This window comes from Mycoavidus cysteinexigens, from assembly GCF_003966915.1.
Classification (GTDB): Bacteria; Pseudomonadota; Gammaproteobacteria; order Burkholderiales; family Burkholderiaceae; genus Mycoavidus; species Mycoavidus cysteinexigens.
The window spans coordinates 980,416-1,038,086 of sequence record NZ_AP018150.1 but is presented as its reverse complement, the minus strand read 5'-3'; the positions used below and the strand labels follow the sequence as shown (position 1 = coordinate 1,038,086).

General features: G+C 50.3%; 46 protein-coding genes and 1 pseudogene (2 of these 47 only partly in view). 8 read left to right on the top strand and 39 right to left on the bottom strand.

Features of this window, described 5'->3' with window-relative positions:
* The 16 genes from MCB1EB_RS04450 to MCB1EB_RS04375 all read right to left on the bottom strand — a co-directional run.
* Window positions 1-164 carry the 5' portion of a TrmH family RNA methyltransferase gene (locus MCB1EB_RS04450; protein WP_045362673.1) on the bottom strand. The gene continues 637 nt to the left of window position 1, outside the view, so the window shows 164 of its 801 coding nt (coding positions 1-164); the start codon lies at window positions 162-164; the stop codon falls past the left edge of the window.
* A 21-nt stretch (window positions 165-185) separates the two neighbouring features.
* Entirely contained in the window at window positions 186-797 is a 612-nt protein-coding gene (gene rnhB / locus MCB1EB_RS04445; RefSeq protein ID WP_026920773.1) for a ribonuclease HII, read from the bottom strand.
* Between the two features lie 17 nt (window positions 798-814).
* Window positions 815-2,020 carry a lipid-A-disaccharide synthase gene (gene lpxB / locus MCB1EB_RS04440; RefSeq protein WP_045362676.1) on the bottom strand — a complete coding sequence of 402 codons (1,206 nt, stop codon included), beginning with the start codon at window positions 2,018-2,020 and terminating at the stop codon, window positions 815-817.
* A 5-nt stretch (window positions 2,021-2,025) separates the two neighbouring features.
* Window positions 2,026-2,814 (bottom strand): acyl-ACP--UDP-N-acetylglucosamine O-acyltransferase, encoded by a 789-nt coding sequence (lpxA, locus tag MCB1EB_RS04435; protein WP_045362679.1) that lies wholly within the window; start codon window positions 2,812-2,814, stop codon window positions 2,026-2,028.
* Window positions 2,815-2,846: 32 nt separating this feature from the next.
* Window positions 2,847-3,311 (bottom strand): 3-hydroxyacyl-ACP dehydratase FabZ, encoded by a 465-nt coding sequence (fabZ, locus tag MCB1EB_RS04430; protein ID WP_045362682.1) that lies wholly within the window; start codon window positions 3,309-3,311, stop codon window positions 2,847-2,849.
* 42 nt (window positions 3,312-3,353) lie between these two features.
* Complete coding sequence (lpxD, locus tag MCB1EB_RS04425) at window positions 3,354-4,409, bottom strand: UDP-3-O-(3-hydroxymyristoyl)glucosamine N-acyltransferase (RefSeq protein WP_045365703.1); 1,056 nt, start codon at window positions 4,407-4,409, stop codon at window positions 3,354-3,356.
* A gap of 31 nt (window positions 4,410-4,440) precedes the next feature.
* Window positions 4,441-4,989, bottom strand: a complete 549-nt coding sequence (locus MCB1EB_RS04420; RefSeq protein ID WP_081677936.1) for an OmpH/Skp family outer membrane protein — start codon at window positions 4,987-4,989, stop codon at window positions 4,441-4,443.
* 50 nt (window positions 4,990-5,039) lie between these two features.
* The gene (bamA, locus tag MCB1EB_RS04415; RefSeq protein WP_045362684.1) at window positions 5,040-7,361 is read right to left on the bottom strand and encodes an outer membrane protein assembly factor BamA; all 2,322 of its coding nucleotides are present in this window, start codon (window positions 7,359-7,361) and stop codon (window positions 5,040-5,042) included.
* A 145-nt stretch (window positions 7,362-7,506) separates the two neighbouring features.
* Window positions 7,507-8,670: a 1-deoxy-D-xylulose-5-phosphate reductoisomerase gene (gene ispC, locus MCB1EB_RS04410; RefSeq protein ID WP_045362687.1), complete on the bottom strand. Its 1,164-nt coding sequence runs from the start codon at window positions 8,668-8,670 to the stop codon at window positions 7,507-7,509.
* Window positions 8,671-8,692: 22 nt separating this feature from the next.
* Entirely contained in the window at window positions 8,693-9,592 is a 900-nt protein-coding gene (locus MCB1EB_RS04405) for a phosphatidate cytidylyltransferase (protein WP_045362691.1), read from the bottom strand.
* Window positions 9,586-10,359 carry a polyprenyl diphosphate synthase gene (uppS, locus tag MCB1EB_RS04400; RefSeq protein WP_045362693.1) on the bottom strand — a complete coding sequence of 258 codons (774 nt, stop codon included), beginning with the start codon at window positions 10,357-10,359 and terminating at the stop codon, window positions 9,586-9,588. Before uppS ends, MCB1EB_RS04405 begins: the two co-directional genes overlap by 7 nt.
* A 31-nt stretch (window positions 10,360-10,390) precedes the next feature.
* Complete coding sequence (frr, locus tag MCB1EB_RS04395; RefSeq protein ID WP_026920783.1) at window positions 10,391-10,951, bottom strand: ribosome recycling factor; 561 nt, start codon at window positions 10,949-10,951, stop codon at window positions 10,391-10,393.
* A gap of 70 nt (window positions 10,952-11,021) precedes the next feature.
* Window positions 11,022-11,747: a UMP kinase gene (gene pyrH, locus MCB1EB_RS04390; protein WP_026920784.1), complete on the bottom strand. Its 726-nt coding sequence runs from the start codon at window positions 11,745-11,747 to the stop codon at window positions 11,022-11,024.
* A gap of 80 nt (window positions 11,748-11,827) precedes the next feature.
* A complete protein-coding gene (gene tsf / locus MCB1EB_RS04385; RefSeq protein WP_045362697.1) occupies window positions 11,828-12,715 on the bottom strand; it encodes a translation elongation factor Ts in 888 nt (295 codons plus the stop codon).
* A gap of 143 nt (window positions 12,716-12,858) precedes the next feature.
* Window positions 12,859-13,614 (bottom strand): 30S ribosomal protein S2, encoded by a 756-nt coding sequence (gene rpsB / locus MCB1EB_RS04380; RefSeq protein ID WP_045362700.1) that lies wholly within the window; start codon window positions 13,612-13,614, stop codon window positions 12,859-12,861.
* Window positions 13,615-13,807: 193 nt separating this feature from the next.
* Window positions 13,808-14,875, bottom strand: a complete 1,068-nt coding sequence (locus tag MCB1EB_RS04375) for an asparaginase (protein ID WP_045362701.1) — start codon at window positions 14,873-14,875, stop codon at window positions 13,808-13,810.
* 327 nt (window positions 14,876-15,202) lie between these two features.
* On the opposite strand from MCB1EB_RS04375, the gene lexA reads away from it, so the two are divergent.
* From lexA to MCB1EB_RS12330, 5 genes and pseudogenes are all read left to right on the top strand, one after another.
* Window positions 15,203-15,856 carry a transcriptional repressor LexA gene (lexA, locus tag MCB1EB_RS04370; protein ID WP_026920788.1) on the top strand — a complete coding sequence of 218 codons (654 nt, stop codon included), beginning with the start codon at window positions 15,203-15,205 and terminating at the stop codon, window positions 15,854-15,856.
* A gap of 246 nt (window positions 15,857-16,102) precedes the next feature.
* Entirely contained in the window at window positions 16,103-17,095 is a 993-nt protein-coding gene (gene dusA / locus MCB1EB_RS04365) for a tRNA dihydrouridine(20/20a) synthase DusA (RefSeq protein ID WP_045365706.1), read from the top strand.
* 6 nt (window positions 17,096-17,101) lie between these two features.
* Window positions 17,102-17,935: a thymidylate synthase gene (locus tag MCB1EB_RS04360; RefSeq protein ID WP_026920790.1), complete on the top strand. Its 834-nt coding sequence runs from the start codon at window positions 17,102-17,104 to the stop codon at window positions 17,933-17,935.
* A 3-nt stretch (window positions 17,936-17,938) separates the two neighbouring features.
* A complete protein-coding gene (locus MCB1EB_RS04355; RefSeq protein WP_045362704.1) occupies window positions 17,939-18,427 on the top strand; it encodes a dihydrofolate reductase in 489 nt (162 codons plus the stop codon).
* A gap of 47 nt (window positions 18,428-18,474) precedes the next feature.
* A pseudogene (locus tag MCB1EB_RS12330) lies at window positions 18,475-18,606 on the top strand (IS256 family transposase); the annotation flags it as partial.
* Between the two features lie 296 nt (window positions 18,607-18,902).
* Here MCB1EB_RS12330 and MCB1EB_RS04345 read toward each other — a convergent pair.
* The 6 genes from MCB1EB_RS04345 to orn all read right to left on the bottom strand — a co-directional run bounded on the left by MCB1EB_RS04345 (window position 18,903) and on the right by orn (window position 34,245).
* Window positions 18,903-19,928: an IS110 family RNA-guided transposase gene (locus MCB1EB_RS04345; RefSeq protein WP_126353882.1), complete on the bottom strand. Its 1,026-nt coding sequence runs from the start codon at window positions 19,926-19,928 to the stop codon at window positions 18,903-18,905.
* A 113-nt stretch (window positions 19,929-20,041) separates the two neighbouring features.
* Entirely contained in the window at window positions 20,042-25,393 is a 5,352-nt protein-coding gene (locus MCB1EB_RS04340; protein ID WP_126353881.1) for an NACHT domain-containing protein, read from the bottom strand.
* A 517-nt stretch (window positions 25,394-25,910) separates the two neighbouring features.
* Window positions 25,911-31,010 carry an NACHT and WD40 repeat domain-containing protein gene (locus tag MCB1EB_RS04335; protein WP_161566178.1) on the bottom strand — a complete coding sequence of 1,700 codons (5,100 nt, stop codon included), beginning with the start codon at window positions 31,008-31,010 and terminating at the stop codon, window positions 25,911-25,913.
* A gap of 796 nt (window positions 31,011-31,806) precedes the next feature.
* On the bottom strand, window positions 31,807-32,193 hold the full coding sequence (locus MCB1EB_RS04330; RefSeq protein WP_045362708.1) for a hypothetical protein: 387 nt from the start codon (window positions 32,191-32,193) through the stop codon (window positions 31,807-31,809).
* A gap of 10 nt (window positions 32,194-32,203) precedes the next feature.
* Window positions 32,204-33,562, bottom strand: coding sequence for a metalloprotease PmbA (pmbA, locus tag MCB1EB_RS04325; protein ID WP_045362711.1), 1,359 nt, complete (start codon window positions 33,560-33,562; stop codon window positions 32,204-32,206).
* Window positions 33,563-33,618: 56 nt separating this feature from the next.
* Window positions 33,619-34,245, bottom strand: coding sequence for an oligoribonuclease (gene orn / locus MCB1EB_RS04320; RefSeq protein WP_045362714.1), 627 nt, complete (start codon window positions 34,243-34,245; stop codon window positions 33,619-33,621).
* A 90-nt stretch (window positions 34,246-34,335) separates the two neighbouring features.
* On the opposite strand from orn, the gene MCB1EB_RS04315 reads away from it, so the two are divergent.
* Together MCB1EB_RS04315 and rsgA are read left to right on the top strand one after the other, a co-directional pair.
* On the top strand, window positions 34,336-35,589 hold the full coding sequence (locus MCB1EB_RS04315) for a M48 family metallopeptidase (protein ID WP_045362717.1): 1,254 nt from the start codon (window positions 34,336-34,338) through the stop codon (window positions 35,587-35,589).
* Window positions 35,586-36,476, top strand: coding sequence for a ribosome small subunit-dependent GTPase A (gene rsgA, locus MCB1EB_RS04310; RefSeq protein ID WP_045362720.1), 891 nt, complete (start codon window positions 35,586-35,588; stop codon window positions 36,474-36,476). The genes MCB1EB_RS04315 and rsgA overlap by 4 nt, the downstream gene beginning before the upstream one ends.
* Window positions 36,477-36,586: 110 nt before the next feature.
* On the opposite strand, the gene MCB1EB_RS04305 is transcribed toward rsgA, so the two are convergent.
* The 16 genes from MCB1EB_RS04305 to MCB1EB_RS04230 form a co-directional block, all read right to left on the bottom strand.
* Window positions 36,587-37,429, bottom strand: a complete 843-nt coding sequence (locus MCB1EB_RS04305; protein WP_045362723.1) for a hypothetical protein — start codon at window positions 37,427-37,429, stop codon at window positions 36,587-36,589.
* Window positions 37,430-37,686: 257 nt separating this feature from the next.
* A complete protein-coding gene (locus MCB1EB_RS04300) occupies window positions 37,687-38,631 on the bottom strand; it encodes a CobD/CbiB family protein (protein WP_026920798.1) in 945 nt (314 codons plus the stop codon).
* Window positions 38,632-38,736: 105 nt separating this feature from the next.
* Window positions 38,737-39,126, bottom strand: a complete 390-nt coding sequence (rplS, locus tag MCB1EB_RS04295) for a 50S ribosomal protein L19 (RefSeq protein ID WP_026920799.1) — start codon at window positions 39,124-39,126, stop codon at window positions 38,737-38,739.
* 171 nt (window positions 39,127-39,297) lie between these two features.
* Window positions 39,298-40,059, bottom strand: a complete 762-nt coding sequence (gene trmD / locus MCB1EB_RS04290) for a tRNA (guanosine(37)-N1)-methyltransferase TrmD (protein WP_026920800.1) — start codon at window positions 40,057-40,059, stop codon at window positions 39,298-39,300.
* 60 nt (window positions 40,060-40,119) lie between these two features.
* Window positions 40,120-40,728 carry a ribosome maturation factor RimM gene (gene rimM, locus MCB1EB_RS04285; RefSeq protein WP_052393723.1) on the bottom strand — a complete coding sequence of 203 codons (609 nt, stop codon included), beginning with the start codon at window positions 40,726-40,728 and terminating at the stop codon, window positions 40,120-40,122.
* 58 nt (window positions 40,729-40,786) lie between these two features.
* Window positions 40,787-41,038, bottom strand: coding sequence for a 30S ribosomal protein S16 (rpsP, locus tag MCB1EB_RS04280; RefSeq protein ID WP_045362726.1), 252 nt, complete (start codon window positions 41,036-41,038; stop codon window positions 40,787-40,789).
* Window positions 41,039-41,188: 150 nt separating this feature from the next.
* Complete coding sequence (locus MCB1EB_RS04275) at window positions 41,189-42,307, bottom strand: PA0069 family radical SAM protein (protein ID WP_045362729.1); 1,119 nt, start codon at window positions 42,305-42,307, stop codon at window positions 41,189-41,191.
* A 280-nt stretch (window positions 42,308-42,587) separates the two neighbouring features.
* Complete coding sequence (locus MCB1EB_RS04270; protein ID WP_052393725.1) at window positions 42,588-45,446, bottom strand: NACHT and WD40 repeat domain-containing protein; 2,859 nt, start codon at window positions 45,444-45,446, stop codon at window positions 42,588-42,590.
* 338 nt (window positions 45,447-45,784) lie between these two features.
* Complete coding sequence (locus MCB1EB_RS04265; protein ID WP_045362731.1) at window positions 45,785-47,080, bottom strand: type II toxin-antitoxin system HipA family toxin; 1,296 nt, start codon at window positions 47,078-47,080, stop codon at window positions 45,785-45,787.
* The gene (locus MCB1EB_RS04260) at window positions 47,077-47,379 is read right to left on the bottom strand and encodes a helix-turn-helix domain-containing protein (protein WP_045362734.1); all 303 of its coding nucleotides are present in this window, start codon (window positions 47,377-47,379) and stop codon (window positions 47,077-47,079) included. Before MCB1EB_RS04260 ends, MCB1EB_RS04265 begins: the two co-directional genes overlap by 4 nt.
* A gap of 160 nt (window positions 47,380-47,539) precedes the next feature.
* Complete coding sequence (locus tag MCB1EB_RS04255; RefSeq protein WP_045362738.1) at window positions 47,540-49,330, bottom strand: acyl-CoA dehydrogenase; 1,791 nt, start codon at window positions 49,328-49,330, stop codon at window positions 47,540-47,542.
* 52 nt (window positions 49,331-49,382) lie between these two features.
* On the bottom strand, window positions 49,383-50,336 hold the full coding sequence (locus tag MCB1EB_RS04250) for an electron transfer flavoprotein subunit alpha/FixB family protein (protein ID WP_045362741.1): 954 nt from the start codon (window positions 50,334-50,336) through the stop codon (window positions 49,383-49,385).
* A 45-nt stretch (window positions 50,337-50,381) separates the two neighbouring features.
* The gene (locus MCB1EB_RS04245) at window positions 50,382-51,131 is read right to left on the bottom strand and encodes an electron transfer flavoprotein subunit beta/FixA family protein (protein WP_045362743.1); all 750 of its coding nucleotides are present in this window, start codon (window positions 51,129-51,131) and stop codon (window positions 50,382-50,384) included.
* A gap of 64 nt (window positions 51,132-51,195) precedes the next feature.
* Window positions 51,196-51,993: a MetQ/NlpA family ABC transporter substrate-binding protein gene (locus tag MCB1EB_RS04240; RefSeq protein WP_026920807.1), complete on the bottom strand. Its 798-nt coding sequence runs from the start codon at window positions 51,991-51,993 to the stop codon at window positions 51,196-51,198.
* A 15-nt stretch (window positions 51,994-52,008) separates the two neighbouring features.
* Window positions 52,009-52,650 (bottom strand): methionine ABC transporter permease, encoded by a 642-nt coding sequence (locus MCB1EB_RS04235; RefSeq protein WP_026920808.1) that lies wholly within the window; start codon window positions 52,648-52,650, stop codon window positions 52,009-52,011.
* Window position 52,651: 1 nt separating this feature from the next.
* Complete coding sequence (locus MCB1EB_RS04230; protein ID WP_045362746.1) at window positions 52,652-53,701, bottom strand: methionine ABC transporter ATP-binding protein; 1,050 nt, start codon at window positions 53,699-53,701, stop codon at window positions 52,652-52,654.
* 163 nt (window positions 53,702-53,864) lie between these two features.
* On the opposite strand from MCB1EB_RS04230, the gene MCB1EB_RS04225 reads away from it, so the two are divergent.
* A complete protein-coding gene (locus MCB1EB_RS04225; protein WP_081953482.1) occupies window positions 53,865-54,428 on the top strand; it encodes a TMEM165/GDT1 family protein in 564 nt (187 codons plus the stop codon).
* A gap of 49 nt (window positions 54,429-54,477) precedes the next feature.
* Here the strand turns inward: MCB1EB_RS04225 and MCB1EB_RS04220 are convergent, their stop codons facing one another.
* Window positions 54,478-57,671: the 3' portion of a WD40 domain-containing protein gene (locus tag MCB1EB_RS04220; protein WP_052393727.1), read on the bottom strand. It continues 2,482 nt past the right edge of the window; 3,194 of the gene's 5,676 nt are visible here — the last part of the coding sequence; the start codon falls outside the window, past its right edge; its stop codon occupies window positions 54,478-54,480.

The window sequence follows — 57,671 nt, the reverse complement described above, 5'->3', positions numbered from 1 at the left end:
GCAATAATACAGGCCCGCGGTTGCCCTAGCGTATCGAGGTAGGTACTGGCTAAATGTAGCCCTTCAGCTAGAGCTTGGCCGGCTCGGCGGTCGCGGCGGACTGTGCCAGCAAGCTGCTTGAGTCGCTTAAAAAAGGGGTTATCGCGGGCCGTGATGGTTTTCATGCTTTGCGGGGGTAGGCCGGATCAGGCATGAGCGCTAGCGAGCGCTTGGCGCACTGGCGCAAACGAGCGGCGATGGTGGCTACATGGGCCATACTGCTTAAGGGCGGCAAGATGTCGCGCAGTGCCATACCCCGCATGCGCGGCAAAACCATACTCGGGGTGCAGTGCGTGTAATTCAAGCAGCATTCGATCACGGGTTACTTTGGCCAGAATAGAAGCGGCTGAAATTTCCGACACCAAGGCGTCGCCACGCACAATCGCTTCCGCTTGCATCTTTAAAGTTGGGCAACGATTGCCATCAATCTTGGCCAGACTTGGCGTTATGGGTAGGGTTTCAACTGCGCGCTGCATGGCGAGCATCGTGGCGTGCAAAATATTTAAACGGTCGATTTCCTCGACTGAGGCCGACGCGATGCTAAAAGCGAGCGCGCGTTCACAAATCAATTCGAACAGCACTGCCCGCTTTTTTGCGCTGAGCGTTTTTGAATCAGCGAGCCCCTCAATCGGCCGTTTTGCATCAAGTATCACAGCGGCGGCCACTACCGGGCCGGCTAATGGGCCGCGACCCGCCTCATCAACGCCGCAGATAAGTCGGTTTGGATTATCGAGAGGCCAATCACAATGAGTCAGCATATTGAGACCAAGGAGCTTTAAGCAACACACGAGCGACGCTGCCCGGCGCGTGAGGTTTCAATAAACTCAGCAATCGCGTCAGCTGCAACCACCGCTGAATCACACTTTAATGTATCGTGCATCTGGGTAAAAATCTCCGTCAGCCTAGCTCGATTCGCCTGATCATTCAATTGATCTAGCATGGCGCGCGCAAGAGCGTCCGGCGTGGCAAGATGTTGTAGCAGTTCAGGCACCACAAACCGGCCCGCGAGAATGTTAGGTAGTCCGACATAAGGCAAATAACCTTGTCTTTTCATAATTTGAGCGGTGAGCCAAGGAACTTGATAAGAAATCACCATGGGTTTTTTGTATAGCGCGGCTTCTAAGGTTGCTGTGCCACTGGCAATCAACACTGCATCCGCGGCTTCTAACGCGCTATGCGAATCTCCGTCAAGCACTGCGACGGAAAGCTGTGGATAGTTGTCCAGCATGGGTTGCAACTGCGCGCGAATGGTCGCCGAGGCGGCTGGCAAGATAAACCGTAGCCCAGGTTCGGAGGCTTGCATGCGCGCCATAGCAGCTAAAAAAGTCGGGGCGATCAGCGCAATTTCCGAGCGCCGACTGCCCGGCAGTACAGCTACGATCGGGCCTGATTCAGATAAATTCAGACGACGGCGAGCAGCGCTTGGGTTTGGCGCGAGCGGGATCACATCCGCCAACGGGTGGCCCACATAGCGCGCAGTCACGCCTGCGCGCGCGTAAATTTCTGGCTCAAATGGAAAGACGCACAGCATCAGATCTGTCGCCCGCTTAATTTTCTTGATGCGAGCGCCGCGCCAGGCCCAAATCGAGGGGCTAATAAAATGCACTGTGGGAATGCCAGCGCGCCGCAATTGCTCTTCAAGCCCCAGATTAAAATCCGGCGCATCAATGCCGATCAAAGCCGTAGGCGGCGCAGCTAACAGTTGGCGCTTCAAGGCTCGGCGAATCCGCAAGATTTCAGGGATGCTACGCAAGGCTTCAACATAACCCCGCACCGCTAATTTTTCACTCGGCCAGCATGCGTCGAAGCCCGCGGCGATCATCTGCGACCCGCCAATGCCAAAGTATCGCTGCGCTGCTGGCAAACGCGCTGTAAGCTGTTTGATAAGAGCCGCGGCGAGTAGATCCCCTGAGGCCTCGCCAGCCACCATGGCCAGGCTGATTGGCGCCGGCTGGCCCACTGGATGTACGCTGGAAGTCATACGCTTTAGCGCACAATACCGCGCTGCGTGCTAGCGATAAAGGCTAATAGCTGGTGCAGATAGGCTTGGCCCTCATCCGTTTGTGCCGCCAGCTCAGCGAGCTGAGTTTTTGCATCTTCAAGAGAAAGACCTGCTTTGTATAGCATTCGATAAGCGGTGCGCAGCGTGGCAATGGCTGCGTCGGTAAAGCCGCGGCGGCGCAAGCCTTCAACATTCATGCCGTACGGCTTTGCCTTATCGCCCGCGGCTACGATAAACGGCGGTAAATCTTGGATTAAAACCGCAGCCCCTCCTAGCATTGAATGTGCGCCAATGCGCACAAATTGGTGTACGCCAGCCATGCCGCCTAAGATCGCCCAATCGCCGACCTGCACATGCCCAGCGATTTGCGCATTGCTGGAAAAAATCGTATGGTTGCCGACGCTGCAATCATGTGCGATATGCACATAGGCCATGATCCAATTATTGTCGCCGATTCGTGTCACGCCGCTATCTTGCACCGTGCCCGTATGAATTGTCGTGAACTCACGGATGGTATTGCCATTTCCAATTTCTAAGCGGGTTGGCTCGCCCTTATACTTCATATCTTGGGGCGCGCCGCCGAGTGCCGCATAATGGCCAATCTGGTTATTTTCGCCGAGCGTAGTATGGCCCTCAAGCACGCTATGCGAACCAATTTTTGTGCCTGCGCCAATTTTAACGTGTGCGCCAATCACCGCATATGGGCCAATCTCGACCGTCTGGTCGAGCTGGGCGCCCGCCTCAATGATTGCGCTACTGTGAATTTTTGTCATGCTGAGTGGTTATTTTGTTAAGCATTTGAGATTTAGGACTTATCTGCCACGGGTTTAACCGTACACATTAAATTCGCTTCAGCCGCCACGGCGCCATCTACTTCAGCACATGCGTTAAATTTCCAAATGCCCCGCAAATGGCGCTCAAATTCCACTTTCAAAATTAATTGATCGCCCGGTTCGACCGGCCGTTTAAAACGCGCATTATCAATCCCGACAAAATAGTAAAGCGATTTAGCCGGGTCATATTCTTCTTCGGCAAACGTTAAAAGCCCGGCCGCCTGGGCCAATGCTTCTAGGATTAATACCCCGGGCATAACCGGGCAAGCCGGAAAATGACCAGTAAAATAAGGCTCATTGATAGATACATTTTTCAGCGCTTTAATGCGTTTATGCGGCTCGAGCTCTAAAACCCGATCAACCAGCAAAATCGGGTAACGATGCGGCAATAAAGTCAGAATCCGGTGGATATCGAGTTGAATGTCTTGGGTACTCATCAATTTCCTAAATAAAATGATTGGTCTCAGTCACGCTGATAATTATTTATTTTGGCTAGTTAGTATTAATGCTTCAAGCTGCTTAAGGCGTGCCTTCATTTTGTCGAGATTACGCATCAAAGCAGCATTACGGTTCCAAGCGGCATTTTCAATCGCGGGAAATGCGCTAGTATAAACGCCCGGCTTAGATAAAGATTTTGAAACGCCTGATTTAGCCGTCACAATCACGCGATCCGCTAAGGTTAAATGACCGGCAATACCTACTGCGCCGCCGATCATGCAATGCCGGCCAATCACGGTACTGCCGGCAATGCCAGCGCAAGCGGCGATCACGGTGTAAGCGCCAATCCGGCAATTATGGGCAATTTGCACCAGGTTATCGATTTTCACACCATGCTCAATCACCGTATCCGACATTGCGCCACGGTCAATCGTGGTATTAGCGCCAATCTCAACATCATCGCCAAGCACGACCGCGCCGGTTTGTGGAATTTTGACCCATTCACCCGTGTCGCCCTTAAAATCGGGGGCAAAACCAAAACCATCTGCGCCAATCACGGCGCCAGCATGGATCCGCGTGCGCGCGCCAAGCGTACACCCGTGATACACGGTAACCTGCGCCGACAAATGCGCATCATCGCCAATCGTCACACCTTGCCCGATATAGACATGCGCCTCCAGACGCGCGCGCGCGCCAAGCACCGCATTGGCCTCAATCACCACGTGCGGGCCAATCGATGCCGTAGCCGGAATGCGCGCACTAGGATCAATCACGGCACTGGGATGAATCCCGGGCAATGCCGGCAATTGTTGCGCTGCTGCAAAGCATTGCGCTACGCGAGCGAAATAAGCGTAAGGGTTAGGTGCGACAAGAAACGAGCGAGCACCACGGTTTTTAACTTTCAGTAAATCAGCGCGGGTAATCAATACCGCGCCGGCTTGTGTCGTTTCGAGCTGTGCCAGATATTTGGGATTAGCCAAAAAGCTTAGATGCTGCGGCTGCGCGCTCTCCAGCGGCGCCAAACCGCGGATGCAGCAAGCGCTGTCGCCCACAATTTCACCGCCAAACTGCTGCGCAAGTTGCTCAAGAGTAAACATTGTGTCGTTGGCAGCAGGCGGCGCCTTCAATTCAGAAGCCACCATTAGGTTTGCTCAGCGCTTTTAATACATCATCCGTAATGTCAATACGCGGATTCACGTAGACGGCTTCTTGGACAATCAAATCATAATTTCTTGCCTCAGAGATCTGCTTGATCACTTTATTGGCGCGCTCCAGCACAGCAGCTAACTCTTCATTACGACGTTGATTAAGGTCTTCACTAAATTCACGCTGCTTGCGCTGAAAATCGGCATCTAGTTGCGTCAGCTCTAATTGCGCTCTCTTGCGTTCAGGATCGGATAAAGCGGCGGCATTTTTATCCAGCTTATTAGACTTCGCTTTTAAGGTCTTCGCAAGAGCTTGCAGTTCCTGATCGCGCTTTGAGAATTCCTGCTTGAGCTTTTCTTGCGCCGCCTTAGCCAACGCAGATTCACGCAAAATACGATCTGAATTGACAGCCGCAATCCGTACTTCCTGGGTGGGCGCTGCCACCGGGCCTGCGCTTACAGGGGCCGAGCTCACGCACAAAAGTAATGCTAAGCAGCACGCATAATGCGGTTTAGAGAGATTATTTAACACGGTACGCGCCTCTATATTAGGTGTCTGCACAAATTTTAATAGATAAGTCTTCAGAAGGCCGTGCCAAGCTGAAATTGGAATTTTTGGTAACTGTCGCCTTGCTTTTTGCTTAATGGGAAGCCCAAACTAAATTTTAGTGGGCCAACTGGCGAAATCCAGGCTAGTCCTACGCCGTAGCCATAACGCAAGCTGCCCAAAGCCATTTGTTGATCTGCGCCCCACACATTACCCCCATCAATGAAAGTAAATAAACGTAACGTACGATCATAACCTGTTTTGGGTAACGGAAAAGTAAGCTCAATATTGCCAACTAACATTTTAGAGCCGCCGATTGCATCGTTACTCTCGGTATCTTTAGGACCCAATGAACCCGGCTCGTAACCGCGCACCGAGCCAATCCCGCCTGCGTAGTAGTTTTTAAAAATCGGATACGGTTTGCCGGAAAGTCCGCGCCCATAACCAAATTGCCCATTCAAGCCCAGCACAAAGCCACGCGCAAACGAATAATAATATTGTTGCTGCAAATCGATTTTGTAATATTGCGTGTCACCTGCCGGTGTACCCAACTCGCCATTGGCTTGCGTGTAATAACCGCGGCTTGGCACTAAAGCGCTATCACGACTGTCGCGTGCCCAGCCAATAGTTATGGGAACATTATTCACCACCCGACCAAATTGATCAATGTAGTTGCGGTAGGCTTTGGGCGCAGTTTGATCTGCTTTCATTTGGTCTTGCTCAAAACCAGCGCCGAGATAAACGGTATCAAACTCAGAAAACGGAATACCAAATTTCAGATTGCCGCCAATACTGATGATTCTGAAATTACTCGAACCTGACATCAGGCTTGAGCCGCCATATAGAAGCGGCTGATCGGTCCGATAATAAGCCTCAGTAATCCGTTTAATGCCATCTATCGTAAAATAAGGATCGATTTGCATAACCGACAGCGTGCGACGGGTTTTAGCCGTACTCACATTAACAGCCAAGCTGGTGCCCGAGCCAAATACATTATCTTGCGAGACGCCCGCTGACAGCACGACCTTATCCGTGGATGAAAATCCCGCACCCACGTTGATTGCGCCAGTCGGTTTTTCCACGACTTTCACATCAACATCGACTTGGTCGTTGGTTCCTTCAACCGGCGCCATAGCGACATTCACATCGGTAAAATAGCCCAGGCGATTCACTCGATCTTGCGATAATTTCAGCCGCTGCCCATCAAACCAAGCGCTTTCAAATTGACGCATTTCGCGCCGAATCACTTCATCCCGCGTGCGATTGTTGCCAATCACATTCACGCGCCGCACATAGACTCGCTGCCCTAGCTTAACTTGCAAGTTAAGCGCTAACGTATGCTGCTGTTGGTCAACCGTTTGCTGCGGCGTAACCGTAGCGAACGCATAGCCGTATTCACCCAGTCTATCTGTCAGCGCTTTGTTGGCGGCACGCAGCTTCGCGGCTGAAAAACGCTCACCGGGCCGGATTTTAACCAACTTCAGTAATTCCTCTTTTTTGTCGAGTAACTCGCCGCTGAGCTCTAGATGAGTCACCGTGTACGGCTTGCCTTCATGCAGGTTAAACGTCAAATAAATGTCTTTTTTATCAGGGGAAATTGAAACCTGCGTTGATTCAAAATCAAATTCTAGGTAACCCCTATCATGGTAGTAAGAACGAATACCTTCCAGGTCATTTTCCAGTTTCTCGCGCGCATACAAATCATTCCTGGTGTACCACGAGAACCAGTTAGGAGGCGAGAGTTGCATCTCATCTTCTAGCGTGCTGCGCTTAAACTCTTGATTGCCAATAAAATTGACTTGCCGGATACGAGCAACCGGACCTTCGGTCACAGAAAATAGCAGATTGACTTGGCTGCGCTCAAACGGCGTGACGGTCGTAGTCACTTCAGCGGCGTAGTAGCCGCGGGTTAGATAACGGCGCTTAAGCTCTTGTGCCGCTTTGTCGACTAGATTTTTATCATAATAATGGCCGGGCGACAAACCCAGTGCGCCGCGCAGCAATTTAGAGAGATTTTCTTTATCGAATTCGCGCAACCCGGCAAAATCAATCGATGCCACAATCGGCCGTTCTTGCACTTGAACCACGACCAGATCGCCTTGCGCCAACACGCGCACATCGCTAAAGAATCCGGTTGCATACAGCGCGCGAATCATTTGCGAACCTTTTTCATCGGTAAACGCTTGGCCTTGCTTAAGCGGCAAATAAGCAAACACAGTCCCTGCTTCAATCCGGCGCAGACCTTCAATCCGAATATCCTTCACCACAAAAGGAGCGACTGCGTGCGTCAGCGTGGCATAGGCTGAGACGGCAGCGAGCATAACTGCCTTAAATGCAAAACGAAGTGGAAGCAACATCTATCCTTAACTAAGAACTTAACTAATAATCATAACAGATACATGCCATCTTATTTCCTAGACGGCCATGCTCTAATCAGCCGGCGCTGTAATTCACACCGCCTCACCCAACCTGACTCGATCGAGCGCTTAAACCCAAGCAAATCTATATTGTTAGCGCCGCAATTTCTGCCGCCGCCAAGCGCCGCGCCCGCGCATCGGCGACGCGTATGTCATCTAGCGTATGAACTGTACTAGGCTCAATCCGTTCCAGTACCTCAGCCACCACTTCAGCAATTGAAGTAAAGCGTAATGCGCCACTTAAAAAAGCCTCAACTGCCACTTCATTCGCCGCGTTTAGCACCGCACTCGCGATACCGCCCTGACGTAAAGCTTCGATGGCCAGGGTTAGACAAGGAAACCGCTCCGGTTGGGGCCGTTCGAAACTAAGGGTAGCAAGCGCGGCTAAATCTAACGGCGCAACCCCCGCGGCAATTCGCTCAGGGAAAGCCAGCGCGTGCGCAATCGGGGTCCGCATATCTGGATTGCCAAGTTGCGCCAACACTGACCCATCCACATAACTGACCATCGAATGAATCACACTTTGCGGATGAATCAGCACTTCAATTTGCTGCAGCGGCATGTCAAACAACCAATGCGCCTCGATGACTTCAAGCCCCTTGTTCATCATGGTGGCTGAATCGACCGAGATTTTGCGGCCCATGCGCCAATTCGGATGAGCACACGCTTGATCCGGGGTAACTTCAGCTAACGAGTCAAGGGCACGGGTGCGAAATGGCCCGCCTGATGCAGTCAGAGTAATTTTCTCGACGCCAGCGCGGGTGGACAAGCATTGATAAATCGCATTGTGCTCGCTGTCTACCGGAAAGAGCTGTGCGCCATGGTGGCGGACCGCCGCCATAAACAAGCCGCCCGACATGACCAGCGCTTCTTTATTGGCTAACAAGATGCGCTTACCCGCATAAGCGGCGGCAAGCGTTGGCGCCAGCCCTGCCGCGCCCACAATCGCCGCCACCACTGTATCGCATTGCGTGGCATGCGCCAATTCAATCAGCGCCGCCTCACCATATGCTACTTCCGTGCGACTGCCAGCACTCTTTAACTGAGCGGCTAACTGAGTCGCCAAGCCGGCATTTCCAACCACGGCAAACTGCGGGTTAAAACGTAAGCACTGCTCAAGCAATTTATCAATATTACGGTGCGCGCTGAGTCCAAATACAGAAAAACGCTCCGGATGACGCGCAACAATATCCAACGTGCTGTCGCCGATTGAGCCAGTGGCTCCAAGTATAGTTAGGCGCTGTTTCATATCGCTTAAAGTTGCACGCCTTTTAGAGAGGAGCCAAGCGCACCAGTCCCCCATACAGGCCAACCGCCAGGGTGAGCATGGGCAACAATGCGTCCAATCGATCTAATATCCCGCCATGGCCGGGCAAGAGAGCGCTTGAATCTTTCAAGCCGGCTTGGCGCTTCATCAATGATTCAAATAAATCACCTGCGACTCCAACGCCAACCAATAAGGTTAATATAATTAGCAAACCTAACCAGCCACTGAAAGAACTAACGTAAGCGGCAAAAGGCGGCACCCCGAAAGCGCGACTTGCGCCGACCACCACAGCCATGCTGCTTAGCACCAACAGCCAAGCGCCTAACACGCCTTCCCAAGTCTTGCCTGGGCTAATTAAGGGCGCCAATTTATGCTGCCCAAAGCGCTTTCCAGCAAAATAAGCGCCGCTATCGGCCAGCCATACAACCAGCAAAACCGAGATCAGAAAAGTCGGCCCTACCTGATGCGCAGCCATCAACGCATCCCAACCTACGGCAAAAACCACAAAGCCCACCAGCAACAAAAATACCCGCCAGGGGCCCTCCGCCAACATGGGTTTGCGCAGCAAAATAAACGGCACCACTGCGCCCCAAAAAAGCGCCGCAATCCAGTACAAAATTGGCCACCACCCGCCCACGCTAAAAAATCCGGGCGACACATCTTGCAACGAACCTTTAATTTGCGCTGGCGCGAGCGCCAAGCAACTCAACAGCAAGCCTACGAGTGCCGCATAGCTGATGCGCAGCTTAGGCGCGAGCTTCAATAAACGCGCCCATTCCCAAGCCGCAAGCGTCAGTACGCCAATCACCAGCAGACTTAATAAATGGGTGGTTCCTGGGCAAAAAATCATTGGCAAAAACACCGCCAATAAAATTACAGCCGTGATAAGGCGGGTTTTTAACATGACAACAAATTTTTTGGAGCTTCAAGTTGCGCACTGATGCGACCGAAACGGCGTTCGCGCTGACGATACCAATCGAGTGCAAGGTCGAGTGCCTGAGCATCAAAATCAGGCCAGAAAGTATCTGTGAAATAGAGTTCGGTATAAGCAAATTGCCACAGCAGGAAATTGCTTAAACGCTGTTCGCCGCCAGTCCGAATAAAAAGGTCAGGTTCTGGTGCATACGCCATTGCCAAATGTTTTGATAAATCCACCTCATCTATGGATGGCACCTCTTTTGCAGCGACGGCTTGCGCCGCCAGCTTATAAGCAGCTTGCGTGAGGTCCCAGCGGCCACCATAATTAGCCGCGATAGTCAGTGTCATGCGTTGATTATTTGCCGTCTTTGCCTCAGCGCAACGTATTAATTCTTGGATGTGGGACTCAAATTTAGTCAAATCGCCAATCACGCGCAGCCGAATGCCATTCGCATGCATCTTGCCAATTTCACGTTCAAGCACGCTGACAAAAAGCCGCATCAAAAATGAAACTTCATCCGTTGGCCGGCGCCAGTTTTCAGAACTAAAAGCGAACAGGGTTAAATATGAGACATTGCGCCGCACACAGGCTTCAACCATGCTGCGCACGGTTTCAACGCCTTTGGTGTGGCCGGCAACGCGCGGCAAGCGCCGCTGCGTCGCCCAACGACCATTACCATCCATAATGATGGCAATATGCCGCGGACACTGAGCTGCAGCTGGCGCCTCTATGGTAGAGCTTGTATAGGTCATAGCTGTTTCACAGACCCGCAAGGGCGACGCCTTACACCTTCATAATTTCGCTCGATTTGGTTTGCACCAATTCGTCGATTTCAGCAACAAATTTATCGGTTAATTTTTGCACGTCATCCTGCGCGCGGCGTCCGCTATCTTCTGGCACACCTTCATCTTTAACCAATTTATCGAGTTGTTCCTTGGCATCCCGACGCAATCCCCGAATCACGATTTTCGCGGTTTCACCTTCGCTTTTAACGACTTTCGTCAACTCGCGGCGACGCTCTTCTGTTAACGCTGGCATCGGCACCCGCAGTAGCTCACCATGCGTAGCTGGATTCAAACCTAAATCAGATTCACGTATTGCTTTTTCGACCACCGATACCATCTTTTTTTCCCAGGGCTGAACCCCAATCGTGCGCGCATCAACGAGCGTCAGATTAGCGACCTGTGAAAGCGGTACATAAGAGCCATAGTAATCGACTTGGATATGCTCAAGCAGCCCCGTATGCGCGCGGCCTGTACGGATTTTTGCAAGTTCCTGTTTGAATGAATCTATCGAGCGTCCCATCTTGTGCTCAATATTTTTTTTAACCTCAGCTATACTCATTTAAAGCTCCCAATCGCCACTGTGCGCCAACCTCTAACCCGAAGGCGATGAATCGATACACACAGAATGTTTATACGTGGACCAGCGTCCCTTCTTCCTCGCCAAGCACGATCCGCTTTAAAGCGCCCGGCTTGACAATCGAAAATACGCGAATCGGCAGTTTCTGATCACGACAAAGCGCAAAGGCAGTGGCGTCCATGACTTGTAAATTACGGCTGATCGCCTCATCAAAGCTAATTGTAGCGTAACGGGTGGCGGTCGGATCTCGGCGCGGATCGGCTGAGTAAACCCCGTCTACTTTAGTCGCTTTAAGGACAACTTCTGCGCCAATTTCAGAACCACGCAAAGCTGCCGCCGTATCCGTGGTAAAAAAAGGATTGCCCGTTCCGGCTGCAAAGATGACAACTTTACCTTCTTCAAGTTGTCGAATCGCGCGCGGGCGAATATAAGGTTCAACCACTTGATCCATGCGCAGCGCCGACTGTACGCGCGCCTCAATCCCAGCGTGACGCATCGCATCTTGCAGTGCCAGCGCATTCATCATGGTGCCTAGCATTCCCATATAGTCAGCGGTCGCCCGATCCATCCCGGCCGCGCCTCCGGCCATGCCGCGGAAAATATTACCGCCGCCAATCACCACCGCAAGCTGCGTACCTAGCTGAACCGCTTCTGCAATATCGGCCACCATGCGCTCAATCGTTGCCCGGTTAATCCCAAAAGCATCATCACCCATGAGGGCTTCGCCAGATAACTTTAACAATACTCGCTTATAGCGCTGGGGGGCAGAAATTGGCATAGAGGTTGACATGAAAATTCTTCAATTAAGCGCAGAACTTAGCCCCAAAAAAACTCGGCCAAGTTCTGCGAAATAAGCGTTTACGCTGACTGAGCAGCAGCCACTTGCGCCGCTACTTCAGCCGCAAAATCGCCTTGCTGTTTCTCAATCCCTTCGCCCGCAACGTAAATTGCAAAACGCTGCACAGAGCTCTGAGCAGCCTTGAGCATCTGCCCAACAGTTTGCTTATCGTTTTTCACAAATGGCTGATCCAACAGCGACACTTCTTTCAAATACTTTTGCACACTGCCTTCAACCATTTTGGCGACAATCTCAGCCGGCTTGCCGGATTCACTGGCTTTTTCCGCGGCGATTTTACGCTCTTTTTCAATCTGCTCAACCGGCACTGCATCCGCCGCGAGCGCGACTGGCTTCATGGCGGCGATATGCATCGCAACATCTTTACCCACCTGCTCATCAGCACCATCATATTCGACTAGCACGCCAATCCGCGTGCCATGCAAATAGGCGGCAAGTTTATGCGCGCTGGGATAGCAGACAAAGCGGCGGATGGTTAGGCTTTCGCCCAGCCGACCAATCAAGGTGCGCCTTACATCATCCACAGTCTCGCCCGTCAAAGGAAGCGCCAAAAGCGCTGCCAGATCGGCCGGCTTGTGAGTCACGACAAGCTCAGCCACTTTTTTTGAAAAGGCGATAAAATCATCATTTTTCGCGACGAAATCTGTTTCGCAATTCAATTCGACCAACGCCCCAACTTGGGTCGCAGCATCAATATGGGTCGCCACAATGCCTTCCGCCGTTACGCGCGCAGAAACTTTATCCGCTTTAGTACCCAACTTGACGCGCAGCAACTCTTCAGCACGCGTCAAATCTCCCTCAGCTTCGATCAAGGCTTTTTTACATTCCATCATCGGCGCATCTGTCTTAGCGCGCAATTTAGCTACCATGCTTGCGGTGATTTCCGCCATGCTTCACTCCTATCAATCCGGTTTACTTAGCCTGCTCGTTCTAGCAGTATCTAATTTATCTGGTCAAGCAGACTATGCAGCAGCTGGGGTGCCCATTTCATCTGGGTCCACCCAGCCGCTTCTCTTAACCGAGAAAAAACAGCTTACGCCTCTTCATTAACCTCAACAAATTCGTCTTCAGAGCTCTCGCCGCGCACTTCCTCAACCAATCCCTGCAAAGCATTTTCGCGACCTTCGAGAATCGCGTCAGCCACGCCACGGACATACAGTGCGACCGCTTTACTGGAATCATCATTACCTGGAATCACGTGATCGATGCCTTCTGGCGAGTGGTTAGAATCCACCACCGCAATCACTGGCACACCGAGTTTTTTCGCTTCAGTAATGGCAATTTTGTGATAACCCACATCGACCACAAAAATCGCGTCTGGCATCCCGCCCATATCCTTGACGCCGCCGAGCGATTTATCCAGCTTTTCTAGATTCCGCTCAAACATCAACGCTTCTTTTTTGCTCATGCGCTCAAGTTCGCCTGCCTCGACCATCGCTTCCATTTCTTTTAGTTTTTTGATCGATGATTTCAGGGTTTTGAAATTGGTGAGCATACCGCCCAACCAGCGACTATTCACATAAGGCATCCCAGCGCGCGCAGCTTCTTCAGCAATAATTTCGCGTGACTGACGTTTGGTTCCAACAAATAAGATCGTCCCCCGCTTGGCCGCTATTTGACGCACATATTTCAGCGCGTCTTGAAACATCGGCAGCGTTTTTTCGAGGTTGATAATATGGATTTTGTTACGCTGGCCAAAAATATAAGGCGCCATTTTTGGGTGCCAAAAACGCGTTTGGTGTCCAAAATGAACACCCGCCTCTAACATTTGTCGCATTGTAATAGACATAAAAATACTCCATAAGGGTTAGGTCTAAAACCAGCTGCGATACCCATTTTTAGCTTAACGAATAAGACTATGGGCACCCCGGATGCGCTGGCTTGCTGATTTGGCTTGCGCTGTGACCCGGATATATGACGCCCAATTTTTGAACGCCCTATCAAAGACTCAAGCAGAACCAACTGAATATTTTAACACTGATTTAATAAGTATCGAAGATACTTTGCAGCCGACTCGTCGGCGCCGGCTGGTCGCCGCTGAGCGCCAACATCAATAACACCCGCGCTTTATATGGATTTAATGTACCTGCGCTCACAAAACCTAATTCATCATCAGGCACAACGCCATTACGCATCACATGCCCCGCTCCGACTCGACTGGCCCGCACCACTGCCACCCCGCGCCTGACTGCTTGGGCCAACGCCTGTTGCAAGGGGGCGCCCAGTGAACCATTGCCAGTCCCCGCGGCGACAATACCGCGCACCCCCGCCGCCATGAGCGCGTCGACTAAAACCGTGGATGCTCCAGCATAATTCATCACAATTTCAACCAGCGGCCAAGCCTCAAGCGGCGCCTCCAGCTCACTCGCGCAGGTATGTCGCCGTTGCGGCGCACGCTGAAATTCGACCCGTCCATCTTGCACCCACCCGAGCGCACCGACCTCCGGTGAGCGAAATGCGTCTACTGCATAAGTACTCGTCTTAGTTACATCACGCGCACAATGAATTTGGTTATTTAAAACCACCAACACGCCTTGGCCAATCGCCGCTTGATGCGCCGCGACCGTCACTGCATTAAAAAGATTCAGCGGCCCATCCGCCGACAGTGCGGTAGCGGGCCGCATAGCGGCGGTAAGCACCACGGGTTTGGAGCTTTTAACCCCTAAATGGAGCAAAAAAGCCGTTTCTTCAAGCGTATCTGTGCCATGCGTAATCACCACCCCATCAATTTCGGCGCGCGTCAGCAACGCATTCACACGATAGACAAGCTGCGACCAATAAGCCAGTGTCATATCCTTGCTATCTATTTGAACACTTTGCTCAGCTTCGATATGGGCCACTGAAGCTAGCACTGGCAGCGCTTCAAGCAAGTCCTCAATCTCCAATATGCCTGCTTGATAATGAGCGGTTAACGAAACCGCCGCCGGTGCAGCGGCCGTGGTCCCGGTCAACGCGCCGGCAATCGTGCCGCCCGTAGCGACCACAGCAATCCGCGGCAAACACGCAGAAGATGCAGAAGAAGCTGAGGTGGGAAGAAAATCTGCAAGCATTCCATTAAATCGCTGAGAGGGGAACAAAATAAGCCGGCTATGAATATCATGGCGAACCGAGCGCAACTCAAACACCTATGACGCGAACTTATTTCAAAACGGGCGAACAATACTCCGAAACTTAAGCAAACGCTAGCCAACACTGTTGTATAAACACGAACGACAAACCCGCTGCCGGTTATGCCAACAAAAGCTCAATGCCGTCACGGCGCCAGACAAACTACGGCTGCCTGGCAGCAGAAAGCAAGCACCGGCTTTCATTCATATACAAAACGCTTTATACTGTATAAAAAAACAGGCCCATTCGCTTAAATACGTAATCACACTATGCCCAAACTCACCGTACGGCAACAGCAAGTTTTCAATTTGATCCGCCACGCGATTAAGCAAAGCGGCTTTCCCCCAACCCGGGCAGAAATTGCCGCTCAGCTTGGCTTTAGCTCAGCTAACGCGGCTGAAGAGCATCTCCGAGCACTGGCGCGCAAAGGCGTGATTGAACTCACTGCAGGCGCCTCGCGCGGCATCAAGCTGAAAACGGCCGCAACCCAAGCCAGGTCGCGCCAGCCTACGCTACCTGACGCCAGCTTCATGCAACTATCACTCCCCTTGATTGGCCGCGTAGCCGCAGGCAGCCCGATTCTCGCTACCGAACATATTATTCAACATTATCAATGCGACCCCTCCTTATTCGCCAGCCGGCCGGATTATTTACTGCATGTACGCGGCCTATCGATGCGCGATGCAGGCATTCTAGATGGGGATTTACTTGCGGTACGGCGTCAACCTGAAGCTCAAGACGGCCAGCTAATCATCGCCCGGCTTGATCATGAGGTCACGGTCAAACGCTTCAAGCGACACGGCAAAAAAGTGGAGCTGATTGCGGAAAACCCGGATTACCCTAACTTGGTGATTGAACCTGAGCAGGTAGACTTCGCCCTTGAAGGCATCGTAGTTGGCTTAATCCGACCGAGCGCATTTTAAACTCTATCCTCCATCCTCTTAACGCTTCCTCAAACCCCTTATTTCTTTCGCTAGGCTTAACCTTTGAGCTGCGCCATCAGACTATCAGTTAAAATATATTTTTTTATAGTTTTTATGAGTGACTCAGTCACTCTTCCCTGAAGTGCGATTGTTGATGTATCTACAAAAGCAGCTTCAATTTATGACTTTTTCATGACTCAGAATATATTGCGCAATGGCGTCAACGCGGATGCAGCGCTACCTAACGTGTCCTCAGTTGGGATAAACAGTCGCCGCCGCGTTTGCGTCGCGCCTATGATGGACTGGACGGATCGTCACTGCCGCTACTTCCATCGACTCATAACGCGCCATACCTGGCTTTATACAGAGATGGTGACCACAGGCGCCCTATTGCATGGCAATGCCGAACAACATTTTGCATTTAACGAAAAAGAGCACCCGCTTGCATTACAACTTGGCGGTAGCGAACCCAGTGAGCTAGCCCGCTGCGCCAAACTTGCCGCCACCGCGAATTATGATGAAATCAATCTGAATTGCGGCTGTCCGTCTGAGCGCGTGCAACGCGGCGCATTTGGCGCCTGTCTCATGGCAGAGCCCGCGCTGGTCGCCGATTGCGTGCGCGCAATGTGCGACGCAGTATCTCTTCCGGTCACCGTAAAACACCGCATTGGCATTAACGACCGAACGGATTACGCATTTGTGCGCGATTTTGTGGGAACTGTAGCGGATGCGGGTTGCCGCACTTTTATTGTGCACGCCCGCAATGCGATCTTAGGTGGACTCAGCCCGAAAGAAAACCGCACGATTCCCCCGCTCCGCTACGATTACGTTCACCACTTAAAGCGCGACTTCCCCGAGCTTGAAATCATTTTAAATGGCGGCATTCAAACCCTTGAACAGATTGAAGAACACCTGGCTCAGGTAGATGGCGTTATGATCGGCCGCCAAGCCTACCACCAACCTTGGTTATTAGCGAGCGTTGACCGCGCTTTCTACCAGGCCGCCACCCCCATGCCACAACGGGCGGAAATTGAAGCAGAATTTATTGCTTATGCTGCGCAGGAGCTTGAGCACGGCACTTATTTAGGCGCCATGACGCGGCATATACTTGGCCTATATCATGAGATGCCCGGCGCGCGCGGCTGGCGGCGCGTACTCTCAGATCACCACAAACTTGCCGCAGGCGATTTGCAGATTTTTAATGAAGCACATCAGCACGGACTCTCTTTAGCCATTTGACACATCATGAAGCTTTACCACGAACTCTTACAGGATATTCTCAGCAACGGCACGTTTAAACCAGACCGCACCGGTACCGGCACCTTGAGCGTATTTGGCCGTCAATTACGCTTCGATCTCGCGGCAGGTTTACCTATTGTCACCACCAAAAAAACTCATCTTAAAAGCGTCATTTACGAATTGCTGTGGTTCTTAAAAGGCGATACGAATATTCAATATTTAAACGATCATGGCGTTACCATTTGGGATGAATGGGCAGATGAGAACGGTGACCTAGGCCCAGTCTATGGCCATCAATGGCGCTTTTGGCCTAAACCCGATGGCGGCACAATCGATCAAATTGCGGAGCTCGTCAGGCAACTCAAAGAACGACCGCACTCACGCCGCTTATTGCTCACGGCTTTAAATCTCGCCGATTTTCCAGACGAATCGCAAACCCCCGTGGAAAATGTTCATGCGGGCCGCATGGCGCTCGCGCCTTGTCACTGTTTAACGCAGTTTTACGTGAGCGACAATAAACTGAGCTGTCTCCTGTATTGCCGCAGCCAAGACGTCTTTTTAGGCACGCCTTTTAACCTTGTCGGCTACGCACTGTTGACACATATGCTAGCGCAGCAATGCGGGCTCACGGTTGGCGAGCTGATTTGGACCGGCGGCGATTGTCATCTTTATCTCAACCATTTAGAGCAAGTTAAACAACTGCTCACGCGCTCGCCCTATCCGCTGCCGCAATTCAGCTTTGCACGCAAACCCGATGATCTATTTAGTTACCGCTTTGAGGACTTTATTCTGACCGACTATCAATCCCACCCCGCGATCAAAGCGCCGATCGCCGTCTAAACTATGACTGAGCTTTCCATCATTGTCGCGCGCGCCCGTAATGGCGTAATTGGTCGGGATAATCAACTCCCTTGGCATCTCCCTGAGGATCTGGCCTTTTTTAAACGCACAACCCTGGGCGCGCCAGTTATTATGGGCCGCAAAACGCATGAATCGATTGGCCGGCCATTGCCTGGGCGGCGCAATCTTGTGGTTACGCGTGACCCTACGCGCGTCTTTGCTGGCTGCGAAACAGTAAGTAGTTTAACCGCTGCGCTGGCGCTTTGCGCTAGTGCGCCACGTGCCTTTTTAATTGGTGGAGCCCAGCTTTATGCAGAAGGGTTACGCCACGCCGATCAACTTATCATTACTGAAATTGATCAAGATTTTGACGGGGATGCATTTTTTCCTAAACCTGATCCCCTAGTCTGGAAACAAATCACACGGAGTAAACATCGTAGCTTACCGCCAAACGATTTTGCTTATGCGTTTGTTATTTATGAGCGTAAGTAGGAGGGTAATCCCCCCATTTTTAATAGTTTTTAAAAGTAGAACACTAAGCTGCCATTAAGCTTATTTATTTAGCTTTGCGAAATATCACTCAAGATTGGAAAATGCCACCTATCACATGGCGGACTGCAAAAATTCAATTTGCCATCTTATTTGGCGAGCGTTTTACAGCTTCACTATAAAAAGCTGTAAAATTTAACCGTGGCTTCGGACACACAAATCTATGGTCCCCCCGTTTTTTGCAAGACTGATTTTTGATGCTGTGGTGGCTTGCCTAAATCTATTCGGAGTCATTGTAGGGAGAAATCTCCCTGCTCCACGATGAGAGCCGCGCCCAGTGATCCTAAAAAATTTCTCAGTCTTAGTGACTTATTGTGTGAACAGGTTCTTCACCGGGCCTCTGTGCCGTTTACGTCATCAAATTTCAGCGTTCGCAAAACCAGTGGGTGGGTGTTAATAAATTGTTAAAAAAACATGCTTAAGCAGGCATAACAAAAGCCTTTTCTTCAAACACTTTATGGCGAGCAACAACTGCCCATGCGATTCTTGCCAGCTTATTGGCGAGTGCACAGGCGACGACATTCGAGTGTCGTCGTGTCAGCATGATTTGTATCCAGAGGCTAAGCTGATCGACACGTTTATCAGCGTTTTTCATAATGGAACGAGCACATTGCACAAGGAGCCGGCGGATATTTTTATCGCCACGTTTACTAATCCCCAGCAAGTTGGCTCTACCGCCCGTACTATATTGGCGCGGCACAAGCCCGATAGATGCGGCAAAATCTCGGCTACAACCATATTGTTTCCCATCGCCCATATCTGCCGCAAGCACGCTCGCTGTAATCGGGCCAATACCTGGAATGGTCATGAGCCGCTGGGCAATCTCGTCATCGGCCAATTGCGTGTGCAATTCCTTCTCGATATCGCTTACTTGTTCAGCGAGATACTTATAGTGCGCGTGCAACCGTTCTAGCATGGCCACTAACCGGGGTGGCAGTGGGTGTTCAGCTAATAGGGCAGGCAAACGCTTAATAACCGCGTGTCCAACCGGCAAACTCACACCAAATTCGAGCAGAAAACCATGAATCTGATTGATTGTGCTAGTTCTATCCTTAATCAACGCTTCGCGTACTCGGTGCAGAGCAGATAACGCGAGTTGCGATTCTGTCTTTGGCGTCACAAATCTCATTGAAGGCCTTGAGGCCGCTTCACAAATCGCTTCGGCATCTGCAAAGTCATTCTTGTTGCTCTTGACGAATGGGCGCACAAATTGCGGAGAAATGAGTTTAACCTGATGCCCGAATTCCTTCAGCTTGCGAGCCATATGGTGGGCTCCAGCGCACGCTTCCATGACCACTGTGATTGAATGAAAGTTGCTGAAAAACGTCAGCAATTGCTTGCGCGTCACTTTCTTGCGAAACATCATCCTTCCTGCTTTGTCTTGTCCATGAAGATGAAAGGATGTCTTACCTAAATCGATTCCTATTAGCGTTACCTTATCCATTGATGGCCTCCGTAAAATTCCCCACTAACTTAAACAGTTTAGACAGTGGGGGGACCATCTCATTAATTTCTGACAGGCTCCTGACAATCCAGTTAACTAAATTTACTGTGCCGTCAGATTAAATGTTGACTAGTACATATCGCGCCTCTTTGCTTTAGCAGCTTCTTATTTATCTCACTCAAACCTTCTACCCCTTCGATCAACATATCTTTTACGAACAACGCTTCATGCTTTGAACTCCAACACAATTTCATCTGATCGCCTTCCGGCTCTTTTTGGATCTCCCAGTGCCGCACGGACTGATCTTTGCTACCGGTCACCAAATACTGGTGTCCATTTAGCTCCGTCCAGGCCACACTATAAACTGGCCTGCCAAACGCTTGAATGACGCTGAGACACTCACCCGAAACAACCTCCCACAGCCGCACCGTTCTGTCCTCACTGCCCGAAGCGATCTGGGCTCCGCTGGGCGAATACACCACGCTAGTAACATAGAAGGTATGGCCCCTCAAGGTGAACCCCACCGCGCCGCTTGTCGCGTCCCACAGCCGCACCGTGTAGTCCTCACTGCCCGAGGCAAGCTGCGCGCCGCTCGGCGAATACACCACGCTATTAACATCGCCGGCATGACCTTTTAAGGTGTGCACCGCCGCCCCGCTGTACGCGTCCCACACCCGCACCGTGTTGTCACCACTGCCCGAAGCGATCTGCGCTCCGCTCGGCGAATACACCACGCTCCTAACAGACTCAGTATGGCCCCTCAAGGTGAGACCAGGCGCGCCGCTTGTCGCGTCCCACAGCCGCACCGTCTTGTCCCTACTGCCCGAAGCGAGCTGCGCTCCGCTCGGCGAATACACCACGCTAGTAACCCAGCTGGTATGGCCCGTCAAGGTGAGCACAGGCGCGCCGCTTGTCGCGTCCCACAGCCGCACCGTCTTGTCCCTACTGCCCGAAGCGAGCTGCGCTCCGCTGGGCGAATACACCACGCTAAAAACCTTGGAAGTATGGCCCGTCAAGGTGAGACCAGGCGCGCCGCTTGTCGCGTCCCACAGCCGCACCGTCTTGTCCCTACTGCCCGAAGCGATCTGCGCTCCGCTGGGCGAATACACCACGCTCGTAACAGAGGAGGTATGGCCCGTCAAGGTGAGCCCCGGCGCGCCGCTTGTCGCGTCCCACAGTCGCACCGTGTTGTCATAACTGCCCGAAGCGATCTGCGCTCCGCTCGGCGAATACACCACGCTCTCAACATAGCCGGTATGGCCCGTCAAGGTGGAACCAGGCGCGCCGCTTGTCGCGTCCCACAGCCGTACCGTTTTGTCATTACTGCCCGAAGCGAGCTGCGCTCCGCTCGGCGAATACACCACGCTCCTAACAGACTCAGTATGGCCCCTCAAGGTGAGACCAGGCGCGCCGCTTGTCGTGTCCCACAGACGAACCGTTTGGTCCCAACTGCCCGAAGCGAGCTGTGCTCCGCTCGGTGAATACACCACGCTAGTAACCCAGCTGGTATGGCCCGTCAAGGTGAGCACAGGCGCGCCGCTTGTCGCGTCCCACAGCCGCACCGTAGTGTCACTACTGCCCGAAGCGAGCTGCGCTCCGCTGGGCGAATACACCACGCTAAAAACCTTGGAAGTATGGCCCGTCAAGGTGAGACCAGGCGCGCCGCTTGTCGCGTCCCACAGCCGCACCGTGTTGTCCTCACTGCCCGAAGCGATTTGCGCTCCGCTGGGCGAATACACCACGCTCCTAACAGAGTCGGTATGGCCCCTCAAAGTGAGCCCAGGCGCGCCGCTTGTCGCGTCCCACAGCCGCACCGTGTTGTCCTCACTGCCCGAAGCGATCTGCGCGCCGCTCGGCGAATACACCACGCTATTAACCCAGCCGGTATGGCCCCTCAAGGTGTGGATTTTTGTCCAGCTTGACGTGTCGTACATGCAAATCACGCCGTTATCAAGACCCATCGCACAGAATTTCTCATCCGGCGAATAGGCACAGGATTTCACCGCTCCCTCTTCTTTCAGATACGCCCATTCGCCAAACTGCACTCCAGCCATCTGCGCGCCGCTTAAATTCGCTGCCCGCAGCCAGCTCGTGCGAAGCTTCACGTCGCTTAAGTCTGCCCCGTGTAAATGCGCCGAATCAAATATCCCAAAACTCAGATCTGCGCCAGGGATTCGGATCCCCTTTAAATCCATCCCATTAAACTGGATCCCCGCTCTGACCAGAATCGTGATCGCATTCGCCGCACCCTGACTGACCGATCCTGTCTGCGTTGAGGCTTTGATCCACGCCAGCAGCGGTTTCACCAGGGCTTTGTTCTGTTGCACTCGCTCCACTAAAAACCGCTGAATCGTTGTATCCTCCACCAGATTAAATCGGTTCAATACCCCTTCCTGATCGACCTGATCCGAGTCATTCAGCGCTCTCCACAGACCCTGTACATTCTTTATTCCGTTCAACGGCTCAGGACCCGCTGATAACTCTATTCCAGCCGAGTTTTCCAACTCTTCCCACACCCCGCGCGCCACTAAATAATCCTGAATCGATTTATGAATAAATCGATATTGATCTCCCTGGCGCGACAGCGGCGCATTAAACCGTAACAGCCGTGTCTTTTCCTCCGTGTCTCCTAGATAAAACGCTCGCCAATCCGGTTTTTTCCAATCTTGCGCTGCTGAGTACGTCACCGACACCAACCGCCTTTCATACATCGCTAACGCTAAATCCTGACTATACGCCCAGCCATGCCTCGTAAATTCCTCATCCAATTCATCAAGCGCTTCCTGTTCCTTGGGTGTAAGTTGGATGCGTGCTAACCTTTCCTGCGATCGGTTCAGCCAATTCTCCACGAACTTCTCATAGAGGCCGATCCGCGTCAGCTTCGCTTGCTCTCCCTCGATTTTCAATGTCGGGAGCACTTCTAACGTCATTTTCAACATAAACGGCGTGCGCACCAGCTCTTTCAATTCAGTCAGATCTTTAAAGGCCTGCTGATATCTCTGCGCTGACCACTGCGGCTTGGTATTCTCAACATATTTGTCAATATAATCATCAATCCGCTTATCCGAAAACCCGACCAGACGACACTCCTCCAATAAGCTTGGACTGCCCGGTGGATAAAAATCTTTCTGATAATTTTCCCCTAAGTATTCTGGCCGGCTGCTGATCACCACTTTCGCTTGCCACTGGTCCAGTTTATTTCCCGCATAAAACGCCTGCGAGCGATGCGCGATCTCATCATACCCATCCAGAATAAAGATAAAGCGCCGCTCGGCACGCAATGCGTTGATCTGCGTCTCGGATAAACCTTGTTTTTTCAGATATTCCTCAATCACATTTTTACTCGGATTGTTTAAGGTATCCAGCGGAATGAATAATGGGATCGGACGCTCCTGCGATGACTTTGCTTTGTTATAGTCACTCCATAGGCGGCGAGCAAGATGTCGGTTAAACGTGGATTTGCCAGACCATGCTTCGCCCAACAGTAACAACACTTTTTTGTCTGAGGCGAGAAACGCGCTGACTTTGTATTCTAAATCAAAGGACTCGGCCGAATCCATGGTGAGGTTGCCTCCCGGCGCCACGTACATCGCGAGCGCATCTTTGATCTCATTCACTTCTTCGAGCTCTTTTGCATACTGGGCTTCTAACGCTTGGATGGCCTCTTCCAGACCTAAAGATGCAAGTGAGTCCTTGCTCTGCCACACGGCGCTTCGGGATCGAGTTAAAAGATGATCATCTCCTCGAGCTTTATATAACAATTGAGTGCCGACTTGCTTCCAAGCAGGATCCCATACGGGCGCTATGTAATCATCCACTTCACCTTCTATTGGGGCCGGCTGAGCAATTAGAGCCAATTGTGCTAACATTGCTTTGGCGTGTGTTTGTATCTGATCAGGTAAAGACTTTGCCTTTTCTAGCTGACTTAGCGCATGATATACGGCTTGCTGCACACGTTCATATTGCTCCCACTGCTTATTCTTGTTTTGTACCAACTCATCTAAGAACTTAATAGCAGCTTCTTGAATGGCTTCCTCTTTTTGAGTGCGAACTATTTGTTCTAAGCGTTGGCACAAGCCCAATAAGAAAGCTTCATTTCGGCCATATGGACTCTGCCGTGCAAAATGCTCAAATTGGACAAATTGACCTTCTTCTAAACAAGTATCCAAAAATTGCAGCGCTGCATACCAGTGCTGTTGTCTGCTTTTTGTCAGGCTCTCGCGATTGGTCGTGCCTGCCCCCGACACACTTGGACCAAAGTCTTTCATTTCATCAGCCAGCTTAGCTAAGCGCTTGACGGTCCCGCTCGTACCAGAAAACACCTCGCTAAAATGATCAAACGTCTCCAGTAATTTATTCGGATCGATAGTTCGCGCCGCACTAGCTAATGTACCCGTCCCTAAAACCATACTCGAACTCCAACGCCATATCTCTTGCCATCTGCCTTCATCATTGGGAATATGCAACAGCGCTTGACGCGCATAGTAGGCTTGAAAGCGTAGCTCTGGTATTTTACTTAACTTCGATAAAATCTGATCGAGCGGTTCTTGTACCTCGGTACGGATAATGCCGGTGATCCCGGCTTTGGCTATTGCGTCTAAAACCTGTGATATAGAACGCAGTAGCTGCTGAGGTTCGTGAATTTTGCCTTTCCGATGTTTCCTGCGTAAACGCTTTATCAAAGCTTGAAACAGGTTGACTAAATCTCCTACAATGCTCTTAAATAGCGATTCAGGCAGGCTATGAATCATCACGGCTATACTTTGGAGTGCCGTTAGATTTATGAGTCCTTCTGGCATAGTCAGTACTTTATGGGCCTCATCGAGTAAATCGCGGCATTTCTTCGGATCCGGCGTCGCGGCTAACGGAAGGACTTCCCGCCATATATTCAAATTTTTATCATTTCGTTGTCTGAAGGCTTCTAATACATTACTAGCTAATTCGTTTAATTCTTGCGCTGCGTGTGGAGAGGACCGTAGACATAGTGCTAAATGGCAGGTGTTTTTGATGTCACGCGGATCCTTTACAACATCATATTGCTCAGTCGCAACGGGCGGCAGGTTATATTTAAAGTGAAGTGCACTGACCTGAATAGGCAGGAAGGGGATCGTAGACTCATGCAATGCTGCCAGTCTTCGATCTGCCTCAAACGGATCGAGCGCTTGAACCGCCTCATAACTCGCACGCGCTTCTTTGATTAAGTTCTGACCTAGTAATAGATCACCGTATTCCAAGTAAGCTAGTGCCAAATATCTGCTAACCTCTGTAGTCCTTTTAGAGGGATCAATTTTGTTAAAAGTGTTTTGCGCTTCGATGAATGAACGCTGGGCTTTAAAAAAATCTTTATCTCTCTGCTGACGAGCCTGGTCTAAGTACTGTTGACCCTCTTTGAGGTAGTGAGCCAGATCGTAGAGAGGTATGTACTTAAGAGAATGTCCGATTTTAGATACTGTTATTGGCATCATAACAATACATATGAGCCCCTTCTAGTTTGTCAAGCCTCTTCGTAGATTTCAGACGAGTGTTGTTGCGACTCGACCTTGCCACCTCATCGCCACTTGCTTGAGCACCCTATCGCGAACCCACATCCTTTTCAAAGTGAATGAACGCTTTGCAAGCTTGAGGCTCGCATAGCCCCTTTAACCCATGTTAATGAAGCCGAATCAACTGCTAGCTCGAACCTCTTTTACTTACAAGTTCAGATGAAAGGCTGATTTTAAGCCTAGTCAGGATAAGCGATTCCGTCAAGCATATATGTCGCGAATAAATGAAATGTCCGCTTTGTTCCATGGCAAAAAACTAGCTCAAAGCAGGACTCAAAGTCGGTGTTTGTAGCAATAGTGTGACTCAGTATCGAATTGAAGGATTTTCATCAACAGCTACGGCCAATATACAGAAGAATGCTGTGGCTTCCTCCTCATTTATTTCAGGAAACTTGGGGCCGAGGATCAAATCTTCTTTTTAGAAGAATTTTTCAATAGATTATCTCTCCTCTGAGGATGCTTCGCCAAGTCTTCTTCGTGCGGAATTTCTTGGCCTTTGTTCAATCAAGCGAGCATTCATTGCACTTAAACTCTGGGGCCTCTCAATAGACATATCGGCTAAGGTCAGCTCGTTTTGAGATGAGGTCCAATATAAACTGACTTCCCTATTATTTTCTTGAGGTCCTACCTGCCAAATATGAACCGCACTACCTCTTCCACCTGCTACCATTTGAATGCCACGTTCAGAAGGCTCTTGCCACACCATTGAATCGATCAACCCAACAAAACCTGAAAGCGTTCCTGTACATTCGCCTGTTTCTACCGACCACAGTTTCACTGTCCCATCCCAACTCCCCGACGCCAGGAACTTACTATTTAGTGGTGAAAAGCTCACACTCCACACCTCATCACTATGCCCTTCAAGCATCTGCAACTCTTCTTCACTTTCCACATTCCACCGCCCCACTGCCCCGTCTTTACTCGCAGACGCCAGAAATTCTCCGCTTGGCTGTGAAAAACTCAGACTCCGCACCTCATCACTATGCCCTTCAAACGTTGCTATACATTCGCCTGTTACCGACCATAGTTTCACTTTTCCATCCCACCCTCCCGACGCTAGGAACTTATCGTTCGGCGAAAAAATTACTTTTTCCACTTTAACATTATGCCCTGTAAGCATATGCAACTTTTTTCCACCTCTCACTCTCCATAGCTTCACTTTTCCATCCCAACTTCCCGACGCCAGGGTCTCACCGTTTGATGAAAAGCACACACTAGTCACCCCATCACGATGCCCTTTAAACATATGTAACTTTTTTCCGCTCTTTACATTCCACAGCGTCACCGTCCCATCTTCGCTCCCCGACGCCAGGAACTTACTATTTAGTGGTGAAAAGCTCACACTCCACACCCCACCACCACTATGCCCTTTAAGGGTACGCAGCTCTTCTCCACTTTCCACGCTCCACAGCCTTACCGTTCCATCTTCACTCCCAGACGCCAGGAAATCGCCGTTCGGTGAAAAATCCAAACTCGTCACCCACCCCCTATGCCCTTGAAATCTATGCAACGCTTCTCGACGTTCCACGCTCCACAACTTCACTGTCTGATCATCACTCCCCGACGCCAGGAAATCGCCGTTCGGTGAAAAATTTACACTGGTCACCCAACCCCTATGCCCTTCAAACGTATGCAAGGCTTCCCCGCTTTCCACGCTCCATAGCCTCACCGTTTGATCATTACCCCCTGATGCCAGAACCTCGCCATTCGGTGAAAAATTCACACTCGTCACCCAACTACTATGTCCCTGAAGCGTATACAATTCTTCCTCGCGTCCCACACTCCACAGCTTCACCGTTCTATCCGCGCTCCCCGACGCCAGGATCTCGCCGTTTGGCGAAAAATTCACACTCAAAACCCCGCCACAATGCCCATTAAGCTTACTGGTATTCAGCAGCTGCGCTTTTTCGTTTCTCATTTTTCTTATTTTCCACAGCTTCACCGTATCATCTGAACTCCCCGACGCCAGAACCCCGCCTTTTGGTGAAAAATTTACACTATTCACCCAGCGACTATGCTCTTTAAGCGTCTGCAACTCTTCCCCACTTTCCACGCTCCACAGCCTCACCGTCGTATCTTCGTTCCCCGACACCAAGAACTGACTATCTGGCGAAAAATTCACACTCAAAACTCCGCCACAATGCCCATTAAGCGTACGCAGTGCTTCTTTGTTTCCCATTTTCCATAGCTTCACCGTTCCATCCCGACTCCCCGATGCAAGGAATTGGCGATTTGTCGAAAAATCCACACTCGTCACCCAACCCCTATGCCCTTCAAGGGTATGCACTAGCTTCAAATTCTTAGTTTGATACAATTTAATCTCACCAAGCATGCCAACAGCCAACCAGTACCCATCGGATGAATAACAGCAGCTATTAACATTGCTACCCACCTCTAAACTAGGCAACGCTCCAAAGTCCACCCCATCCAGCGTCGCCCTTTCCAAATTCGCCCCACGCAACCATGCGCCTTGCAATTTTACTTTGCTTAAATTCGCCTCTCTAAATTGCGTTCGGTCAAAAACCCCATAACGTAAGTCCGCTCCAGGCACCTTGATGTTACTCAGATCCAATCCACTCAACCGTCCCCCAGCTTTGACCAAAATTGTGAGCGCGTTCGCCGCCGCTTTTTCAAAGCCATCTAGTGCTTTCGAGGCCTTCATCCAATCTAAGAGCGGCTTTACCAACGTTTGCTCCTGCTGCACTCGCTCTATTAAAAAACTCAGCACCCCTGGATCTTCCACTATATTTAGGGTGTTGAACAACGCCAACGGTTCAAGCTCAATGTGATGTTCCGGCTCTTCCCATAGCACTCTCAGATCTTTCATTATGTTCAAATTGTCGGATACGCCTAACTGTCCGGTGTCAGCTGGCCCTTTCAGATTTTCCCATAACGCTCGAGCCACAAAATACTGCTGTACTGATGCGTGGATAAATTTATATTGGTTACCACCTTGGCGGATTAAGGGCGCATTAAAGCGGAGTAGTCGCGCCTTTTCAGCGCTTCCTAAAAATTCCTCACGCCAATTCCCTTTCCCGGCATCGCTTGCCTCTGAATATGTTGCGACGAACGGGGTTTTTTCTTGCTGATACATCTTCACCGCAAATTCTTGGCTAAACACCATGCCATGGCCTACAAAGCCACTTTCATCTAAGTGATCAAATACCTCTTGTTCCACTGGCTTTAATTGAATGCGCTCTAAACGTTCCTTCGAACGCGCAAACCAGTTTTCTACAAATTTGTCATACAGCGCCACTCGAGTCGTCAGCCATGACTCCCCGTTCCTGTGCAGCATTTCTAGCGTGGGCAAAACATCCAAGGCCATCCTCAGCATAAAAGGGCTGCGCACCAGCTCTTTTAAATCTGTTGTATCTTTAAAAGCCTGCTTGTATTTTTTGGCACCCCACTTCGGCTTGACATGCTTCACATATCGATCGATATAGTTTTCAATTGATTTATCTGAGAAAGGTGCCAGCCAATACTCTTCGAATAAACGAGTCTTATCTGGTGGTTGGAATTTACTTTGATAGCCGCGGCCTAAATATTCTGGCCGGCTGCTGATAATCACTTGCGCTTGCCAACGGTCCAGCCTGTTATCCGCATAGAAGGCCCGCGCGCGTTGCGCGATCTCATCATAGCCATCTAATATAAAGACAAAGCGCCGCGTGGTGCGCAAAGCCTCTATCTGCGCTTCCGTAAAGCCCTCCTGTTTGAAATATTCGGAGATCAAGTTTAGACTCGGATCTTTCAGCGTAGATAGAGAAATATAAAGCGGAATTCGGAGCTCATCTGATGCCTCTCCCGTTTCGCGGTACTCTTGCCATAGGCGTTGAGCAAGAAGCCGGTTAAAGGTAGATTTACCTGAACCCGCTCCGCCTAATAGTAAGAGCACTTTTTTGTCTGAATCTAGGAAAGTATTGACGGCATCGTTTAAATCAAAAGGAGGGCTTCCGACCACAGTTGTGGTGCATTGTAGTGCCACATACATCGAGAGAGCGTCTTTGGCTTCCCCCTCTTCCTCTAGGCTCTTTAAATATGTGCCTCCTAGGGCGTCGATATCTTGACCTAAAGTGGCCAACGGAACATATTGACGTTGTAGATCCCGTTTTTGCGCTTGGTTTAAACGGACGTCCCTTAAGAGCTCAGTAGGGGGTGTTCGCCAGATCGGATCCCAGACTGGCGGCACATAGGTGTCTGCCCCGGTTTGCTGAGCCGAACTTAACCTGGGCGCTACCTCGCTTAAAATCTTCTGAGCGTGTGTCTGTAGCGGTCCGTTCGGTAGCATCGCTAACCGCCCTAACGCATTTAATACCCCTTGCTCGACACTCTTATGCTGTACCCACTTCGTTTTGTTTTGTACTAAGTCACCTAAAAAGGTGACAGCCGATTGACTTATCTTTTCATCTTCTTGGGTGCGAGCAATTTGCTCTAAGCGCTGACATAAGCCCAGTAAAAAGTCTGTGTGGTGGCTATACTGGCTCTCACGAGAAAATTTCTCAAGTTTGACAAACTGGCCTGCTTCTATGAAGACATCCATAAATTGCAGCGCTGCATACCAGCGATGTTTCCATGTCGTTGTCAGCGCTTCACGGATTGTTGCCCCCCCTTCTTTAGCGCTCGAAATGAAATCTTTTGCTTCCTTTGCCAGCTCAGTCAGGCGCTTAAGTATCTCGTCCGTACCAGCGAAAGCCGTGCTGAAATTCTCAACGGTCTCCAGTAATTTAGCGGGATCTAACCTGTGGATCGCGCCGGCCAGGGTTAAACCACCTTTGGCTAATCCAAAGAGACGGCGCATCACTGCTTGCACGGAGCTCTCATCATTGTGAACATGCACCAGTGCTTGGCGTGCATAACGAGCTTGAAAGCTTATCGCAGGATCTTCATTCTGACTAAATTCACCAAGGATCTTATCCAATGGTTCTTGCAATTCCGTCCGGCGGATGCCTGTGACGCCAATGTGCGCCATCGCGTCTAATAGCTGCGAGGTGGTTTGCAGTAAAGCCAAGAGCTCCTGGGTATTGCCTTCTTGATGCACGTCCTTTAACTGCTCCTTCAAAGCTTGTAATACCTTAACTAAATTCCCTGTGCTAATCAGCCCGCTGCTTAGATTCCGTATCATTGCGGACAGGCTTCGCAGTACGGATTGATCCAGCATTTGGTGGTGAGTCAGTGCATCAAAGGTTCGGCTGATTAAGAGAAAGACAAATTCTTTATCGGGGATTGCCGCTAACGGCACGACCTCTCGCCATAATTCCGAGGTCTTGATTTTCTTTTGAGAAAAAGCTTCCAGCACCTCAATCGCCAAGGTGCGCAACGGTGCATCGATGTCTATTTGCGTAGCAGATTGTAAGCACACCGCTAAGTGACGAGTATTTTTGATGTCACGCGGACTCTCGACAACACCATACGGCTCAGTAGAGACAGACGGCCGGTTATCCTTAAAGCAAAGTGTACTAATCCGAATATTCGGGAACGATATCGCTGTTGCTACGCTTATTATTAAACTTTGGAAGAAAGTCTGTTGAGGAGAATATGACATCTCAGACTCATTCAATACTGCCAGTCTTCGATCTGCCTCAAGCGAATCGAACTCTCTGCCTGTCTCATAACAAGCCCTCGCTTCTTTGATTAACCCCCGCCTTTTGAATAAATCGCCTTGCCCGAAATACGCTTCAGCTAAACAATTTTTAACCTCTCCAGTTCTTTCAAAGGGAGAAATTTTGTTCAAAGTGTTTTGCGCATTGATGAATAAACGCGTGGCTTCCAAAGGATCTTTATCTTGCTGCTGAGCCTGGTTTAAGTACTTTCGGCCCTCTTTGAGGTAGTGAGCTGGGCGGTGGAAATGTCGGTGCTTAATAGAATATCCGATTTCAGGTACTGTTAATGGCATAGCGGCACATATGAGCCCCTTCTAGTTTGCTAAGCCTCTTCGTAGATTTCAGACGAGTGTTGTTGCGACTCGACCTTGCCACCTCATCGCCACTTGCTTGAGCACCCTATCGCGAACCCACATCCTTTTAAAAGTGAATGAACGCGCTGCAAGCTTGAGGCTCGCATCGCCCCTTACACCATGTTGATGAACCCGAATCAACTGCTAGCTCGAACCTCTTTTACTTACAAGTTCAGATGAACGACTGAATTTAATCCTAGTCACGATAAGCGGTTTCGTCAAGCAAGCGCCGTTCAACGCTTTGGCTATGCCCTCTGTTCAGCACCATCCTCAGGGCTGGCCGGGATTCACAAAGAATCCGCCACAGAGGCATCCCCCCAAAACAGAAGAAGTTAGCCCTCACAGCTTAGTGTTCTACTTTTAAAAACTATTAAAAATGGGGGGATTACCCAGCCAACTTCAACAGCTCAAAAAGGGCCGGCTTCTCTACAACTTGAGCCAGTTGACCAGACTTCCACAATATTTTTAATTGATTCAACGCAAATATTTGCAAGCTCTTGTCTGATCTTGCTACATCATACTGATAGTCAGTTGGAACTTTTTGCTGTAGCAGGTGCACTTTCAAAGTGGGAGAATCTATCGGCTCTCCATTGCGCGTCACGATCGTCAACGCTTTAAAAAAATTCTGCCAGTCTGCCAGATCTAACTGCTTTTCTATGATTTCTCGAATCTCGGGCGGAAGCCAGGCAGGTAACGAAGCTAATGAAGGCAGCAGAGATTTTTGCGTTGCTGGATAATGCGTAATGGCAGAGTTTGAGATAGGGGTTAGCATAGATCTACCCTCAACTACCCGCAATCGTCATCTGCTCAAGCAGCACTGAACCCGTCTCCTTAGCGCCATAGACATAGGCATCCGCGCCAATCGCCACGATCTGTTGAAACATTTGCTGCAAGGTGCTGGCTACCGTAATTTCTTCAACGGGATATTGAATTTCACCACCCTCGACCCAAAATCCCGCCGCGCCGCGCGAATAATCTCCGGTAACGTAGTTCACGCCGGGCCCCATCAACTCCGTAATAAAAAGCCCGGTGCCCAGTTTTTTTAACATTGCCGGCAAATCATCATGTGGTTGCGTCAGTGTGCTTTGCAACGCAAGGTTATGCGAACCGCCTGCATTACCGGTCGTTTGCATTCCCAGTTTGCGCGCCGAGTAGCTCGATAAGAAATAGCCTTGCATGATGCCGGCTTGCACCACCTCACGCGGGTGCGGGCGCACTCCTTCTGCATCAAACGGCGTGCTCCCCATCGCACGGGGGCGGTAAGGATCTTCCAGCAAACGAATATGTGGCGCAAAAATCTGACGGCCCAAGCCGTCGATGAGAAATGTCATGTTGCGATACAGCGCGCCACCACTCGCGGCCTGCACAAAAGCGCCAATCAACCCCGCTGCGAGCGGTGCTTCAAATAATACCGGGCATTTACGCGTGCTTAATGAGCGCGCACCAAGCTTTGCCAGCGCGCGTTGCGCTGCATATGCGCCAAGCTCCTCGGGCGCCGCTAAATCAGATGCGCTACGTTTCGATGTATACCAACTATCCTGTTGCATATGCTGGCCACGACCGGCAATCGGCGCACACGAAATAAAATGACGGGAAGTCGGATAGCCCGCTAAAAACCCTTGGCTAGTCGCCAATACAGAGTGCGCATGTTGCGCACAGACACTTGCCCCTTCCGAATTGCTGATACGGGCGTCCGTAGCAAACGCGGCTTGCTCGGTCTGGCGCGCGATTTCAGCCGCTTCATTAGCGCTGAGTTGCCAGGGATGATACAGATCGAGCGCGCGTGGCGTAGGTTCAAGTAACTCAATATCTGGCAAACCAGCGCAATCGTCCTCAGCCGTAAAGCGCGCAATATTATAGGCGGCAGCTACCGTATCGCGCAAAGCTTGCGGCATAAAATCTGAGGTGCCCGCCTGACCGCGTTTCTTGCCAATCAACACCGAGACCATCACCCCCTTGTCACGGTTGTGTTCGATAGTTTCAACCTCGCCGCGACGCACCGTTACGGATAAACCATCGCCTTCGGAAACACATACCGTTGCATCAGAGGCTCCAAGCTGTTTAGCGTGGCGCAAAATATCCGAAGCGATTTCTTTTAATTGTTCTTGCGTACGCGGAAAAGAATGTGTGCTAGCGACCATATTGAATGCAACTTAATTTGAAGTGAAGAATAAAAGAGAATCTTTATAGGTTGATTTTACAGCTCCTGATTTGGCGCTGACAACCGAATAAAGTGCTCGCGGTAGTATTTCAGCTCATCGATTGATTCATGAACATCGGCCAGCGCCGTATGCAACCCGCGTTTATGAAAACCTTTATAAATCGATGGCTGCCAGCGGCGACAGAGCTCTTTTATAGTACTCACATCCAGGTTACGATAATGAAAAAATTTCTCAAGCTCAGGCATCCATTGCGCCATAAAACGACGATCTTGGCAGATTGAGTTACCGCACATCGGGGATTTGCCCGGCGCTACATAGCGCTGTATAAACTCACGAATCTGTCTGACTGCCTCGTGCTCATCGAGGGTGGAAGCACGCACCCGCTCAATCAGACCTGACGCGCCATGAGTCTTTTGATTCCACTCATCCATGGCGCTTAAAACTTGATCTGTTTGATGAATCGCAAGCACCGGCCCATCTATTGAGGTCGTCAAATTGGAGTCCGTCACCACCACCGCAATCTCAAGAATACGGTCAGTCGCAGGGTGCAAACCCGTCATTTCCATATCTAGCCAGATCAGGTTAAATTCGCTGCGGGCAAGACTTGCTGGAGTAGCGGAAAGAGTCTCAGAAACATCAGAATGAGTTAGATTGGGTATCATATGCTTAAAGTTTTTTAGCAAAACAGCGCTAAATCGGCGAAAATCTCAACTTACTATTTTCGCACACTCAATCTAACGGATAGCCCCTATATGCTGACTATATTTTTTATGCTGGCGTTAATTGCAATGGTCAGTACGAAATTATGGCTTGCTACGCGCCAAATTCGTTATGTCACATTCCATCGTAACGCAGTTCCGGTGCAGTTTGCTTCGACTATTTCACTCGCGGCCCATCAGCGCGCGGCTGATTACACGGTGGCGCGCACCCATCTTGCCAACGCTGAAACCGTTACCGGTGCAATCGTTCTCTTTGCGCTCACCCTGTTAGGCGGGCTGCAAGCATTAAGCACAGCCGTTAGCGGTTGGTTCGGCCATGGTTATGCCGGACAAATTGCCCTAGTTGCCAGCGTGCTCGTACTTCTGAGCTTAATTGACCTGCCTTTTGACTATATTCGGCATTTTTCGATTGAGCAACGCTTTGGTTTTAATCGGATGACAAAAACGCTTTTTATTGTCGACTTGCTCAAAGGTCTTGCGCTAAGCGCTGTATTTGGCTTGCCGCTGCTTTTTATTGTGCTGTGGCTGATGGCGCAAGCAGGCCGTTTTTGGTGGCTGTGGGCCTGGGCAGTCTGGGCTACATTTAGCCTGCTAGCGCTGGTTATTTATCCCACTCTCATCGCGCCCCTGTTTAATAAATTCGAACCCTTGCGCGACGAAACCATGCGCAGCCGGATTGAGGCGCTCCTAAAACGCTGTGGCTTTGCCGCGCGAGGCTTATTTGTGATGGATGGCAGCCGCCGCTCGGCTCATGGCAATGCGTATTTCACCGGGTTTGGTCGAGCCAAACGGATTGTTTTTTTCGATACTTTGCTGGCGCGTTTATCAGAAAATGAAGTTGAGGCCGTGCTAGCGCATGAATTAGGGCATTTTAAACGACGCCATGTAACGCAACGGCTTGCTATCACCTTTGCCATCAGCTTTGGTTTAATGGCATTATTTGGCTGGCTGGTGCAACACGATTGGTTTTATAGCAGCTTGGGCGTGACGCCCCCCGCACTGACTACGGGCAACCCTCATGGCCTAGCGCTTATTTTGTTCTCTTTGATTATGCCGGTTTTTCTCTTTTTCTTGGGTCCGCTGAACAGCCTGCTTTCGCGCCGGCATGAATTTGAGGCAGATGCGTTTGCCGCCAAACAAACCGATGCCCATGAGTTAGTTAGCGCACTGGTTAAGCTCTATGAGGATAATGCCTCGACCTTAACTCCAGACCCTATCTATAGCACTTTTTATTATTCACATCCACCAGCAGCACAGCGTATCGAGCAACTCTTGGCAGCAGCATGAACGCTCTCGAACAGGGGATAATTACTGCGTCCTACGGCCGCCATTATTTAATTGAGTTAGAAAATAATGGCGGCCTATTACAAGGATTCCCACGCGGTAAAAAAAATGAAGCGGCAGTTGGCGATAAAGTCATTTGCGAACGCCGATCAAATAATCAAGGGGTGATTGTCGAGATTTTGCCGCGCCATAATTTACTCTATCGCTCAGATTTATTTAAATCAAAATATTTAGCCGCCAACCTTGATCAGCTGCTGATTGTCCTAGCCACTGAGCCATACTTTAGTGAAGACCTGCTAGGTCGCGCATTGGTCGCCGCGCAAGCTAATCAACTCACGGTGCTTATTGTATTAAATAAAATTGACTTAGGCGCTCAATTGGCGAACGCGCGCGCGCGGCTAAATGTGTATCGCGGGCTAGGCTTCGAGGTACTTGAAACTTCAGTTTGCGCTAACCCCGAAGCCACACATGAGCAGCTAGCGGGTCGGCTCGCCGGACGAGCAACGTTACTATTAGGCCAATCCGGCATGGGTAAATCAACTTTAGTGAATTTGCTGGTGCCTGAAGCCCAGGCCGCTACCCGTGAGATTTCAACTGCGTTAAAGACAGGGAAGCACACTACAACGCTGACTCGGCTCTATACACTGCCTGAAGGCGGCGTATTGATTGATTCACCAGGCTTCCAGGAATTTGGCTTACAACATTTATCTGAAGAAACGCTGGTGCGCGCATTTGCAGAGTTCCAGCCATTTCTTGGAAGCTGTCGCTTTTATAATTGCCGTCATCTACATGAACCGGATTGCGCAGTATTAACAGCGTTGGCGAGAGGGGAAATTGCGCTAGCAAGGCATGCGCTTTATATGCAATTGCTCGCCGAAAAAAAGCGATAGAGCGCCAACACTTAGCTGCGCTCTATCTACACCTGCTCGCTTTTTAGGACAGCGCGGCTAGCCGTTCTTTATTTTTTAAGAGCTACGTTTAATCTTGTGACGTCGATGCTTCAGCTCTTTTTGCCCCTGAGAACCATTGCCTCTGAACGAGCTTCGTTAGTCAACAATGTTCTTAAGTGCCATTTTTTGTGCGGAGTATAAATCACTACTCCTGAAAGCTTTTGACCATTATAAGCACAGGATTCTGCTTGAGGTTGAGTTTTATTTCGAAACTCAAGAGATATATCATAAACATGGCCAGCATCAGCTATTTCGGACAGTTTGCCGGTTGCGCTGCACAAGCCACTCTCCTCATCCTCAGTGTAAGTAACTACGCCATCTTCCGTGAAAGTTAGGGTTATATCGCTATGTATGTTGGCTTTATCAGCCTCGCCGGATGGCTCACGCGCTAGAAAAGTGGTAGCCCCGCGATTATGAAACACTCCTTTCGCCAACTCTTGAATTCCAATTTTTTGCTCATATTCTGGATTATATGGCTCCTTGATTTCTTGTAGACCAAGATTCAATTCAGAATCTGGTGTAATTTTAAGCGTTCTTTTCATATCATTCTCATCAAGCTCTGCTGACATAATAATGTCTTGAGATTTATCGCCGTCGCCTGATAAATTGAAAAGCTTTGCATCTAAAGACGAGAAGTGACCTTTTCCAAGAGGTTTACTTTTTGTACCATGAATCAGTAAAATTGCTCCGCGAGTATAGCTAACCACATAGTAACGACCGCCATTCAATATGGCGATCAAAGGCTTTTCTTGCTGCCCCCCATATAATCCCGCTGCTTCCATAGGAGTAAAAGGCTTGCTAAGTTCTCTAGGCTTAGACGTATCGATTATTTCGTCCCCGCCACAGGCCGCAAGCGTTAAGCTAATCATTACTGCCAGAGCACACCGTTTCATAAAGATCTCCGTGTCGACTTCAGCGTTTTTAAATTCAAATCCTCTGCAAAATTCAATCCTTACTTATTGCTAATAACCCTCTAATCAAACTGCTTTCAGATACAGCTTACCGTTCTTATTACATTTTGAAAAGCGGTTTTCTTTTTTGTTTCATGCTTTGTATTTTTTTCGCTTAGAATAAGCGGTCTAAGCCGCTCATTCTCACACACCGCGCCCGTACAGCAGCAGAATTTTCATCTAATACTCGCTAACCACGCTTACCCCAACCAAACCGCAATGGTTAGCATTACCAACAGTAACATCCATAAAACCATGGCCCGCCAGCCTAGTCCGATCGCCGACTGCAACATCGCTGGCGTGCATTCCTCCCCCACCGACATTGGCTGCTCGTCGCTAACCAGCAGATCTATACTCGAAGGTTCAGCATGGGGGCCATTTAAGCGAGCGCCTAAAGCCCCGCTACCTGCGGCTAACAAGACCTCATCGTTTGTATCAATCGGCCGCCGCACTTCTTTGCGCCAGGCATAAAGCGCATCTTCAAAGTTACCGACAATCGCAAAGCCCAGCGCCGTCAAGCGCGCAGGAACCCAATCCAGGATAAAGAAAGCCTGTTGTGCAAACCTGGCAAGAGGCGCATGGCGCTGATCTACTGTAGAAGACTCAGACCATAAGCGCGCTAAATATTCCGCCACCCGATATAACACTGCGCCAGCAGGTCCAAATGGGACTAAAAACCAGAAAAAAACGCCAAATACATGCCGATGAGAGGCGATCACTGCATGACTCAACGTATGGCGCACAATTTCACTCACTGGCATAGCACTGGTGTCGATACCGGTCCACTGGTGCAGGATCTCGCGGGCGCGCAAAATATCATGGTTATTTAACGCAAACTGAATATCGGTGAAATAGTGGCTGAATTGCCTAAAGCCAAGAGTGAAATAGACAACCACGATATTCCAGGCAAACGCAAACACGAAGTGGATACGATACAGCACGTAATACACCAAAGCCACCCCGAGTGCCCAGGGTAGGGCAACAGCGAGCCAAGCAAGCGCGCTACGCTTGATTGCACCGTCTGCATCAAAGCTATGTTTGACCAACATTGCATGATGACGCAGCAATGCAGAAACAGGGTTTTGCAATGATAATGCGCGGACCTGTTCAAGAATAAGAGCGAACAATATGGAGAAAAAAGTCATGCGAAAAACCACGCCTGTCGAGTTAAATCCTACAAATTCGATGAAATAAAAAAGCACCCAAAGTTTTGCGCTATGGGTGCTTTTTCGCTCAGCTAAAATGCTGCTTTAGGCTGCCGGTGTAGCAGAGCGATTTTTGAAGGTCAGCTTCTCTTTAATCCGTGCCGATTTACCAGAACGTTCGCGCAGATAATAGAGCTTCGCGCGACGCACTGCGCCACGGCGCTTCACCGCGATACTTGCCAACAACGGCGAGTAAGTCTGAAAAGTCCGCTCAACGCCTTCACCCGATGAAATTTTACGGACAATAAACGATGAATTCAAACCGCGGTTACGCTTAGCGATCACCACACCTTCATAAGCCTGCACCCGCTTGCGGCTGCCTTCAACCACATTGACACTGACAATGACGGTGTCGCCGGGGGCAAAATCCGGAATCGTTTTACCCGCAAGCACGCGCTCGATTTCTTCTTGCTCGAGCTGTTCAATCAAATGCATGATTTACTCCAAAAATCATCTTACCAACGTTGTCTGCATACCCTCGAATCGAGTCGTGGCCTTGGCAGAGGATGACACTATAAAAATGGCGCCTCACTAAAGTGTGGCGCCGCCTATCGTTTCTCTTACGCTTGATTAAGCATAAAATACACGTTCTTTTGCAGCTTAAAGCTAACGCACATGCTGGTTTGCATGCGCCGCCAGCCAGGCTTGATCCGCTTCCGTTAAGGTTTGTTTCAAACGCGCCGCAGCAATTAAATCAGGCCGTTTTGCAAGCGTTTTCGCTAAAGCCTGTTCACGCCGCCATTTTTTAATGGCCGCATGGTTTCCCCCTAATAATACCTCAGGTACACGCATTCCGTTGTACTCTTCTGGACGCGTGTAATGCGGACAATCCAGCAAACCATCTACGAAGCTATCTTGGAGTGCAGATTGCGCATCACTTAAGACCTCGGGCAACTGGCGGATTACGGCATCCATCAGCGCCATCGCCGGCAATTCGCCGCCAGAGAGGACAAAATCACCCATACTGACTTCTTCATCGACTTCTGCATCAATCAACCTTTGATCAATGCCTTCGTAGCGTCCACATAAAAGTACTAAACCAGGCTCGGCCGCCAGACGCATCACGTCAAGGTGCGTTAACGGCTTGCCTTGTGGCGACATCAGGATAATGCGAGGCGTCACGCCTATTTTAGCCTGTTGCGCTTGCGCAGCGGCTAGCGCGGCCGCCAGCGGCTGCGCCAACATAACCATGCCGGGACCGCCGCCGTATGGGCGATCATCAACTGTCCGATGACGATCGGTGGTGAAATCACGTGGATTCCAAGTGCGCAACTCATAACGCTTCTGCTTCGCCGCGCGGCCTATAACGCCCCATTCCGTGAGAGCCCGAAACATGTCTGGAAAAAGCGTAACCGCGTCAAATTGCATCGCACCCTCTAATCCACGCAGGTTCTGCGCTAGCAGTGACTATCAACGAGGATGTTTAGTTTAGTAATCCAAGTCCCAATCGACTAAAATTTTGCCGCCAGCTAAATCAACCTGATGAATATAGGCACCAACGAACGGAATCAGCCGCTCATGATTCACTTGCTCGCCCGCTTGATTTAAAGCTGAGTAGGCAATCCGCAGGACCGCATGGGCGCTGTTATCGATCAGGTCGCTCACTTTACCTAGCATCACCCCGGCTCGGTTAACGACCTCAAGCCCAATTAAATCTACCCAATAATATTCATCGTTAGCCAGCGCCGGAAAATCAGCGCGCCGCACGAAAACGCGCAGCCCTTTTAGCGCCTGCGCTGCTTCACGCTCGCTGCATTCAGCAAGCTGCGCTACGATTGCGCCGCTATGTACTTTGGCCTCCAGCACCGTCACGCACCGCGGATTCTGTGCTTGGCCCTCTGGCTTACCACCATTGGCAGCGCTGTGGTGCTTAATCAGCCACCAGCGCTTGGCGCTGCAAAGCGCATCGCTACCTTGATTACGCTGCGCATGGGGGTAAATTTTGACCCAGCCGTGCACGCCATAAGCGCCTCCGACTACGCCTACTTCTATACAATCATTCGGCATAACATCTGGCGATACCGCGACACTCATCATTCTGACACTCTACGGCAAACGTCTTAAGCGTAGCTTAGGGCTAAGCAATAAATAATCTTTAAGCAGCGACTTGCTTAGCGGCTTCTTTAACACGGATTGCTACGGCAGCGGATAACTGAGCGCCAGTTCCTTGCCAATAAGCTAGGCGATCTTGATTCAAACGCAGGGTTTCGCCCTTAGTTTCGAGCGGATCGTAAAAACCAAGGCTCTCAATAAAACGGCCATCGCGGCGGTTACGCGAATCCGTTACAACGATGTTATAAAATGGGCGGTTCTTTCTACCACCACGTGCGAAGCGGATAATAACCATATTAGAATCCTTAAAAATCCAGAGATATTCGAATCCAGAGGTATTCGAATGGCAAAGGGCGCAATTATAGCCGAAGTTTGAAAAGTATGGGTTATTTGACTCTGGTTTTAGGCTATCTTCATGAATTTAAAACAGATTTTTATAAAATCGCTATTCATTATCAAATAACGTGAGCTGCGCAGTAGCGCCCTGGCGGATCGGTTTTAGAACCGGGCGCATAAAAGATGAACTGTCTAAAGGTTCATATTGACAGCGCTTTAACCCCAGCCGACGCACCGCATTTGCAAAGCGCTGCTGCAGCAAATTGGCCCATAGGCCCTCCCCTTGCATACGCTGACCGAACTCCGCGCGATAGTCTTTGCCGTCGCGCATTTCTTGCACGCGGTTCATAACGCGCTGCGCGCGATCTGGAAAATGAGTCGCTAGCCACTGCCGAAACAACGGAGCCACCTCCCACGGCAAACGGAGCACGACATAGTTCGCACTGGTAGCGCCCGCGCTGGCGCAAGCCGCTAATACACGCTCTAGCTCTGGCTCAGTAATAAATGGAATCACTGGCGCAATCGATACCGCAACCGGAATACCTGCCGCCGCCAACCTCTGCACTGTACGCAAGCGCCGCTCTGGAGCCGCGGCGCGTGGCTCTAAAATGCGCGCTAGCGTAGCGTCAAGCGTGGTCATCGAGATTGTCACCGTGGCCTGTTGACGCTCCGCCATGGGTGCGAGCAAATCCAGATCGCGCTCGATTAAGGATGACTTTGTAATCAAACCCACTGGGTGGGCGCAAGTGTGCAACACTTCAAGGACGCGGCGAGTTATGCAGAGCTTGCGCTCTATCGGTTGATAGGCATCCGTATTAATGCCAAGTGCAATCGGTTGCGGTTGATAGGACGGCTTGGCCAGCTCGCGCTCAAGCAATTGTGGCGCATTCACTTTTGCATATAAGCGGCTCTCAAAATCAAGCCCAGGCGATAACCCTAGATAGCTATGCGTAGGCCGCGCAAAACAATATATACACCCGTGCTCACAGCCTCGATAGGGATTCAGCGAGACGTTAAATGGAAGATCAGGAGAAGTGTTATACGTTAGGATGCTTTTTGCTTGCTCGCTAAAGACTTCGGTGTGTAAGGGCGGCGCCTCGATATCATCAGGCGACCAGCCATCGTCGAAGGAATCGCGCTGATCGATTTCAAAGCGCCCTGGCAGATGGGTTGTTGCGCCACGCCCCTTATAGTGGATTAGCGGCGCGATGAGCGGTTTAGGACTCATAGCAGATACGTTTTCAGTAATAAATACTGTATAAATATACAGTATTTATTACCGTAAATCTATTTTTTGCATCGCCATTCTGGGCAGTGCTGAGATTGCCGCCTTTAAACGCTACGCGATTCAGACTTTGGATATTTTGCCGCGCCCAGCAGTGATCACCTCGAATATTACGTCTTAGCCAACATCACCGTTTTCGGATACGCCAATTCACCTGGCGCATCCGCTTTTAACCATGGAAAATTTGTCAGGTATTTATAACCCTTTATGCTCGTTCTGGACCTTACTCGAAAACTCTAAAATTTCTCTGAAAAAAATCTAATAATTTATTCTCCGAGAATCGAGCGCCTTTCTGGTTTAACAGCTTATGATTTACCTTACTTAACCCGATTACTCCTTCTATCAGCGTATCCTCCACCACCGTTGCCTGATTCCCTGACATCCAATATAGCTTTACCTGATACCCTTCCCCCTCTTTTATTACCCCCCACTTATGCACTGACCCATCAGCACTACCCATCAATAAATATTCCCCTTCGGGCTGCCCTTGCCAGGCCACACTTAGTACTCCCCCCCTAAAACCTTGAATCTTCCTCAAACATTGACCCGAGGACACCTCCCACAGTCGAACCGTATGGTCCAGACTCCCCGAGGCAAGCTGAGCCCCGTTGAGCGAATATGCGACGCTAATGATAGAATCCGTATGTCCGCGTAACGTCGGACCCGCCTGACCGCTTGGCGCGTCCCACAGACGTACCGTATGGTCAGAACTCCCCGAGGCAAGCTGAGCCCCGTTGGGCGAATACGCGATGCCATTGACAGAATTCGTATGTCCGCGTAACGTCAGGCCCGCCTGACCGCTTGGCGCGTCCCACAAACGTACTGTACTGTCCACTCCCCCTGAGGCAAGCTGAGTGCCTCTGGGCGAATACGCAACGCTATTAACCCAATTCGTATGTCCGCGCAACGTCGGGCCCGCCTGACCGCTTAGCGCGTCCCATAGACGTACCGTATGGTCCCAACTTCCTGAGGCAAGCTGAGCGCCGCTGGGTGAATACGCGACGCTACTGACCCAGTTCGTATGTCCGCGCAACGTCGGGCCCGCCTGACCGCTTGGCGCGTCCCACAAACGTACCGTATTCTCTCTACTCCTCGAGGCAAGCTGAGTACCGCTGGGAGAATACACCACACTACTGACAGAATTCGTATGTCCGCGCAAAGTGTGGATTTTTGCCCAACTCAACGTGTCATACACATCGATCTCGCCCTCCTCAAAACCCATCGCACAGCTTTTGCCATCTGAGGAATAAGCACACGCATAGACCTTTCTCTTTTCCTGCAGAGAATGTCGGGCAAACTGGACACCCGCCATCTGCGCGCCTCTTAGATTCGCCCCACGCAGCCATATCTGACGAAAATCGACCTCTCTTAAATCCGCTCCTTGCAACTGCGCTGAGTCGAATACCCCACTACTTAAATCCGCTGCCGGTATCCGGATTCTCTTTAGATCTGCCCCATTAAACTGTATCCCTGCTCTGACCAATATCGTCATCGCATTCGCCGCTCCCACCGTCACAGAGGCACAAGGGTCTTTAGAAGCTTCTATCCATGTATGCAGATACGCTTTAAACTGCAATTGCTTTTTGACCTGCTCGACCAAAAAATCCAAGATAACCGACTCTTTGACCAACAAAAGCTGATTCAGTACATCTTTAGGATTGGGTTCTATGGCCTCAAAATCAGGAGCACAAATGGCTCGAGCCACTAAATACTCCTGCATCGACTTATGCGAAAATTCGTAGTGCTGCCTTTGTTTCATTTGGAACGGCGCGTTAAAGCGCAGTAGTTGCGCCTTTGCCTCATTGGCAAAAAATGCCTCGTACACTTTTCGATATCGATTTTTAAAATTTTCGTTATCTTGAGCAGAGGTAAGAGCTGCTTTAGTCAGCTCCACTGCGCACTTCTGTATATATGCAAAGCCTTGTTGCATGAATCCGCCGGCGCGCTCACAGAGTTCTTTCTTGGCCTTCTCCTCATCATCCGTTAATGGGATAGCACCTAAGCGAACTTGCCAATTACTCCACCACTTCTGAAAATATTGTTCATAGACCGTACCCAGCGTTAAAGTCTTTTGAGTTTGAGGCCCTTCCTCCAATTCAGGCAGAATCTGCAACAGCATACGCAGTACAAACGGACGCTCCAGTTCCTTGCCTAAATGGGTCAATTGGCTCAAGGCCTGCTGATACTGTTCTGCGGTCCAAGGAGAATTGGTTTTATGAATATAATTTTGAATATAATTAGACCTCTGCGCTGCTGAAAACGGCGCCATCCACACTTCCCTAAATCCATTACGAGTCCCTTTAGGACGGAAATACGTTTGATAATTCGCATCCAGATATTCGGGACGGCTCGTAATCACAAATTTTGACCTTTCCCACTCCCATAATTCATTCAAATCATAAAAATTACGATTCCGCTCTTTGATCTCATCATATCCATCAAATATAAAAATACAGCGTTGATGCGAATGCTGACGTAAGGCTTCAATCTGTTCTGGCGCAAATCCTTTACTTTGCAAAAACTGTTGTATCACCTGCCTATTCGGATTTTCTATGTTTCTAAGCTCGACAAAGAATATTAACGGCGGATCGTTTTGGGTTTCGGATAGATGCTGATACTCTTCCAGTTTTTTAATCGCCAGATGACGGTTAAATGTCGATTTTCCTGTACCCGCTACACCCTGTAATAAGAATACCGTCGCCTCTGAGGCAAAGAATCGCTCTAACTCTTCTTCAAGGTCGACCGTCTCTTCACCCTGCCTACCTTTTTTGATTCCTTGGACCGGCACATACATCGACAGCACATCCCATTCTCCCTTGGCTTTTAAACTTTTTTCATACTCTTTCTTGAATTGCTCAATATTTTCGCCCAGTATCGCAAGAGGTTCAGGGGCCGACTGTAGCACTTCTCTCTGCACTGCCTGGCTCTTTTCAAGGCCTTGCATTAAAATTTCTAATGATTTGGGGTCTAAAGCACTTGCATTGAAATTTACTGTAGATTCATTATGCGCGCCATGGACTGAGATATTAATCAAGCCATAGCTGTTTTGCGTTACTGATCGCGCCTCTGAAATAGGAAACATGCTGGTCGCTCCTCTCTAATCATTCGTTGATCTGCTGCATACCTCACTACCCGCTAAGAATTCAACTTTCGCTGAATAACTCCCCCTGCTTCAAAGCTGGCACATGAACAACAACAAGATTTTTGAAAGTATTCGATTTTTATTCGAAGTTTTACGCATACAATTCTAAGCCAAATTTGCTTCGGATATCTCATACTTAATTCGCCTTAACAAGGCATAAAAGCCTTTAATTTGAACTCTGTTCCGAAGCAAAAAAAGTAACCTCTCTATAACCCTGGGGCGAACGTCGGGAAACTGCTGAAGCAGAGGCAGTGATGCGTTGTTCGACGAGATGAAAGTTAGCGACGCCTGAGAACCTCTCGCACCAACGGCAAGTGGTTGATGCGATACTCAATTTTACGACGCTGCTCAACGGTCAGCGGCAAATGGCGCATTTCCTCGGGCCATAACGCCAAACACCGCTCAATCGTGTCTTTAACAATCTGCGCCGCTAAAACTGTGCTTAAACCGAGTAACTTATAAAGTTCACGATACGTTTTTAGCGTCTGCGCGGAGAGTATTTGATCAATTTTTTTGTTTACAGCAAGAAATGGAGTCTCGTCAAAATACAAAAATACGGGAACCTGATCATAGGCTGGCGCCAATTCCGGCGTGCGGCCATCACGGTAGATCAGTGAGAAGTTTTTTAAATGCGCATCCGTATTGCCTAGCAGCGTATTCACGACTTGCCGGCGGATATAAGCCGCAACTTGCCGCTCTCCGTGCACCGCAGCGTGTAATAAAACCGCGGCCAGTGTTTCATAGTCGGTCCGCTTACCATATTTACGTTCGGGTGCCAGGCTTAATACCTGACAAAAATCTTCAATATGGATACGCTGCCCTTCCGGGGTGCGGTCAAAGCGCCGTACTGCTAAAAATTCTTGCGCTGACGATGTCCTAGCTGGAGCCTGTACTCTTTCGTCTAACGCGGAGATTGGAGCCAGCCAGCAATCCGCCGTTTCAATGCCAGCCATACGCGTGAGCGCCATCCCAGAAAATTCGGTATAGACCATATCATTCCGTTGCGCCGACGGAAATTTACCGATGATAGGTTCGCCATCAAGCCCCTGTTCAAGATGCATTGTGTAACGCAGATTTCCGTCGAGGGCCGATAAAGCCAGCTTAAACTGCACGCCGGCAAGCGAAAATGCATCTGCCAGCGGCGCTTCAATGGCTTGCGGTCCGAAGGCGCTTTTTTGATTCACATTGTGTTTGAGCTTGATGCTTTCCGCTGGCCACTCAGCCCGCATTATGACTGCGCCAGGCAAATTATTGCCCGCTGCCGCCAGTAACTCTAGGCCGTCATTGAGGGTCGTATGGCGCTCGGCGGCTAACCACTCTCGGAGCGGTCCTTCGGGCAGTAAATTATCAAAAAAGGGGGGTAAACGGCCCAAGCCGCGAGTTAAAACTGTGGCCGGTTCGGTGAATAGCTGACGCGTCAACGCATCATTGCCAAACACATTATAAGCCAGCGATAAAGTCGGGCGATGCGGCTCCGACAAATAAGCATCGTCCGCCAAAAACTGATAAATATCGCCAATTTGCGACAAAAAACCGACCCGAATTTGGTTCAGGTAAACTGCTAAGAACTTCATGAGCGGGATTGAGCAAGCAAGAACTCAACGCCCGTTTTACTTGCATGCGGCGATAAAGTTCCGCCACTCGCAATGAAACTTTGCGTTAGCGGCGCCAAATCTTTAGGAACTAATATCAGTTCCGCCCCGACTGCATTAGCTAATGCAATCAAGGTGGAAAGTTGCGCATCCACTTCACCCCGCTCAAGCTGCGAAATGCGCTGACGCGACCATCCAGTTTTAGCGATGATCTGTGCTGTTTTAATGCCCGCTTGCTTACGCATGGCTCGCAATTGCTGGAAGAACCTTTTATATGACATATAGTATTGTGCCATTTCTTAATTTGACACTTTAATTATAGTCATTTTAACGAGTTTGCGCGAATGGACTTTTTATCTTGTCTGCTAACCCGTCCGCTTTAATCTGCTCTGCTAAGCGTTTGAGCCCACCCAGCCAATAAGCTCGGCGGACTCCGTCCGGTTAAGAAAACTGTGCTTCTGCAAGCCAGCTCTCTATGCTCTCGCTGTCACTCATGATCGCCGCCCCTAGCCCGGGCGCTTGGGTCAAAATATGCGTCGCAAAAAAGTGGGCTGTTGCAATTTTTTGCGCGTAGAAAGTTTCATCTAGCGCATAGTGTTCTTGTGCAATCAGCAAGGCGCGGGCCATTTGCCAGCCGGCCAGCACAGTGCCAGCAAGCTTTAGGTATAACACGGCACCCGCATAGGCGATAGTGGGCTGGGTTTTGCTGCGCTCAACCATAAAATCAAGCACGCTCTCTAAGCTATGACGGCCCGCCCGTAAATGGGTATGCATCACTTTAGCGGCTAGGCTATTGGATGCGGCCAGCGCCTCTTCAGTTGCTAGGATACGCGCCATCAATATTTTGGCTGCCGCGCCGCCATCGCGCGCGGTTTTGCGTCCCACCAAGTCGTTTGCCTGGATTGCCGTAGTCCCCTCGTAAATGCTTAGGATGCGCGCATCACGATAATACTGGGCCGCGCCCGTCTCTTCAATAAAGCCCATGCCGCCATGCACTTGCACGCCAAGGCTGGCTACCTCGCTGGCTAATTCAGTGTTCCAGCCCTTGACGATCGGGACTAAATATTCGTAAAGAGCCTGGTTTTCGAGCTTCGTCTTTGCCTCTGGCGCGTGCTCAGCAAAATCTCGTAACGCAGCAGCATAGTAAGCAAGGGCGCGCGCTCCTTCCGTTAAAGCACGCATGGTCATCAGCATCCGGCGTACATCTGGGTGTTTAATGATGGGCGCCGCATGCGGCGTCGAGCCGTCTAGGGGACGGCCTTGCAGCCGCGTTTTTGCGTAGGCGAGAGCCTGTTGATAAGCCCGCTCAGCCAAAGCGATACCTTGCATGCCCACCGCGAAGCGAGCTGCATTCATCATGATAAACATGCTTTCGAGGCCGCGATTTTCCGCTCCAATCAGATAGCCGATGGCCCCGCCCTGATCTCCATATTGAAGGACGGCGGTTGGACTGGCATGAATGCCCAATTTATGTTCGAGCGACACGCAATGCACATCGTTACGCGCACCGAGTGAACCATCCTGATTAACTAAAAATTTAGGCACTAAAAATAATGACAAGCCCTTCACCCCATCAGGCGCATTCGTCGTACGCGCTAACACGAGATGGAGAATATTGGCCGCTAGATCATGCTCGCCATAAGTAATAAAAATTTTTGTGCCAAATAATTTGTAAGTTCCATCGTCTTGCTGCTGGGCGCGCGTGCGTATGAGGGCAAGATCAGAACCCGCTTGAGGCTCAGTGAGATTCATAGTGCCGGTCCAGGCGCCAGAAATCAGCAACGGCACAAAGCGCTTCTTTTGTTCTTCGCTGCCCGCGGTGAGCAGTGCTTCGATCGCGCCATCCGTCAGGAGTGGGCATAGCGCAAACGATAAATTAGCGGCATTGAGGATTTCATTACAGGCCGCGCCCAGCAATTTTGGCAAGCCCTGACCGCCATACGCGGGCGGGTGCACAATCCCCTGCCAGCCGGCTTGCGTAAACTGGGCAAAGGCTGATTTAAAGCCTGGCGTCGCAGTCACTTCGCCCTGGCGCAAAACCGCTGGCTGACAATCGCCCACGCGATTGAGCGGGGCGATAATTTCATGATTGAATTTTGCGGCTTCCTCCAGTATCGCGCGCACCATGTCAAGGTTAGCGTCTTCTAAGCCAGGCAAAGCTGCAATCGCTTCGAGCCCAGCCAGCGCTTGCATGGTGAATATAATCTCTTTGAGTGGGGCGCTATAGCTCATCTTCTCCTCCTATGACCCAATTCAATCAGCGGTTTACAGCGGTTAAATGAGATTAGGCTTTTTGCAATTCAGTCACTAACTCTGGCACCAGCTCAAAGAGATCGCCCACTAGACCATAATCTGCTACGCTAAAGATCGGTGCATCAGCGTCTTTGTTAATCGCGACGATCACTTTCGCATCTTTCATGCCCGCCAAATGTTGGATCGCGCCTGAGATACCTACCGCCAAATACAATTGCGGCGCGACAATTTTGCCGGTCTGTCCGACTTGGTAGTCATTCGGTACAAAACCGGCATCGACGGCTGCGCGCGAAGCGCCCAAAGCAGCGCCTAACTGGTTCGCCAGCGGCTCTAGCAATTTTGTGTAATTTTCCGCAGAACCCAGCCCGCGCCCACCTGATACCACCACTTTCGCAGCGGTCAGTTCCGGCCGCTCAAGTTGCGTGAGCTCGCGCCGCATAAATTGAGAAAAGCCTGTCTCAGGGGCTGCTTCAAGCGCTTCAAGCGGTGCGTTTTGGTTCTGCGCTGCCGCGGCCTCGAAAGCTGTGCCACGCACCGTTATGACTTTGATTGCATCATTCGATTGCACCGTGGCAATCACATTGCCAGCATAAATTGGACGCTCAAAGGTATCTAGACTCTGGATGGCGATCACTTCGGAAATCTGCGCCACATCCAGTTTGGCGGCGATACGCGGCGCAATATTTTTACCGTACGCGCTCGCTAATAGAACAATATGCGAATAAGACGCAGCAATCTTAAGCGCCGTTGCCGTCACATTTTCAGCCAAACCTTCAGCCAACTGCACCGCATCAGCTAAGAGGACTTTTGCCACACCAGCGAGCTGAGAGGCCTCGTTAGCCACGCTTTGCGCCTGATGGCCGGCGACTAATATATGTAGCTCTTGCCCGCTTAGGCTAGCTAGTTTAGAGGCTGCACTCACTGCATTATGCATGCCCCCCTTCAATTGATGATTGTCGTGTTCAGCAATAAGTAAAATTGTCATGTCGCCTCTTTTTGATTATCTAAAAAACTCACTGACCCTAAACCATTAGAGAACTTTTGCTTCGTTTTTTAGTTTGTCGACTAAAGTTTTAACGTCCGGCACCTTAACACCGGCCGGACGCGCCGCGGGTTCAGCAACTTTAAGGGTTTTTAGACGCGGCGCAATATCCACGCCCAGCGTGTCTGGAGACAGGGTCTCAAGCGGTTTCTTCTTGGCTCTCATGATGCTTGGCAGCGTTAGATAGCGTGGCTCGTTTAAACGCAAGTCGGTGGTTATTACCGCTGGCAACGTCAAGGAAAGCGTTTCTAGCCCGCCATCAATTTCACGCGTGACATGGGCGCGCCCATCCACCATAGTGACCTTTGAAGCAAAGGTTGCTTGCGGCAGATCACATAGAGCCGCCAGCATCTGACCGGTCTGATTAGCATCATCGTCGATTGCTTGCTTACCCAAAATAATCAGTTGCGGCGCTTCTTTTTTTACCAACGCTTGTAGAAGTTTAGCGACGGCCAAGGGTTGCAACTCTTGATTCGTTTCCACCAAAATCGCGCGGTCCGCACCCATTGCCAATGCACTGCGCAAGGTTTCTTGACACAGCGCCACACCACATGAAACCGCAACAATTTCAGTTACCAGCCCAGCTTCTTTAAGCCGCACCGCTTCTTCAACGGCGATTTCATCGAATGGATTCATCGACATTTTCACATGCGCCGTGTCCACCCCGGTGTGGTCAGGCTTGACGCGCACCTTTACGTTGTAATCTACAACCCGCTTGACTGCTACCAGAACCTTCATCCGCCTACTCCATTCTAAATATTTATTGAGCGCCACTATCGCGATGAGCCATCCCGCTGATCCATTACCAAGCCACGAGCGCCTCTCCTTTAAACTGGCGTTCAATATATTGCCTCACTTCAGGTGAATGATAGGCTTTGACGAGCTTGGCCACCCAAGGTTTGTTTTGATCGCTTGCCCGCACGGCAATTAGATTGGCATACGGTCCTTTGGGATCTTCGATAGCGATTGCATCCCGCACTGGAGTCAAGCCAGCTTGCACGGCAAAATCTGTATTGATAGCGGCAGCATCAACATCTTTCAAGACGCGTGGAATCTGAGCCGCATCCAACTCAATCAGTTTTAGTTTTTTCGGATTATCCGTAATATCAAGCGGGGTGGCGAGTTCTACGCCAGCGCGCAGCTTGATCAAGCCTTGCTTTTGCAGAAGCAATAATACGCGGTTGCCATTGGTGGGATCATTCGGCAAGGCAATTTTGGCGCCAGGCTTAAGCTCAGATAAAGATTTGACGCGCGCTGAATAAATCCCCAATGGGAAAGTCACTGTATTCGCGACACTCACCAGCGCATATTTACGATCTTTGTTCTGCGCAACTAAATAAGGCAAATGCTGAAAACTATTGGCATCCAGATCACCCGCAGCAAGCGCAGCATTAGGCTGCACAAAATCAGAGAATTCGATGATCTGGAGATCCAGGCCATCTGGCGCTTTTGCTGCCACGGCTTTCACTACCGCCATAATTTGCGCATGCGGACCCGCCGTAACACCTACTTTGATTTTTTCTGCAGCGCCAGCCACCGCGGACCCCAAAAACAAACTTCCTAAGATCACCGCAAAGCGGGATAAAGCACGAAATTGCATAATGATTTCTCCTGTTTATTTATGGCTAAGCCGGCGCACCAGCCAATCTCCGCCTGACTGCACCAACTGCACGAAAACCACGAGTATACCGACTACCGCCAACATGACTTCAGGTAGAAAGCGTTGATAACCGTAGCGGATACCAACATCGCCCAACCCGCCGCCGCCGATGGCGCCCGCCATTGCTGAATAGCCTACCAAGCTCACTAAGGTTACCGTCAAACCCGCAATAATCCCAGGCCAGGCTTCGGGTAACAGTACTTTACAGATAATTTGCCGGGTACTCGCCCCCATCGCCTGCGCCGCTTCAATCAAACCCGCATCCACTTCACGCAGCGCCACTTCGACCAAGCGCGCTACAAATGGCGCGGCCGCAATAGTTAATGGCACAATCGCCGCCAGCGTCCCAATCGAAGAACCGACCAATAGCCGGGTAAAGGGAATCACCGCCACGAGTAAAATAATAAAAGGGGTTGAGCGTATCGCGTTGATAACGAACCCAAGGATATGATTTAACGCGAGATTGGGCAGCACTCCATCGCGTGCGCTTAAGTAAAGGATAATCCCTAATGGCACGCCTAACAGCGCGCCAAGCAAACCGGATACGCCGACCATCAGCAGCGTTTCTTCAAACGATAAAAGTAGGAGACTCAGCATTTTATTCTAGATCCAATAATTCCTCGACAAGCACCCCGCGCTGCCGCAAAAATGCCATGGCCTCCGCGACTTTGACTGGAGCGCCACTCGCCAGCACAGCTAAAGACCCAAACGGCTGCCCTTGGACCTCATCAATCCGACCATGCAAGATATTAAAATCGATCATCGCATAATGCCGCATGGTCTCCGATAGCACGGGTTGATCAACTCCGCTCGCAAAGGCGAGTCGGAGTAAATGATGGTACTTTTCGCCGGCGTGATTATCGTGCATTTGTACCCGCAAACGCGCTTTTAGCGCCGGCGGCAATTCATGCGCAATGGTTTCACCTAATAATGAGCGCGTAACCTCGTGTTGCGGTTGCAAAAACACCTCTCGGACCGGCCCGACCTCAAGGATGCGGCCCGCATCCAACACCGCCACTCGGTCACAGACCGCCTTGATGACTTCCATTTGATGCGTAATTAACACAATCGTCAGCTTTAGCTCATGGTTAATACGCTTAAGCAAGTCTAAAATCGAGCGTGTGGTTTCAGGATCAAGCGCAGAGGTGGCTTCATCAGATAGCAGCACGCGTGGCCGGTTCGCCAGAGCGCGTGCAATCCCTACTCTTTGCTTTTGCCCGCCACTAATTTGCGTTGGATAGCGGTCTTTTTGCGCACTTAAGCCCACCAATTCAAGCAAGGGTAATACGGTTGCCTCAATCTCGGCGCGCCGCATGCCAGCAAGTTCAAGCGGCAGCGCAACATTGCCAAATACGGTGCGCGAAGATAACAAATTGAAATGCTGAAAAATCATCCCAATATCGCGCCGGGCAGCGCGCAACGCATCTGGCGTAAGCGCTGTTAAATCACGCCCCGCAACCACAACGCGCCCATCTGTAGGGCGGGTGAGTAAATTAAGCGTGCGTATGAGCGTGCTTTTGCCTGCGCCGCTACGTCCGATAACGCCGAATATTTCACCTGCGCCAATCGTGAGGTTAACATCATGTAAAGCCTCTATTGGACCCTTGGGACCCGCGAAGCGCTGTGTAATGCGGTGAAGCTCAATCATAACTGGAACGGCGAAAGTGTTAACATATCTGATCTATGCGATTTTAATGGCAATGCTTAAGCAGACTCAAGCTCAAACCGCCTATAGGCTTAAAATTTGCCATTGACTGCTGAGTGCACTACGCTTCATTCTTGACACTGACACACCGCCAGGAGCCCGAACTTTGCTAACTGCTTTTTTAATTTCAACGGGCACCGTGGCGCTTGCCGAAATAGGCGATAAAACACAACTACTCTCCCTGGTTCTGGCGGCCCGTTATCGTAAACCCTGGCCGATTATCTTGGGCGTACTGATTGCGACGTTGGTCAATCATACCCTAGCTAGCGCGTTCGGCGCTTGGCTCGGCACTCGGCTGACCCCTGAATTGATGCGCTGGGCGCTGGCAATCTCGTTTATTGGCATGAGCTTATGGATGCTTATACCGGATAAATTCGACTCACAAAAACAGTATAACGCGGGTAAATTCGGCATCTTTGGCATCACGTTAATAGCTTTTTTCATTGCTGAGATAGGGGATAAGACACAACTGGCAACGATTGCTCTAGCCGCTCGTTTCCAGGATTTTTGGGGCGTAGTGATAGGCACAACGCTGGGCATGATGATCGCCAACGTACCGGCTATTTTGCTCGGCGAACGCTTCGCGCACCGGCTGCCGCAACGCTTAGTGCATGCGGTTGCGGCAGGTATATTTGCAGTGCTTGGGGTGATGGCGTTGCTTAATTTTTAGTCGCTCAGACGACGGTCCAGCCACCAGATGGTGGTGAACCGTAGTAAAGCTATCCAAATGCCCGGAGTTGGTCATCCTGCCTGAATCTAGAGTCTACAACGATCTCCTGACTCCCGTGGAGGCTTGAAGACGGCTCGCCTACCGCGCCGTGCTGCTTTAACAGCGCCTTGTTAGGGTTGCTTAGGCATTGTACGTTTTCGATTAAAGTATCGGCCAAGGTAAGGCTTTCATGCGTCGAGCTCCAGCACAAAAACACTTTATATTCCCCACCCTCTTTTCTCACCTCCCACTGGCGAACAGACTTGTCGCCACTGCCAGTGACTAAATAATTGCCATTGAAAATTTCTTTCCATGCAATACTTGTGACTGAGCGGCCAAAACCTTGAATGACCTTCTGACACTGCCCCGTTTTGACATCCCATAGACGTAATGTATTGTCAAAACTGCCTGAGGCAAGTTGATCCCCTTGTGGTGAATACACAATGTTAAGAACCCAATTTGTATGCTCGCTTAAGGTGTAGTGCAATGTACCCGTTTGGGCGTCCCACAAACGCACAGTCTTGTCATCACTAGCGGAGGCAAGTTGATCCCCTTGCGGCGAATATACGATGCTGCGAATTGATTTTTTATGGCCACTTAAGGTGTGGCACAATCTACCCGTTTGAGCATCCCACAGCCGCACAGTCTTATCATCACTGCTCGACGCGAGCTGATCCCCCTTTGGTGAATACACAACCCTATCAATATCCTTCGTATGGCCGCTTAAAGTGTGACGCAATGTGCCTGTTTGGGGGTCCCACAAACACACAGCCTGATCCCAACTGCCCGAGGCAAGCTGATCTCCTTGCGGCGAATACACGATGCTGCGAATTGATTTTGTATGGCCGTTTAAAGTGTGTTGTAATTTACCCGTTTGGGCGTCCCACAAACGCACAGTCTTGTCACTACTAGCGGAGGCAAGCTGATCTCCTTGCGGTGAATACATAACTCTATGGACCCAATCCGTATGCCCACTTAAGGTGTAGCACAATGCACCCGTTTGAGCGTCCCACAAACACACGGTCTTGTCATTACTGGCGGAGGCAAGCTGATTTCCTTGCGGCGCATACACGATGCTGCTAATTGATTTTTTATGGCCGCTTAAGGTATGGCGTAATTTACCCGTTTGAGCATCCCATAGCCGCACGGTCTTGCCATCACTACTACTCGACGCGATCTGATCCCCCCTTGGTGAATACACAATACTTCTAACATCCTCCATCTGCTCGCTTAAAGAGTGGCGTAATACCTCCGTTTTGACGTCCCAAAGCCGCACGGTCTTATCATAACCGCCCGAGGCAAGCTGATCTCCATTTGGTGAATACGAGATGCTACTAACAAAACCTATATGCCCGTTTAAAATGTGGCGCAGTGCGCCCGTTTTGACATCCCATAGACGCACGGTTTTGTCCCAACTGCCTGAGGCAAGCTGATCTCCTTGCGGTGAATACACGGCGCTCATAACCCAACCTGTATGCCCACTTAACGTGCGGCACAGTGCACCCGTTTTGACATCCCATAACCGCACGGTTTTATCTTTGCTACTCGAAGCAATTTGATTCCCTTTTGGCGAATATGCGATGTTAGTAACAGAATGTCTATGACCACTTAAGGTATAGAGCAGTCGACCCGTTTGAATCTCCCACAAACATGCGGTTTTGTCGTCACTGCCCGAGACGAGTTGATCCCCCTGCGGTGAATAGGCAACGCTGGTAACCTTCCCGGTATGGCTGCTTAAAATGCGCAGACAAACCCCCGTTTTGGCATCCCACAACCGCACGGTCTTGTCATGACTGCCCGAGGCAAGTCGATTCCCGTGCGGCGCATACACGGCGCTATTAACCAGACTTGTATGGCCGCTTAAGGTGTGGAGCAACGCCCCAGTTTGAGCGTTCCACAGCCGCACCATATGGTCCCAACTGCCCGAGGCAAGCTGATCCCCCTGAGGTGAATAAACGATGCTAGTCACCCGACTCGTATGGCCACATAAGGTCAAAATCTTTTCCCAATTTGATGTCTGATATAGACTGATCGTATTGTTTTCGAGACCCACGGCGTGGGTTTTCCCATCCGGTGAATACGCACACGAACACACAATGCTTTTTTCTTGTAGATACGGCCATTCGCCAAACTGCGCCCCCGCCATCTGCGCGCCACTAAAATTCGCTTGGCGCAACCAAGCCGCTTGAAGCTTGACTCCTGTCAAATCCGCCTCCTGCAATTGCACGGAATCGAATACGCCTTTACTCAGATCCGCCCCGGGAATCCTGATACCTTTTAAATCGGCTCGGTTAAATTGTACGCCTGCTCTGACTAAGATCGTAATTGCATTAGCCGCCCCCACTGCCACCGAGAAAAGCGGATCTTTAGAGGCTTCTATCCATGCATAAAGATATGCTTTAAAAGGAAGGTACTGCTCAACCCTCTCTACTAAGAAATCGAGGATCAGGGGTTCATCCACCAGTAAATATTGATTCAGTACCGCATGGGCGTCAGGGGCAGAGCTGCTAAACCGCGGCCCACAAATCGCTCGCGCCACTAGATAATCTTGAATCGATTTATGGATAAACCGATAATGTTGGCCTTGGTGAATCAGCGGCGCATTAAAGAGCAATAAGCGTTTTTCTGCATCTTTTTCAAAATAAGCACGCCATGCCTCTGGAACGACCTCATCATACTCAGGATCATAGGATGCTTGTATGATGCCTTTTTGGGTCAGTGTAACCGCCATCTCTTGGCTTGCTCGAAGTCCTTCCGCAGTTAAATGAGGCCCTAACCTGCTTCGCGCTTTCTCCTCTTCCTCGGTTAAATCAATGTACTGCAAACGTTCTTTGGAGCGGCTCCACCAACGGGAAATATACTCGTCATACAGTGTAATGCGGGTGACCGGCGCTGACTCACTTTCAATCAGGTCAGGTAACAGATCAAGCGCCATTCGGAGTAAAAATGGGCGACGAATCGCTTCTTTTAAAGTCGGCAAACGATTAAGTGCAACTTGATACCGTTTAAGAGTCCACCCTATCCGCTCAGTATGCTCAATATATTTTTCAATATAAGCTTTTATCCAGTCATCTGAAATCGGCGAAATCCAATATTCTTGCAGCGCAGAGGTTTGACCCCGTTTTTGAAACTGGCTGTGATATCCATCTGCAAGATACTCCGGGCGAGAGCTGATAATGATTTGCGCATTCTTCCAGTGATCGA

Excerpts from the sequence above, each read along its gene's own strand:
- bamA (WP_045362684.1), bottom strand. The coding sequence starts at position 7,361 with ATGTTGCTTCCACTTCGTTTTGCATTTAAGGCAGTTATGCTCGCTGCC.
- MCB1EB_RS04315 (WP_045362717.1), top strand. The coding sequence starts at position 34,336 with ATGCTGACTATATTTTTTATGCTGGCGTTAATTGCAATGGTCAGTACG.
- frr (WP_026920783.1), bottom strand. The coding sequence starts at position 10,951 with ATGAGTATAGCTGAGGTTAAAAAAAATATTGAGCACAAGATGGGACGC.
- lexA (WP_026920788.1), top strand. The coding sequence starts at position 15,203 with ATGCCCAAACTCACCGTACGGCAACAGCAAGTTTTCAATTTGATCCGC.
- fabZ (WP_045362682.1), bottom strand. The coding sequence starts at position 3,311 with ATGAGTACCCAAGACATTCAACTCGATATCCACCGGATTCTGACTTTA.
- MCB1EB_RS04240 (WP_026920807.1), bottom strand. The coding sequence starts at position 51,993 with ATGCAATTTCGTGCTTTATCCCGCTTTGCGGTGATCTTAGGAAGTTTG.
- MCB1EB_RS04250 (WP_045362741.1), bottom strand. The coding sequence starts at position 50,336 with ATGACAATTTTACTTATTGCTGAACACGACAATCATCAATTGAAGGGG.
- lpxD (WP_045365703.1), bottom strand. The coding sequence starts at position 4,409 with ATGTTTACTCTTGAGCAACTTGCGCAGCAGTTTGGCGGTGAAATTGTG.
- pyrH (WP_026920784.1), bottom strand. The coding sequence starts at position 11,747 with ATGCCAATTTCTGCCCCCCAGCGCTATAAGCGAGTATTGTTAAAGTTA.
- MCB1EB_RS04305 (WP_045362723.1), bottom strand. The coding sequence starts at position 37,429 with ATGAAACGGTGTGCTCTGGCAGTAATGATTAGCTTAACGCTTGCGGCC.
- rnhB (WP_026920773.1), bottom strand. The coding sequence starts at position 797 with ATGCTGACTCATTGTGATTGGCCTCTCGATAATCCAAACCGACTTATC.
- MCB1EB_RS04265 (WP_045362731.1), bottom strand. The coding sequence starts at position 47,080 with ATGAAGTTCTTAGCAGTTTACCTGAACCAAATTCGGGTCGGTTTTTTG.
- MCB1EB_RS04355 (WP_045362704.1), top strand. The coding sequence starts at position 17,939 with ATGACTGAGCTTTCCATCATTGTCGCGCGCGCCCGTAATGGCGTAATT.
- ispC (WP_045362687.1), bottom strand. The coding sequence starts at position 8,670 with ATGAAACAGCGCCTAACTATACTTGGAGCCACTGGCTCAATCGGCGAC.
- MCB1EB_RS04360 (WP_026920790.1), top strand. The coding sequence starts at position 17,102 with ATGAAGCTTTACCACGAACTCTTACAGGATATTCTCAGCAACGGCACG.
- rpsB (WP_045362700.1), bottom strand. The coding sequence starts at position 13,614 with ATGTCTATTACAATGCGACAAATGTTAGAGGCGGGTGTTCATTTTGGA.
- rimM (WP_052393723.1), bottom strand. The coding sequence starts at position 40,728 with ATGATGAGTGTCGCGGTATCGCCAGATGTTATGCCGAATGATTGTATA.
- rplS (WP_026920799.1), bottom strand. The coding sequence starts at position 39,126 with ATGCATTTGATTGAACAGCTCGAGCAAGAAGAAATCGAGCGCGTGCTT.
- MCB1EB_RS04260 (WP_045362734.1), bottom strand. The coding sequence starts at position 47,379 with ATGTCATATAAAAGGTTCTTCCAGCAATTGCGAGCCATGCGTAAGCAA.
- MCB1EB_RS04275 (WP_045362729.1), bottom strand. The coding sequence starts at position 42,307 with ATGAGTCCTAAACCGCTCATCGCGCCGCTAATCCACTATAAGGGGCGT.
- MCB1EB_RS04335 (WP_161566178.1), bottom strand. The coding sequence starts at position 31,010 with ATGTCATATTCTCCTCAACAGACTTTCTTCCAAAGTTTAATAATAAGC.
- MCB1EB_RS04300 (WP_026920798.1), bottom strand. The coding sequence starts at position 38,631 with ATGACTTTTTTCTCCATATTGTTCGCTCTTATTCTTGAACAGGTCCGC.
- trmD (WP_026920800.1), bottom strand. The coding sequence starts at position 40,059 with ATGCAATTTGACGCGGTTACGCTTTTTCCAGACATGTTTCGGGCTCTC.
- MCB1EB_RS04330 (WP_045362708.1), bottom strand. The coding sequence starts at position 32,193 with ATGCTAACCCCTATCTCAAACTCTGCCATTACGCATTATCCAGCAACG.
- rpsP (WP_045362726.1), bottom strand. The coding sequence starts at position 41,038 with ATGGTTATTATCCGCTTCGCACGTGGTGGTAGAAAGAACCGCCCATTT.
- MCB1EB_RS04375 (WP_045362701.1), bottom strand. The coding sequence starts at position 14,875 with ATGCTTGCAGATTTTCTTCCCACCTCAGCTTCTTCTGCATCTTCTGCG.
- MCB1EB_RS04270 (WP_052393725.1), bottom strand. The coding sequence starts at position 45,446 with ATGTTTCCTATTTCAGAGGCGCGATCAGTAACGCAAAACAGCTATGGC.
- MCB1EB_RS04340 (WP_126353881.1), bottom strand. The coding sequence starts at position 25,393 with ATGATGCCAATAACAGTATCTAAAATCGGACATTCTCTTAAGTACATA.
- lpxB (WP_045362676.1), bottom strand. The coding sequence starts at position 2,020 with ATGACTTCCAGCGTACATCCAGTGGGCCAGCCGGCGCCAATCAGCCTG.
- MCB1EB_RS04235 (WP_026920808.1), bottom strand. The coding sequence starts at position 52,650 with ATGCTGAGTCTCCTACTTTTATCGTTTGAAGAAACGCTGCTGATGGTC.
- tsf (WP_045362697.1), bottom strand. The coding sequence starts at position 12,715 with ATGGCGGAAATCACCGCAAGCATGGTAGCTAAATTGCGCGCTAAGACA.
- MCB1EB_RS04255 (WP_045362738.1), bottom strand. The coding sequence starts at position 49,330 with ATGAGCTATAGCGCCCCACTCAAAGAGATTATATTCACCATGCAAGCG.
- MCB1EB_RS04230 (WP_045362746.1), bottom strand. The coding sequence starts at position 53,701 with ATGATTGAGCTTCACCGCATTACACAGCGCTTCGCGGGTCCCAAGGGT.
- uppS (WP_045362693.1), bottom strand. The coding sequence starts at position 10,359 with ATGACCTATACAAGCTCTACCATAGAGGCGCCAGCTGCAGCTCAGTGT.
- orn (WP_045362714.1), bottom strand. The coding sequence starts at position 34,245 with ATGATACCCAATCTAACTCATTCTGATGTTTCTGAGACTCTTTCCGCT.
- MCB1EB_RS04405 (WP_045362691.1), bottom strand. The coding sequence starts at position 9,592 with ATGTTAAAAACCCGCCTTATCACGGCTGTAATTTTATTGGCGGTGTTT.
- MCB1EB_RS04245 (WP_045362743.1), bottom strand. The coding sequence starts at position 51,131 with ATGAAGGTTCTGGTAGCAGTCAAGCGGGTTGTAGATTACAACGTAAAG.
- rsgA (WP_045362720.1), top strand. The coding sequence starts at position 35,586 with ATGAACGCTCTCGAACAGGGGATAATTACTGCGTCCTACGGCCGCCAT.
- MCB1EB_RS04345 (WP_126353882.1), bottom strand. The coding sequence starts at position 19,928 with ATGGATAAGGTAACGCTAATAGGAATCGATTTAGGTAAGACATCCTTT.
- pmbA (WP_045362711.1), bottom strand. The coding sequence starts at position 33,562 with ATGGTCGCTAGCACACATTCTTTTCCGCGTACGCAAGAACAATTAAAA.
- lpxA (WP_045362679.1), bottom strand. The coding sequence starts at position 2,814 with ATGACAAAAATTCACAGTAGCGCAATCATTGAGGCGGGCGCCCAGCTC.